The 57,671-nt window shown below is 56.3% G+C and carries 47 protein-coding genes, 2 tRNA genes and 1 pseudogene (2 of these 50 running past the window's edge); 25 read left to right on the forward strand and 25 right to left on the reverse strand.

The annotated features are described in order from the left end of the window. From ACXAET_RS16500 to ACXAET_RS16520, 5 genes are all read right to left on the reverse strand, one after another. Positions 1–1,204, reverse strand: the 5' portion of a protein-coding gene (locus tag ACXAET_RS16500; protein ID WP_475187583.1) for an IlvD/Edd family dehydratase. Its footprint begins 506 nt before the window's first position; 1,204 of the gene's 1,710 nt are visible here — the first part of the coding sequence; its start codon is at positions 1,202–1,204; its stop codon lies beyond the left edge, outside the window. A 25-nt stretch (positions 1,205–1,229) separates the two neighbouring features. Beyond that, positions 1,230–2,570 carry an alpha-galactosidase gene (melA, locus tag ACXAET_RS16505; protein WP_475187585.1) on the reverse strand — a complete coding sequence of 447 codons (1,341 nt, stop codon included), beginning with the start codon at positions 2,568–2,570 and terminating at the stop codon, positions 1,230–1,232. A gap of 22 nt (positions 2,571–2,592) precedes the next feature. Beyond that, positions 2,593–3,441: a carbohydrate ABC transporter permease gene (locus ACXAET_RS16510; RefSeq protein WP_475187586.1), complete on the reverse strand. Its 849-nt coding sequence runs from the start codon at positions 3,439–3,441 to the stop codon at positions 2,593–2,595. Position 3,442: 1 nt separating this feature from the next. Then, entirely contained in the window at positions 3,443–4,366 is a 924-nt protein-coding gene (locus tag ACXAET_RS16515) for a carbohydrate ABC transporter permease (protein ID WP_475187587.1), read from the reverse strand. Between the two features lie 96 nt (positions 4,367–4,462). Then, entirely contained in the window at positions 4,463–5,722 is a 1,260-nt protein-coding gene (locus ACXAET_RS16520) for an ABC transporter substrate-binding protein (RefSeq protein WP_475187589.1), read from the reverse strand. Positions 5,723–5,861: 139 nt separating this feature from the next. On the opposite strand from ACXAET_RS16520, the gene ACXAET_RS16525 reads away from it, so the two are divergent. From ACXAET_RS16525 to ACXAET_RS16555, 7 genes are all read left to right on the forward strand, one after another. After that, positions 5,862–6,668: an IclR family transcriptional regulator gene (locus ACXAET_RS16525; protein ID WP_475188409.1), complete on the forward strand. Its 807-nt coding sequence runs from the start codon at positions 5,862–5,864 to the stop codon at positions 6,666–6,668. Next, a complete protein-coding gene (locus ACXAET_RS16530; protein ID WP_475187590.1) occupies positions 6,665–7,723 on the forward strand; it encodes an ABC transporter ATP-binding protein in 1,059 nt (352 codons plus the stop codon). Before ACXAET_RS16525 ends, ACXAET_RS16530 begins: the two co-directional genes overlap by 4 nt. A gap of 156 nt (positions 7,724–7,879) precedes the next feature. After that, positions 7,880–8,839, forward strand: coding sequence for a dihydrodipicolinate synthase family protein (locus ACXAET_RS16535; RefSeq protein ID WP_475187592.1), 960 nt, complete (start codon positions 7,880–7,882; stop codon positions 8,837–8,839). After that, positions 8,830–9,762, forward strand: coding sequence for a 4-hydroxyproline epimerase (locus tag ACXAET_RS16540; RefSeq protein ID WP_475187595.1), 933 nt, complete (start codon positions 8,830–8,832; stop codon positions 9,760–9,762). Before ACXAET_RS16535 ends, ACXAET_RS16540 begins: the two co-directional genes overlap by 10 nt. Further along, entirely contained in the window at positions 9,759–10,997 is a 1,239-nt protein-coding gene (locus tag ACXAET_RS16545; protein ID WP_475187596.1) for an NAD(P)/FAD-dependent oxidoreductase, read from the forward strand. Before ACXAET_RS16540 ends, ACXAET_RS16545 begins: the two co-directional genes overlap by 4 nt. A gap of 9 nt (positions 10,998–11,006) precedes the next feature. Then, positions 11,007–12,038, forward strand: a complete 1,032-nt coding sequence (locus ACXAET_RS16550; protein WP_475187598.1) for a trans-3-hydroxy-L-proline dehydratase — start codon at positions 11,007–11,009, stop codon at positions 12,036–12,038. A gap of 221 nt (positions 12,039–12,259) precedes the next feature. After that, positions 12,260–14,473, forward strand: a complete 2,214-nt coding sequence (locus tag ACXAET_RS16555; protein ID WP_475187600.1) for an NADP-dependent isocitrate dehydrogenase — start codon at positions 12,260–12,262, stop codon at positions 14,471–14,473. 291 nt (positions 14,474–14,764) lie between these two features. Here the strand turns inward: ACXAET_RS16555 and ACXAET_RS16560 are convergent, their stop codons facing one another. The 12 genes from ACXAET_RS16560 to ACXAET_RS16615 form a co-directional block, all read right to left on the reverse strand. Beyond that, on the reverse strand, positions 14,765–15,871 hold the full coding sequence (locus tag ACXAET_RS16560; protein WP_475187602.1) for a peptidoglycan-binding protein LysM: 1,107 nt from the start codon (positions 15,869–15,871) through the stop codon (positions 14,765–14,767). A gap of 44 nt (positions 15,872–15,915) precedes the next feature. After that, positions 15,916–17,178: a peptidoglycan-binding protein LysM gene (locus ACXAET_RS16565; protein ID WP_475187604.1), complete on the reverse strand. Its 1,263-nt coding sequence runs from the start codon at positions 17,176–17,178 to the stop codon at positions 15,916–15,918. 22 nt (positions 17,179–17,200) lie between these two features. Beyond that, positions 17,201–17,986, reverse strand: coding sequence for a PP2C family protein-serine/threonine phosphatase (locus ACXAET_RS16570; protein WP_475187607.1), 786 nt, complete (start codon positions 17,984–17,986; stop codon positions 17,201–17,203). Next, positions 17,987–19,006 (reverse strand): FHA domain-containing protein, encoded by a 1,020-nt coding sequence (locus ACXAET_RS16575; protein ID WP_475187610.1) that lies wholly within the window; start codon positions 19,004–19,006, stop codon positions 17,987–17,989. 206 nt (positions 19,007–19,212) lie between these two features. After that, positions 19,213–21,339 carry a protein kinase domain-containing protein gene (locus ACXAET_RS16580; protein WP_475187612.1) on the reverse strand — a complete coding sequence of 709 codons (2,127 nt, stop codon included), beginning with the start codon at positions 21,337–21,339 and terminating at the stop codon, positions 19,213–19,215. Positions 21,340–21,678: 339 nt separating this feature from the next. Continuing rightward, positions 21,679–22,965: a dynamin family protein gene (locus tag ACXAET_RS16585; RefSeq protein WP_475187614.1), complete on the reverse strand. Its 1,287-nt coding sequence runs from the start codon at positions 22,963–22,965 to the stop codon at positions 21,679–21,681. Beyond that, positions 22,962–25,004: a dynamin family protein gene (locus tag ACXAET_RS16590; RefSeq protein ID WP_475187615.1), complete on the reverse strand. Its 2,043-nt coding sequence runs from the start codon at positions 25,002–25,004 to the stop codon at positions 22,962–22,964. Before ACXAET_RS16590 ends, ACXAET_RS16585 begins: the two co-directional genes overlap by 4 nt. Before the next feature lie 67 nt (positions 25,005–25,071). Beyond that, positions 25,072–25,935 carry a hypothetical protein gene (locus ACXAET_RS16595; protein ID WP_475187618.1) on the reverse strand — a complete coding sequence of 288 codons (864 nt, stop codon included), beginning with the start codon at positions 25,933–25,935 and terminating at the stop codon, positions 25,072–25,074. Positions 25,936–25,959: 24 nt separating this feature from the next. Continuing rightward, a complete protein-coding gene (locus ACXAET_RS16600) occupies positions 25,960–26,361 on the reverse strand; it encodes a hypothetical protein (RefSeq protein ID WP_475187620.1) in 402 nt (133 codons plus the stop codon). A gap of 22 nt (positions 26,362–26,383) precedes the next feature. Further along, positions 26,384–28,108 carry a dynamin family protein gene (locus tag ACXAET_RS16605; protein ID WP_475187621.1) on the reverse strand — a complete coding sequence of 575 codons (1,725 nt, stop codon included), beginning with the start codon at positions 28,106–28,108 and terminating at the stop codon, positions 26,384–26,386. An 8-nt stretch (positions 28,109–28,116) separates the two neighbouring features. Then, positions 28,117–30,126, reverse strand: a complete 2,010-nt coding sequence (locus ACXAET_RS16610) for a dynamin family protein (protein ID WP_475187623.1) — start codon at positions 30,124–30,126, stop codon at positions 28,117–28,119. A gap of 2 nt (positions 30,127–30,128) precedes the next feature. Then, on the reverse strand, positions 30,129–30,536 hold the full coding sequence (locus ACXAET_RS16615; protein ID WP_475188416.1) for a hypothetical protein: 408 nt from the start codon (positions 30,534–30,536) through the stop codon (positions 30,129–30,131). Between the two features lie 750 nt (positions 30,537–31,286). Here ACXAET_RS16615 and ACXAET_RS16620 point away from each other — a divergent pair. From ACXAET_RS16620 to ACXAET_RS16630, 3 genes and pseudogenes are all read left to right on the forward strand, one after another. After that, positions 31,287–31,371, forward strand: a tRNA-Leu gene (locus ACXAET_RS16620). Between the two features lie 363 nt (positions 31,372–31,734). Continuing rightward, a pseudogene (locus ACXAET_RS16625) lies at positions 31,735–31,932 on the forward strand (hypothetical protein); the annotation flags it as partial. Positions 31,933–32,076: 144 nt separating this feature from the next. Further along, positions 32,077–33,624: a phospholipase D family protein gene (locus tag ACXAET_RS16630; RefSeq protein WP_475187625.1), complete on the forward strand. Its 1,548-nt coding sequence runs from the start codon at positions 32,077–32,079 to the stop codon at positions 33,622–33,624. A 369-nt stretch (positions 33,625–33,993) separates the two neighbouring features. Here ACXAET_RS16630 and ACXAET_RS16635 read toward each other — a convergent pair whose 3' ends face one another. Continuing rightward, positions 33,994–34,890 carry a hydrogen peroxide-inducible genes activator gene (locus ACXAET_RS16635; RefSeq protein WP_475187627.1) on the reverse strand — a complete coding sequence of 299 codons (897 nt, stop codon included), beginning with the start codon at positions 34,888–34,890 and terminating at the stop codon, positions 33,994–33,996. Between the two features lie 122 nt (positions 34,891–35,012). Between ACXAET_RS16635 and katG the strand changes: the two genes are divergently transcribed. Continuing rightward, complete coding sequence (gene katG / locus ACXAET_RS16640) at positions 35,013–37,190, forward strand: catalase/peroxidase HPI (RefSeq protein ID WP_475187629.1); 2,178 nt, start codon at positions 35,013–35,015, stop codon at positions 37,188–37,190. Positions 37,191–37,271: 81 nt separating this feature from the next. Here katG and ACXAET_RS16645 read toward each other — a convergent pair. Beyond that, positions 37,272–37,348, reverse strand: a tRNA-Pro gene (locus ACXAET_RS16645). 112 nt (positions 37,349–37,460) lie between these two features. Next, complete coding sequence (locus ACXAET_RS16650; protein ID WP_475187630.1) at positions 37,461–38,576, reverse strand: THUMP domain-containing class I SAM-dependent RNA methyltransferase; 1,116 nt, start codon at positions 38,574–38,576, stop codon at positions 37,461–37,463. Between the two features lie 288 nt (positions 38,577–38,864). Here ACXAET_RS16650 and ACXAET_RS16655 point away from each other — a divergent pair, with 288 nt between their 5' ends. Genes ACXAET_RS16655 through nqrF form a run of 6 tightly spaced genes read left to right on the forward strand, consistent with a single transcriptional unit; the run spans position 38,865 to position 44,725 of the window. After that, positions 38,865–40,208 (forward strand): Na(+)-translocating NADH-quinone reductase subunit A, encoded by a 1,344-nt coding sequence (locus ACXAET_RS16655; protein ID WP_475187632.1) that lies wholly within the window; start codon positions 38,865–38,867, stop codon positions 40,206–40,208. 5 nt (positions 40,209–40,213) lie between these two features. Then, complete coding sequence (locus ACXAET_RS16660; protein ID WP_475187634.1) at positions 40,214–41,422, forward strand: NADH:ubiquinone reductase (Na(+)-transporting) subunit B; 1,209 nt, start codon at positions 40,214–40,216, stop codon at positions 41,420–41,422. Then, positions 41,415–42,230, forward strand: coding sequence for a Na(+)-translocating NADH-quinone reductase subunit C (locus tag ACXAET_RS16665; RefSeq protein WP_475187636.1), 816 nt, complete (start codon positions 41,415–41,417; stop codon positions 42,228–42,230). The genes ACXAET_RS16660 and ACXAET_RS16665 overlap by 8 nt, the downstream gene beginning before the upstream one ends. Then, positions 42,230–42,883 carry an NADH:ubiquinone reductase (Na(+)-transporting) subunit D gene (locus ACXAET_RS16670; RefSeq protein ID WP_475187637.1) on the forward strand — a complete coding sequence of 218 codons (654 nt, stop codon included), beginning with the start codon at positions 42,230–42,232 and terminating at the stop codon, positions 42,881–42,883. Before ACXAET_RS16665 ends, ACXAET_RS16670 begins: the two co-directional genes overlap by 1 nt. Next, positions 42,883–43,491, forward strand: coding sequence for an NADH:ubiquinone reductase (Na(+)-transporting) subunit E (nqrE, locus tag ACXAET_RS16675; protein ID WP_475187640.1), 609 nt, complete (start codon positions 42,883–42,885; stop codon positions 43,489–43,491). Before ACXAET_RS16670 ends, nqrE begins: the two co-directional genes overlap by 1 nt. Before the next feature lie 10 nt (positions 43,492–43,501). Then, positions 43,502–44,725 (forward strand): NADH:ubiquinone reductase (Na(+)-transporting) subunit F, encoded by a 1,224-nt coding sequence (gene nqrF, locus ACXAET_RS16680; protein WP_475187643.1) that lies wholly within the window; start codon positions 43,502–43,504, stop codon positions 44,723–44,725. Between the two features lie 56 nt (positions 44,726–44,781). Here nqrF and tviB read toward each other — a convergent pair whose 3' ends face one another. Together tviB and ACXAET_RS16690 are read right to left on the reverse strand one after the other, a co-directional pair. Beyond that, positions 44,782–46,065, reverse strand: a complete 1,284-nt coding sequence (gene tviB, locus ACXAET_RS16685; RefSeq protein ID WP_475187645.1) for a Vi polysaccharide biosynthesis UDP-N-acetylglucosamine C-6 dehydrogenase TviB — start codon at positions 46,063–46,065, stop codon at positions 44,782–44,784. A gap of 187 nt (positions 46,066–46,252) precedes the next feature. After that, positions 46,253–46,777, reverse strand: a complete 525-nt coding sequence (locus tag ACXAET_RS16690) for a CBS domain-containing protein (protein ID WP_224889958.1) — start codon at positions 46,775–46,777, stop codon at positions 46,253–46,255. A gap of 122 nt (positions 46,778–46,899) precedes the next feature. Here ACXAET_RS16690 and ACXAET_RS16695 point away from each other — a divergent pair, with 122 nt between their 5' ends. The 7 genes from ACXAET_RS16695 (at position 46,900) to ACXAET_RS16725 (ending at position 54,266) form a co-directional block, all read left to right on the forward strand. Beyond that, positions 46,900–47,085 carry a hypothetical protein gene (locus tag ACXAET_RS16695; RefSeq protein WP_475187649.1) on the forward strand — a complete coding sequence of 62 codons (186 nt, stop codon included), beginning with the start codon at positions 46,900–46,902 and terminating at the stop codon, positions 47,083–47,085. A 65-nt stretch (positions 47,086–47,150) separates the two neighbouring features. Further along, positions 47,151–48,176 carry an FAD:protein FMN transferase gene (locus ACXAET_RS16700; RefSeq protein ID WP_475187651.1) on the forward strand — a complete coding sequence of 342 codons (1,026 nt, stop codon included), beginning with the start codon at positions 47,151–47,153 and terminating at the stop codon, positions 48,174–48,176. 15 nt (positions 48,177–48,191) lie between these two features. Next, positions 48,192–48,428 (forward strand): (Na+)-NQR maturation NqrM, encoded by a 237-nt coding sequence (nqrM, locus tag ACXAET_RS16705; protein WP_475187654.1) that lies wholly within the window; start codon positions 48,192–48,194, stop codon positions 48,426–48,428. A gap of 69 nt (positions 48,429–48,497) precedes the next feature. After that, positions 48,498–50,186: a sulfatase-like hydrolase/transferase gene (locus ACXAET_RS16710; protein ID WP_475187656.1), complete on the forward strand. Its 1,689-nt coding sequence runs from the start codon at positions 48,498–48,500 to the stop codon at positions 50,184–50,186. An 88-nt stretch (positions 50,187–50,274) separates the two neighbouring features. Then, a complete protein-coding gene (gene gpmI, locus ACXAET_RS16715; protein ID WP_475187657.1) occupies positions 50,275–51,792 on the forward strand; it encodes a 2,3-bisphosphoglycerate-independent phosphoglycerate mutase in 1,518 nt (505 codons plus the stop codon). Beyond that, positions 51,789–52,919: a murein hydrolase activator EnvC family protein gene (locus tag ACXAET_RS16720; RefSeq protein WP_475187659.1), complete on the forward strand. Its 1,131-nt coding sequence runs from the start codon at positions 51,789–51,791 to the stop codon at positions 52,917–52,919. The genes gpmI and ACXAET_RS16720 overlap by 4 nt, the downstream gene beginning before the upstream one ends. 6 nt (positions 52,920–52,925) lie before the next feature. Beyond that, positions 52,926–54,266 (forward strand): S41 family peptidase, encoded by a 1,341-nt coding sequence (locus ACXAET_RS16725; protein ID WP_475187661.1) that lies wholly within the window; start codon positions 52,926–52,928, stop codon positions 54,264–54,266. A gap of 45 nt (positions 54,267–54,311) precedes the next feature. Here ACXAET_RS16725 and ACXAET_RS16730 read toward each other — a convergent pair whose 3' ends face one another. From ACXAET_RS16730 to ACXAET_RS16740, 3 genes are all read right to left on the reverse strand, one after another. Further along, a complete protein-coding gene (locus ACXAET_RS16730; protein WP_475187664.1) occupies positions 54,312–55,838 on the reverse strand; it encodes an MFS transporter in 1,527 nt (508 codons plus the stop codon). Between the two features lie 77 nt (positions 55,839–55,915). Continuing rightward, positions 55,916–56,275 carry a hypothetical protein gene (locus tag ACXAET_RS16735; protein WP_475187666.1) on the reverse strand — a complete coding sequence of 120 codons (360 nt, stop codon included), beginning with the start codon at positions 56,273–56,275 and terminating at the stop codon, positions 55,916–55,918. Between the two features lie 10 nt (positions 56,276–56,285). Beyond that, positions 56,286–57,047 (reverse strand): DUF6478 family protein, encoded by a 762-nt coding sequence (locus ACXAET_RS16740; protein WP_475187668.1) that lies wholly within the window; start codon positions 57,045–57,047, stop codon positions 56,286–56,288. Between the two features lie 241 nt (positions 57,048–57,288). Between ACXAET_RS16740 and ACXAET_RS16745 the strand changes: the two genes are divergently transcribed. Continuing rightward, positions 57,289–57,671 carry the 5' portion of an ABC transporter transmembrane domain-containing protein gene (locus ACXAET_RS16745; RefSeq protein ID WP_475187670.1) on the forward strand. Its footprint extends 2,725 nt past the window's final position, so the window shows 383 of its 3,108 coding nt (coding positions 1–383); its start codon is at positions 57,289–57,291; its stop codon lies beyond the right edge, outside the window.

Raw genomic sequence — 57,671 nt, forward strand, 5'->3', positions numbered from 1 at the left:
CGTCTGCCTCGGTTTCCAACAGTGCGTCCGTCGCGGCCGAGGGTTTTACGATGGCACCATTGGGTGCGAGATTTCCGCGCAAGACGCGCAGACCTGCCGCAGGTTTCACCGGATCATCGAAAGGACGGATCACGTCGCGGTTGAAGCATTCAGCGCCCTCGTAATGGGCCGAGATATCCTTGTTCAGGACGGTCTTGGCAGGGCGAAGGAAGGATTTCAGCTCATTCAGAACCACGGGCACACCACCCGCGTAGCAGAAATCTTCCATCAGGTATTTGCCCGAAGGCATGCAGTTCACCAGCAGGGGTATTTCCGACCCGATCTCAAAATCCTTGAGCGTCAGATCAACACCCACGCGACCAGCCAAAGCCAGCAAGTGAACAACGGCGTTGGTTGATCCGCCCACGGCGGCATTGGTGAGGATGGCATTTTCGAAGGCTTTTTTGGTCAAAATGTCCGACGGCTTCAGGTCTTCATCCACCATTTCAACGATCCGCTTCCCGGTCAGATGCGCCAGAGCCATGCGACGGGCGTCGACGGCCGGAAGGGCGGCGTTGGTGGGCAGGCTCATCCCCATCGCTTCGACCAGTGAGGCCATGGTTGATGCGGTGCCCATGGTCATGCAAACACCCGCGCTGCGCGACATGCCGGATTCGGCGTTCATGAAATCCTTCAGCGTCATTTCTCCGGCGCGGACAGCTTCGGAGAATTTCCAGACATCTGTGCCCGACCCGATATCCTTGCCGCGATACTTGCCGTTCAGCATAGGGCCGGAACTGACAACGATCGACGGCAGATCGACCGAGGCCGCGCCCATCAACTGTCCCGGCGTGGTCTTGTCACAACCGCCCAATAGAACAACGCCGTCGATGCCATAGGCGCGGATCGATTCCTCAACATCCATTGCCAGAAGGTTGCGGAACAGCATGGCGGTGGGCTTCATCTGGGTTTCACCCAGAGACATCACCGGAAACTCAACCGGGAAACCGCCTGCCTCCCAAACGCCGCGTTTGACGCCCTCGGCCAGATCGCGCAGGCCCGAGTTGCAGGGTGTCAGCTCGGACCATGTATTGCAGATGCCGATGATCGGGCGCCCGTCAAAGGCGTGATCGGGAAAGCCTTGGTTCTTCATCCACGACCGGTGAATGAACCCGTCTTTGTCGAGTTTTCCGTACCAATGTTGCGAGCGGCGTTTCTTTGTCATTTTTGTCAGCCTTATAGTCTTTAGTTCAGGCGGCCTTAGCGGGTTTGCACCAATCCGGGAGCCAGTCGGCATGCGCGATCAACAGGTCATCGACAAGGCTGCGGATTTGGCGCAGGTCAAGTTCGGCGGCTGTGTGCGGGTCCATCATGGCGGCGTGATAGATGTATTCCGGGTTCTGGTCGACCAATGCTCGCACGGTAAGCTCTTGCACATTGATCTGGCTCCGCATCAACGCGATCAGTTGCGGCGGAGTGTCAGTAACGATCGAAGGCTGCACGCCGTTGCCGTCGACCAGACAAGGGGTTTCAACGACGGCCCCCAACGGCAGTTGCGGTATCTGGCCGGTGTTGGGCAGGTTTCCGTAGGCTACGTAAGGCGTATTGGTGACTATGGCGTTCATCAGGTCTGCGGCGAATTCGTGACTGCGGATTACCTCGATGTTTCGGCCATCCGTCAGGGTCTTGGCCTGTTCTTTCCAATTTGCAACCTGTTCCACGCATCGGGTGGGGTACTCATCCAGCGGGATGGAAAACTGCTTAATCAGGTCTTCTCGCCCATCTTTGATGAACCACGGCACATATTCGGCCAAATGCTCGGAACTTTCGGTGCAAAAATACCCCAGGTGATCCATCACCTCGTACCGAACCTTGTTCGGACAACGGGGCATCAGCAGAGGCGCCTTGGGGATTTGGCCATTTGCGTACCCATGCCGTAAGGCGGGATACAGGTCGCGGCCCTGATGTTCCAGCCGCAGGAAAAAGGCGACATGATTGACGCCCGCGACCTTGTAGCGGATTTCGTCTTTCGGCAGGTCGAGGTCATGCGCCAGTTCTTCGACCGTGTTTTGTACCGAGTGGCATAGACCGACCTGTTTCAGCGCCGGGAATTGCTCGGCCAGCGCCCATGTGTTGATGGCCATCGGGTTCACGTATTGCAGCAGGGTCGCGTTTGGGCAAAGCTGCATCATGTCCCGCGCTACATCCCACAACACCGGAACCGTGCGCAGCCCGCGCATGATGCCGCCGACGCCAAGCGTGTCGGCGATGGTCTGACGCAGGCCGTACTGTTTAGGGATCTCAAAGTCGGTCACAGTACACGGCTCATACCCGCCGATCTGGAACGCGGTGATAACAAAATCTGCCCCGTCCAAGGCGGCCCGCCGATCTGTATGGGTCGAAACAGACGCACCCGAGCCGACCGAGCGGATCATGGCGCGGGCAACCGCTTCGCTTTCGGCCAGACGCTCGGGATCAATGTCCATCAGCGCGAAGTGGCTGTCGCACAGCGCTGGTGTCAGCAGCGCATCGCCCACGATATTCTGCATAAAAATGGTGGAACCGGCACCAATAAAGGTGATCTTTGTCATGTTGCAAACCCTAGGCTTGACGTCATTTCACCGCTCCAAGTGTCAGGCCGGCGATAAAGTGTTTTTGCATCAGGAAGAACATCGCCACCGGCGGAAGGGCCGCGACGATCGAGCCCGCGCTCATCAACTGATAGGCGGCTCTGAACTGCGCGTTAAAGCTGGTGATCCCCGCGGTGACAGGTTGGCTTTCTGCGCCTTGGGTCAGCACGACAGCCCAGAAATAGTCGTTCCAAATGAAGGTGAAGATCAGCACGCTCAGCGCCGCGATGGCGGGTTTCATGAGCGGCAGAACCACGTACCAGAAGATGCGCCATTCGCTGATGCCTTCGACCCGCGCGGCCTCGATCAACTCAAACGGAAGCGCGCGGATAAAGTTGCGCATGAAAAGCGTGCAGAAGCCCGTCTGGAAGGCGATGTGGAACAGAACAAGCCCGGTTTTGGTGTTGTAGAGCCCCAATTGCAGGGTGAGGTCGCGGACGGGAACCATCAGGATTTGGAACGGGACAAAATTGCCCGCGACGAACATGAAGAAGATCCAGAGGTTTGAGCGGAATTTATATATCCCAAGCGCAAAGCCGGTCATGCAGCTGAGTGCAACAGCGCCGATCACTGTTGGGATCGTGATCATGAACGAGTTCAACAGATAGCGCGGCATGTCCGAGTTGAAGAACACCTGCCCGTAGTTGAATGCGCCCTCAAAGCTGGACGGCATCCCCCAGTAGTTGGCATTGGTGAAGTCAGCGGCCGGTTTGACCGAGAACAGCGCGACGGCCAATAGCGGACCCAACCATAGCAGCAGCGCCAGAGGCAGCATCGCCTGGTACGTGATCTGTGCCGCGCGGGGTTGTTTTTCGATGGGTTTGGGAAACATCTCAGTGCCCCCTTTCTTCGCGGTACATCGACCACAGGAAATAGGCGATGAAGCACAGCATGATCAGGAACAGCACCACGGCGATGGCCGCGCCATAGCCCATGCGGAAACCGTATTCAGACAGTGCAACTTCGAACATGTAATAGGCCAGCACGCGGGATGACCCGAACGGGCCGCCTTGGGTCATGATGGAAATCAGGTCAAAAGAACGCAGCGCTCCGATGATCGTAACAACGAAGGCGATGAAGGTGGCGGGGCGAAGTTGGGGCAAGATGATATGCCACAGCATTCGAAACCCCTTTGCGCCGTCAAGACGCCCGGCCTCAATCTGTTCCGGGTCTACGGCGTTCAAGCCGGTGAGGTAGAGGATCATGCAGTAGGCTGTCTGAGGCCACAGACCGGCAAAGATGATGCCGTAGGTCACGAACCGTTCGTCGCCCAGCACGTTCAGCGGACCGAGGCCGAAAAGGCCAAGAAATTCATTCAGCAGGCCAAAGGTCGGATCATAAAACCAGGTAAATACAAGGCCCACAACAACCTGAGAGATGACGAATGGAAAGAAAAACAGAGATTTATACAGCCGAATACCCCAGACTGTCTGGTTGAGGAATAGGGCAATGAAAAGACCCCCTGGAATTGCCGCAAGATACAAAAGCAACCAGATCAGGTTGTTTTTTAGCGAAGTGTAAAAGGCATCCCGGTCGACCCATTCCCAGTAGAGGTCTTCGTAGTTTCGAAACCCCACATACTCGGCCGCACCAAGCCCATCCCATTCGTAGAGAGACAGGTTGAAAGACTGAAACACCGGAATGATCACATAGACCATGAAGAATAGCAGACCGGGGGCCAGAAATAGCCACGGTGCGATGCGCTGTTGGTTTTTGTGGAACCAGCTTTCCTGATCTGAGACGTCGACGACAGACATGCGGATACTCGGGGATTTGGTATATGGGGTAAGGCGGGCTGTACCCGCCTTACGCTTGACAAGGTGCAGGCCGGGCTTTGTCCCGGCCTGACCGGATCAGTTTTCGTAGATGCGTTCGCGGGCGCGTTCCAGTTTTGCAAGAATGCGATCTACGTTGTCAGGCTTGACCATGAACTCCTGGAAGCCTTCCATCGACACTTTGGCCATTTCTGCGGGTGCGTCGCGATCCCAGAACTGGGCGACTCCGCCGGGGCTGTTGGACGACAACATCGCAAATCCCTGCTGAAGGAACTTGTCATCATCAACCGCCGACTGGGCGTTCACGGGCAATTGGCCGAGGTTCGCGCCATTGTTGATCTCGGTCTGTTCGTCGGCCGAGACTACGAAACGCAAGAACTCGCGCGCGGCGTCTTTGTTCGACGCGTTGGCCGGGATGTGGAACGTATCGGTCGGCGCGTCTTCGGCCAGCTCCACATCAGGGTTGATCGAAACAAACTGGTAGAAATCCAGTTGATCGTCGGTCAAACCCGCCTCGCGCAGGGGGGCGACAGCGAAGTTACCCATCAGGTACGCAGCGGCATCGCCGTTGACCATGAAGGGCAGGGCCTCCTGCCAGCTATAGGTCTGGTGGTTGTCGATGAATGCGCCCATGTCGATCAACTGTTTCCAATTGGCGAAGGTCTGTTTGACCCGTTCATCTTCCCAACTGACCTCACCGTTTGCGAGTTGGTTGTGGAACTCGAACCCGTTGGTGCGCATGTTGAGGTAGTCGAACCAGCCACCGGCGGTCCAAAGAAACTTGGTGCCAATGGTATAGCAAGCGCGGCCCGAGTCGACGATCTTCTGGCAGTTTGCCAGTTCCTCTTCCCAGGTCGTAGGTTCGGTCAGGCCCAGTTCGTCAAAGATGTCTTTGCGGTAGTAAACACCCCACTGGTAATACGTATAGGGAACACCCCACTGCTTGCCGTCGATCGTCAGTGCGCCCTTGGTGGAGGCTAGGTTGTCAGCAATCTCGGGCTCGGCCCACAGGTCAGATACGTCTTCGAACAGGCCAGCCTCGACATAGGGCTTCATGCGGTTGGCCGCATACCATGTGGCAACGTCCGGTGTGTCTGCGGTCAGGAAGTTTCGAATTTGCGTCTTGTAAGCTTCGCGGTCGATGACCGTGGTTTCGATCTCCAACCCTGGATGTTGTTCCGCGAACCGCTCGATCATCGCTTCCATCGTCGCGCGCGGCGCCGGGTTCGATGTGTCGAGGAAGATTCGCAGCTTGCCGGTCAGTTCGGCTGCAACAGGTGCAGCCAGTGCCACACTGGCAGCCAGCGCGGCCGCTGTGCGCTTGAACATGGAATGCATGGTGTCCTCCCTTAGATTCCATTTAGTTCCATTTATTGAAACCATGTTTTATATATTGAAAACTACACATCAACTCGGTTAGTCTTGTCAAGACCTTCGTGACGAACGCGACGGGTTGATGGGAGGAGAACAGGCACCCGTGGCTGGTGACGGAACAATTGGAAAAGCATGTGATGTGCTGGAGCAAGTGGCAGCCTTTGCGCGCCCCGTGCGGTTCGCTGAACTGTTGGAAAGCAGTGATTTTCCCAAGGCAACTTTGTACAGATTTCTGCAAACTCTGACCAATCAGGGAATGCTGTCATACGACCCGGATCGGCAAACCTATACGCCGGGATTGCGATTGGTCCGGCTGGCGCATGCGGCTTGGACACAAAACTCGCTGGCGCCTATTGCGCGGCCGTTTCTGGATGCTCTTAGCCGAGAGACCGGGGAAACGGTGCATCTGGCGCAGCTTGATTCCAGCCAGGTTTTGTATGTCGATAAGCGTAATGCCGCACAACCGGTCGAGATGTACTCGCAGGCTGGCAAGGTTGGCCCGGCCTACTGTACCGGTGTGGGCAAAGCGATGCTGGCGTATTTGGAAGAGGCGGCGCTGGCCCGCGCAGTGTCGCAGCAAAGCTATCATCGGTTTACGCAAAAAACGCTGACCTCCGAGGCGGCTCTGCGTGCCGATCTCGACCTGATCCGCAGCCGCGGATACGCGATCGACGATGAGGAGCATGAGCCCGGCATCATTTGCGTCGCGTGCCCTATTTTGACATCGGGCGGCCGGATGCTGGGCGCGATTTCCGTAACAGGCTCGACCGAGCGGATGGAATTCAAACAACTGGAAACCTGGGTTCCGCGTGTTCGCCATGTGGCCGAGCAGATCGGAACCGAGGCACAGGCCTGGCGGTTCCCCGAAACCCGGCCGAACGCCATTACAAACAGGATGCAAGCGACATGACGGGTGTGACTTTGAACCAGGCGATCAAGCGGTATGGAGAGACGCAGGTCATCCACGGTATTGATCTGGAAATCGACGATGGCGAATTCTGTGTTTTCGTTGGGCCATCCGGCTGCGGCAAGTCCACTTTGCTGCGTATGATTGCAGGGCTGGAAGAGACGACTGAAGGGCAGATTCATATTGGCGCGCGCGAAGTAACCCATTTGGACCCCGCGAAACGCGGGGTTGCAATGGTCTTCCAGACCTACGCCTTGTACCCGCATATGACAGTAGCCGAGAATATGGGTTTTGGTCTGCGCATGAACGGCGTCGCCAAGTCCGAGATCAACGAGAAGGTTCAGCAAGCCTCGAACATCCTGAAGCTGGAGCCGTATCTCAAGCGAAAGCCCAAAGCCCTGTCCGGTGGTCAACGACAGCGTGTTGCCATCGGGCGCGCTATTGTCCGCGGACCCGAGGTGTTTCTGTTCGACGAACCCCTCTCAAATCTCGATGCCGAGCTGCGGGTTGAAATGCGGGTGGAAATCGCCCGTCTGCACAATGAGATCGGTGCGACGATGATCTATGTGACCCATGATCAGGTCGAGGCGATGACCATGGCCGATAAGATCGTAGTCCTGCGCGATGGCCGGATCGAACAGGTCGGCGCGCCGATGGACTTGTATCGCGACCCTGACAACCGGTTTGTGGCCGGTTTCATCGGCTCTCCGGCGATGAACTTTCTGGAGTGTGATTATGCCGACGGCAAGGTCTCGCACCCGGCGCTTGGGGAGCCGCTGACGGTAACGGCCAATGTGCCTGCGGGCATGTCGAAAGTGACCTTGGGCATCCGTCCCGAACATATCGAAATTGATCGTACGGGTGAGACCTGCGCGGTCGATCTGACCGAGGCGCTTGGTGGGGTAAGCTATTCCTACCTTCTGGCGCCAAACGGCGACAAGCTGGTCATTGAAGAGCGCGACGATCAGCGCAGCCGACAAGGGGACCGGATCGGGGTGCAGCTTCGCCCTGAGCGTGTGATGCTGTTTGATCCTGAAAGCGGTCTGCGGTTCCGGTAACTCAAAGGCAACGAACCAGAACTTGCGCGTCGATCTAACGGGTTGGCGCGTTTTTGGGCATAGACCTTTGGGAATTTTCTATCCAACATCCGGCACAGTGGGTCAGACGGGATCATTCCGCCCACACCAGCGCTACTTTTTGGAGGGCAAGTTCTGATGTCGACCAATATATTCACCGGCACCATGCCTGCGTTGATGACCCCTTGCAAGGATGACCGGACACCAGATTTCGATGCGTTGGTCAGCAAGGGAAAACAGATGATCGACGCGGGCATGTCGGCGGTGGTCTATTGCGGTTCGATGGGTGATTGGCCTTTGTTGACCGACGATCAGCGAATGGAGGGGGTCGCGCGTCTGGTCGAAGCCGGGCTGCCCGTCGTGGTCGGGACAGGCGCCATCAACACAAAATCCGCAGTGGCCCATGCGGCGCATGCGCAGGCGGTAGGTGCTGTTGGGTTGATGGTTATTCCAAGGGTTTTGTCGCGGGGCAGCTCTGAAGTTGCGCAGAAGAATCATTTCAAGGCGATCCTGTCTTCCGCCCCAGATGTTCCTGCGATTATCTATAACAGCCCGTATTACGGTTTTGCCACGCGCGCTGATCTGTTCTTTGCTTTGCGGGCCGAACACTCCAACCTGATCGGTTTCAAAGAATTCGGGGGCAAGGATGATCTGCGCTATGCGGCTGAGTCTATCACCAGTCAGGATGAAGACGTGACCCTGATGGTCGGTGTGGATACCGAGGTTTACCACGGCATCGTCAATTGCGGTGCGACAGGGTCAATCACCGGCATCGGTACGGCCCTTCCACGTGAGGCTTTGCTGCTGGCCGCGCTGTCCAGGAAGGCGGCACAAGGTGATCCCGAGGCCCGCCAGCGCGCACAGGAGCTGACCGAGGCGATCCATGTGCTGTCAAGCTTTGATGAAGGCCCGGATCTGGTGCTGTACTACAAGCATCTACTGGTGCTGAACGGAGAGCAGGAATATCGGCTGCACTTCAATGAAACGGATGAATTAACCGATGCGCAACGAAACTATTGCGAGCAGCAATACGACCTCTTCCGCACGTGGTTCGCCAACTGGTCCAAACAGGGCGGAGTGATTGCCGAATGCATGTGATCGATAGTCATACCGGGGGTGAGCCGACACGGGTCATCCTGAGTGGCGCACCTGATCTGGGCAAAGGTTCGCTGACCGATCGCGCAAAAAAGCTGGCGACCGACCACAAGGCGTTTTACCGGTCGGTCATGCTGGAGCCTCGTGGGCAGCCAGCAATGGTTGGTGCACTACTGGTCGAGCCGGTCGATCCCACCTGCGTGACAGGAGTGATCTTTTTCGATGTGGATGCTGTGCTGGGGATGTGCGGGCACGGCACCATTGGTCTGGCTGTTACGCTGGCGTATCAAGGCCGAATTTCCCCTGGTCGTCATAAAATCGAAACCCCTGCGGGCATTGTGACGGTTGAGTTGCACGATGCGAATACCGTCACGGTCACGAATATCGAAAGCCGCCGGGTTTATCGTGACGTGACGCTGGAGGTGCCGGGCTATGGCGCGGTGACTGGCGATGTGGCCTATGGTGGGAACTGGTTCTTCATCGTCGACCCAAGCCCGATACCGGTCGAAACCACCAATATCCGGCAACTGGCCGAGATGACGATTGCGATCCGCGAAGCCTCAATCACCTGCGGCATAGGGGGAGAGCAAGGTGAACCAATCGACCACGTGATTTTTCAGGACGCCTCGCCAAATCCTGAAGTCCACAGCCGTAATTTTGTGCTGTGCCCGGATAACAACTACGATCGGTCACCATGTGGCACTGGCAGTTCGGCGCGTCTGGCCTGTCTCGCCGCAGATGGAGCTTTGGAACCCGGCGAGGAGATAACTCAGCAAAGTGTCATCGGCAGTACCTATCGCCTGTCTTACCAGCCCGGCCCGAACCAAGGCGTCATCCCCTCAATCACCGGGCAAGCCCACATCATGTCCGAAGCGAAACTGGTTTTTGAAGATAACGATCCTTTCAGGGCGGGCATCGAGCTATGACACAACAAGTCGTTGTGATTGGTGCTGGCGTGATTGGCATGACAACAGCACTGGAGTTGCAGCGCCGAGGTCATTCTGTCCTGGTTTTGGACAGGGGTGGTGTTGCAGCTCAGGCGTCGGCGGGAAATGCCGGTGCGTTTGCGTTTCCCGAGATTGAGCCATTGGCGACCCCAGGCATTATGCGAAAGGCTCCGAAATGGTTGCTTGATCCGCTGGGGCCACTTTCGATCCCGCCTGCCTATGCGTTGCAGATCGCGCCGTGGTTGTTTCGGTTCTGGCAAGCCAGCCGCCCAGCGAAGTATCAGACCCTTCTGGGTGCACAAGCCAGCATGATGACGCATTCCGCCTCGGCGCTGACCCGCTTGATCACCGATATCGACGCAGAAGGGATGCTTCAGCGTGACGGTCAGATGCAACTGTATGAAGGCGAAGCACAATACCGCGCCAGCTTGCCCACATGGGAGTTGCGGCGCAAACACGGAATTGAATTTGACTTGCTGGAAAACCGCGAGGCGATCGCCGAAAAACAACCCGGCCTTAGCCCGCGTTTTACACATGCAGGGTTCACGCCGAACTGGATGAATGTCGTTGATCCCAAAAAATGGGTCGAGCATCTGGCGAAGGTCTTCCAGACTCGGGGTGGGCGGATCGAACGCGAAGAGGTTCGCACGCTGTCCCCTGTTGAGGAGGGTGTGCAGATCGGGATGGCGACCAAAGAAGCTGCCGTGCAAAAGGTCGTTGTATGCGCCGGCGCGTGGTCGCATCACCTTGCCAAAACACTTGGTGATCACATCCCGCTTGAGACTGAGCGTGGCTATAACACTACGCTTCCTCAAGGTGCGTTTGACCTGCGCCTGCACCTGACATTTCCAAACCACGGGTTTGTTGCCACCCGGATCAATGGCGGTGTGCGGATCGGCGGCGCGGTTGAGTTGGGCGGGCTTTCGCTGCCTCCGAACTATCGCCGGGCTGATGCCTTGCTTAGGAAGGCTGAACAGTTCCTGCCCGGTTTGAAGACAGGCGGAGGCACTCAATGGATGGGGTTTCGCCCCTCATTGCCGGATAGCCTGCCGGTGATTGGCACTGCGACGCAGACGCCGGACGTCATCTATGCCTTTGGGCATGGCCACCTTGGTCTGACCCAATCCGCAGGCACGGCCGAGCTTGTCGGAGCTATCATTGATGGGCAGCCGCCACAGATTTCTTTGACTTCGTTTTCGGCCACCCGGTTTTAAGGACACGATATGCGCAGCAGCAAAACCATCCACGTGATATCAGCGCATGCAGAAGGCGAGGTCGGGGACGTCATCGTGGGTGGTGTGCTTCCACCGCCCGGAGACACGCTTTGGCAGCAGCGCGCCTTCATTGCTCAAGATCAAACCCTACGCAATTTTGTTCTGAATGAACCCCGCGGTGGCGTGTTTCGGCATGTGAACCTGCTGGTGCCACCTAAACACCCCGATGCAGACGCGGGTTTTATCATTATGGAGCCTGAGGACACGCCGCCCATGTCCGGATCGAACGCGATCTGTGTGGCTACAGTCTTGCTCGATGGCGGGATTATCCCGATGCAAGAGCCGGAAACTCGGTTGCTTCTTGAAGCGCCGGGCGGCTTGGTAAGGGTCCGCGCCGACTGCCGGAATGGCAAGGTCGAGCGGATTTATGTACAAAACCTGCCCAGTTTCGCCGATAAGATATCGGTTCCCTTGGAAGTTCAGGGCCTGGGTACTCTTACTGTCGACACAGCTTATGGCGGTGATAGTTTCGTGGTGGTCGATGCAGCCGCGCTTGGCGTTCAGATTGTCGAGGACGAGGCGCGGGATATTGCGCGCATGGGTGTAGCGATTACAGATGCCGCGAATGAACAGCTTGGGTTTTCCCATCCCGAAAATCCGGATTGGGCGCATATCTCTTTTTGCGCTTTTTGCGGGCCGGTAAAGACCACTGAAGCCGGGTTCACCGGGACATCCGCTGTCGCCATCCAGCCGGGCAAGGTTGATCGGTCGCCGACGGGTACTGCGGTTTCGGCGCGTATGGCCCTGATGGCGGCGAAGGGTCAGATGAAAGCTGGTCAAACCTTCGAGGCGGTCTCGATTATCGGTTCGCGCTTCACCGGCCAGATCATCGAAAAAACCAGTGTTGCGGGCCGCCCGGCTATCATCCCCGAAATCAGCGGCCGTGGTTGGATTACCGGCATACACCAGCATATGTTGGACCCGGATGATCCCTGGCCTGACGGTTACAGGTTAAGTGACACCTGGGGTGCCGGGCTCTGAATTGCGCAAAATCATAGGGTGAATTGGCGGTTTACCCCTTCCCGTGTCAATTTGCGCCCCCACTAGACGATTGATCCGAAGGCCAACCTGTTCTATGGGAGGCCCTGTCAAATCAGAGTCACCCTTGGGGCGGTAAGATACACGCGCCCCATTTCAGGCCACACAGACGTGGCACACTCTTGGATCGCACGCCCCGAAAGGCTTAAAAAAGGTAAAAGAATATGGCAGAAAAATCGAACTTCGATATATTGTATACCATTGTAGACGAAGCGCCTGAGCTGGCGAGCGCCTCGTTCCTGCCCATCATTCGCAAGTTCGCATCGGCGGCAGGGGTCAGCGTTGGAACCAAAGATATCTCGCTGGCAGGCCGTATCATCGCGACCTTCCCCGAGAACCTGACTGACCAACAGCGCATCACTGACGATCTGGCCGCATTGGGAGAACTGGTGAAGACGCCAGAGGCAAACGTGATCAAACTGCCGAATATCTCGGCCTCAGTCCCGCAGTTGGTGGCGGCGATCGAAGAACTGCAATCGCAGGGCTACGATATCCCGAACTACCCCGAAGAACCCTCGACCGACGAAGAAAAAGCGATCCGCGCACGGTATGACACCATTAAAGGCTCGGCCGTGAACCCGGTTCTGCGCGAAGGTAACAGTGACCGCCGCGCGGCAAAGGCGGTCAAGAACTACGCACAGAAGAATCCGCATTCGATGGGTGAGTGGGCCGCTGACAGCAAGACCAAAGTGTCATCCATGTCCGACAACGATTTCTACGCTAACGAAAAATCCGCAACAATCACCGCTGCCCAGGCCGGCGATGCCAAGATCGAATTTGTTGGCAAAGACGGCAGCGTCACAGTTCTGAAAGATGGCTGGCCGCTGGACGAAGGTACCGTCGCCGACGCGACCTTTATGTCGGTAAATGCGCTGTCCTCGTTCCTTGCGGATGCGATTGAAGACACCAAGAACGACGGCACCATGTTCTCGCTTCATATGAAGGCGACCATGATGAAAGTGTCGGACCCAATCATATTTGGCTATGCCGTAAAAGCGTGGCTGGCCCCTGTGTTCGAGAAATTCGGTAGTGAATTGATCGCACTGGGTGTGAATCCGAACTCGGGTCTGGGTGACCTTCTGGAGCGCGTCAAAGACAACACCGAAATTGTCGCCGCCATCGACGCGCTGAAGGGTGACCGCCCATCCATGTACATGGTCGACAGTGACAAAGGCATCACAAACCTGCACGTACCGTCCGATGTGATCATCGACGCCTCGATGCCTGCCGTGATCCGCGCGGGCGGCAAGGGCTGGGATGAGACCGGAGCAAAGGGTGATACAAACTGTGTGATCCCTGACCGCTGCTACGCCCCGGTTTACGATGAGGCCATCAATTTCTTCAAAGCCAATGGCGCGTTGAATCCGGCCACCGCCGGAGCAGTGGCCAATGTTGGCCTGATGGCCCAGAAGGCCGAGGAATACGGTAGCCACCCCACCACGTTCGAAGCACCAGCTGATGGTGCCATCCGCATCGTTCTTGCGAACGGCGAGACGCTGCACGAACATGCTGTTGAAAAAGGCGATATCTGGCGCGCCTGCACCGTAAAGAAAGCGCCGATTGAGAACTGGATACAATTGGCGATGGATCGTCAGCGCCTGACGGGTTCCGAAGCGATCTTCTGGCTGGACGCGAACCGAGCCCACGATGCGGAACTGATTAAATACGTCAAACCGGCGCTTGAGACCGCCGGCGTGGCTGACAAGTTCCTGATCATGGCCCCGCGTGAGGCCACGCGTCAGTCGCTGGAGACCATCACCGCTGGCAGGGACTCGATCGCCATCACCGGCAACGTGCTGCGGGACTATCTGACCGATCTGTTCCCGATCCTCGAACTGGGCACTTCGGCCAAGATGCTGTCGATTGTAAAGTTGATGCAGGGTGGCGGTCTGTTCGAAACCGGTGCGGGCGGCTCGGCGCCGAAACACGTGCAGCAATTGGTTGAAGAAAATCACCTGCGCTGGGACTCGATGGGTGAGTTCTGTGCTTTGGGTGAGTCGCTGAACTTTCTGGCCGACAGCGCCGGTAACGCCAAAGCAGGCGTCCTAGGGGCCGCGGCCGAGGCGGCAACGCAGGGTATTCTGGACAACAACAAATCGCCCAGCCGAAAGGTGGGTCAGCCCGACAACCGCGACAGCCACTACTGGTTTGCGCGCTACTGGGCCGAAGCGTTGGCAGCGCAGTCCGAAGACGCTGAATTGGCAGCTGAGTTTGCACCGATTGCCAAAGAGCTGGCTGAAAAAGAACAGCAGATCGTGGGCGAATTGGCTGCCGCACAAGGCGCACCTGCTGATCTTGGTGGCTACTATCACACCGACCCAGCCAAGACCGCTGCGGTGATGCGCCCTAGCGCGACCCTGAACGCCATCATCGGCTGAAAGCCAAAAGCCAGGTCTGATGGCGTGGCTTTTCTTTGAGTAAAAGGGTATCTCGAATTGAAAAAGGGCCGACCCCCAATAGTCGGCCCTTTTTTGTGTGAGTGGCGTGTCAGAGCCTCACCGGTATAGCTGTAGTCAAACTATCACGCGAAAAATCCGAATATTGGGGGATTTCCGCAGCTCAAACGCACTGAGCTAGATCGGTCTATTGCCTCGGTCGTACGCTAAGTGCTGCTCAAAAAAGAGGCCGGTCCAACGACCGGCCTTAGTGAATTCAGCTGAACCGAGGGATCAGTTCGAAGCTGCCATCAGTTTCTCATTATGCTCGCGCAGGGTGTCTGAGATGATGGCATACCATTCGCCGGATTCCCGCATTTCGTTCAGACCTGCGTTCAGCATCGCCACGTACTGACGGCCATATGGGTTTGTCCGGTGCGTGACAAAGCGCAAACCTGCGACGGTGTTCACAAACGGGTTTTCGACGATGTCGTTATGGGACAGTCCCAGATCGCTCATGGCGTCTGCCGCAAGCTGAACTTCGAAAGACGCAACATCTGCCACGCCGGTCAGAACGGCATCCATACAGTCAGTTGCAGTGACAGGCTGGATCATTGTCACGTTCGGTTCAAAAACGCCGTTCTCTTCCAGATCGTGTGTAAACCAACCTTCCATCCGGCAAAGACGCGCGCCTTTGAAATCTTCAAACGACCGGGCCGTGGCATAGTCGCTGTCGGGCAGGGTGTAGAACCCGATTACGGTGTCGTAAACGCTGACGGTGGAATCGAACTGGGTACAACGCTTCGTTGTTTCCGGCGACCATTCATAGCTACGGTTGCTGCAGTCGGGGATGTACCAGGCCAGTGACACATCGAACGCACCCAGCGGCAAGAGAGTATCCAGATGAGCGCTCCAATCGTTTACGAAGCTTGCCGAGAATTCACGGTTGTTTCCTGCCCGGTTCAGGGCCGTGGAAGCCAGACGGACAAGAAAGCCACCACCCGTCAGATCTTCGTCCGCAAAGGGCGCGTAGTTGCCGCCCGTCACGATTTTAATCGGCGGTTCATATACGTTGGAAACTTTGTTATTGGCGTTCCGTGCTTCTTCCGCGGCGATAAGGTCTTGCGCGCTTTGCCCGTTTGGCAGGCTGCCGTCTTCACACGGCAAGGCAAGAACCAGGCCCGGCTCAAGGTTTGACGGGTTCAAGATCGTGTTGCGGTTCGCGTTGAAGATCGGCTGGTAGTTCGATGTGCCATAGGCGGCAATTGCGATTGTGGCCAACGTGTCGCCATCCACGACGGTGTAGTTGGTGCAGGCCTCTTGGGCGGCGGCAGCTCCGGCGCTTAGGGCGGTGACAGCCACGGTCGATATCACGACTTTCTTCAGGTTGACTTCAAACATCTTCACTTCCTCCAGAATCTTTTGTTGTCAGGCCAGTTGGGGCCTTAGCCATTTTCCATTTGGTGGCGCAGGGCGGTTGACACGATGTCCCGCCATTCACCCGATTGCTGCATGATCGCCAGACCCTGGTTAAGCGTCTCAAGGATCGCTTCCCCATCCGGATTGTCTTTGTGGGTCATGACGTTAAGCGACTTGATTGCCGCTAGGTTGGGGTTTTCTATGATGCGGTGCTTGTATCCGAGCCGCGCGATGGCCTCGACGGCCACGTGAGCCTCAATCGCGACGATGTCCGCACTGCCGTCCATCACCGCGTGAAAGCAGTCATCCGGTGCGACCGGGCGCATTAACGAGATTGCAGGTTCGTAGAGGCCTACCGCATCCATGTGCGACGTTGTCCAACCCTCAGGGCGGCAGATCGTGGCGCCAGCAAAGTCGGCATAGGTCAGCGTTTGCTCATATCCTGAGCCTTCGCGGGCGAAGAATGAGTCTACCACCTCGTAAAATGGGTTCGAGAAATCATAGGTCTCGCAGCGATTGCGATCGTTTTCCGACAAGGCGTCGGCTGTTTCACAGTTCGGGCGTGACCAGGGAAAAGTCGCGTCAAATGCGAGCGTCGGCATCAACAAGTCCAGATGCGACGACCAGTCATTGACGAACTGTATCTTATAGCCCTGTTCGGGCGCGGCCCGCAGCATCGCGGTTTCGACGAGGTTGGTATAAAGACCGCGATAGGGCAGGGACTCATCCGTAAAGGGCGCGTAGTTGCCGCCGGTGATCAGCAGAAGCTGACGGTCCCGGATTGCCGGGCGTTCACTTTCATCCGCGTTGCGGATCAGCGCGGCCCCTTCGGCGCGGGCCGCTTCAATTTCTTCACGGGCCGCAACCTTTGCCGCGATCACGGCGTCTTCGCTGGCCTTTTTGGCCTCAGCCTTGGCTTCAGCGACACGCGCCTCGGCATCTGCAATGGCTTTTGCCGCTCGCTTTTCTGCGGCCGCAACCAGTTCAGCAGCCATCTCAGCTGCCATGGCTTCGGCTTCGGTTTGCGGAACTTCTGGCGCGCGTCCGATATCTTCCAGACAGGGCAGGGTCAGCACGTCGCCCACACGAATGACATCCGGGTTATTGCCGATTACATCGCGGTTGGCGTCAAAGATGATGCGGAAATCCTCGGTCGAATACACTTCGATCGTCAATTCCCGCAGGCTGTCGCCGCGCTTGATTTCGTAAGTCGAGCAGGCCTCTTGCGCCGAGGCAGATCCGGCCACGGCAGCGAGTGCCAGGCTGGATATGAAAAGATGGGGTTTCATGGGTCCTGTAGCCTTGCCTTGATTAGTTTCTTGTCAGTTTCACGACACCGATCGAGGTATTGTCCTGATCCGGGTCGCCCTTGGCGTGAAGCGCCAGCAACAAAGCATCGGCGATGTCCTGTGCCCACGCATGCGCCTTACGTTTCACGATGGCTTGAATTTCTGCATCGCTGAGATATTGCAAACCGTCACTGCCGAGGATCAGCACATCTGACGCCGTCAGGTTGAGCGGTTCCTCAGGGCAGTCCACTTTCGGAATCGCGGCACCCATAATCACCGATGTAAGCTGGTTGCGGTCCGGATGGACCCGCGCTTCGGCATCGGTCAAAGAGCCGTTTGCTACCTGTGCGTCTATCACCGGAGCCATCGAGTGATCTTCGTTGATCTGGTGCAGAACCCCATTGCGGAACAAGTACAAAGGGCTGTCACCGATCGAGATCCAGTACACGCGCTGGCCCAGCAACAGCACACCCAACAGGGTCGACCCCATTTTGAAATTACCGCCCATTTCGTCGCAATGTGCAGCGATAGAGGCGTTGGCTTGCATTGCTGCCAAAGGCAGGGCGTCGGCGGCAGAGCTTTCGGACGGCGCTGCGCTCGCAAGCTTGCCGTCCAATGCGTTGCGCCAGGCACCAATCACGAGGTCCGATGCCACGTCACCAGCAGCGTGCCCGCCCATACCGTCCGCGACAACCACGTATCCGGCATTGGCCGCATCGAACATGCGCGTGGCAACCGCGTCTTCCTGTGATCCGCGCTGACCCTGGTCAAGGATCAGGGCAATGTCATATGCCGGTTGGGCCAGCATTTAGCTGTCATCCCGCCAATCAAAATCGTCGTCACAGAAAGCGGCGAAGCGGATCGAAGTTTCGCTGATCCGGATCAGGTCGCCGCTGGACAACGCCACGGTGCTCAGCACGGGTTTGCCATTCAGACGAACAAGGTTGGCCTTGCCTCCATGACCGAGGTAGCATTTTCGGTCTTCGGGGTCATAGGCGATCACGGCGTGGTTGCTGCGCGAAATGCCAGTATCGCCAAAGTCCAGTTGAATGGCCTGATCATCGTTGCGGCCTATCTGCATCAGGCCCTCGGTCAGGGTGATACACGAACCACGACCCGGTCCGGCGGTCACAACCAACCAACCCACAGGGAATGTCTCCTTTGCGGTAGGTGTCTTGACGACCGGGTCCGAGCTTTCGATCAGATCCTGAACATGCGTGTCGGCGCGTTCAAACCCAAGGAAGGTTGTCTTGACCCTGCCGCGACGATCATCCGCCACGGGAGCAGCGGCCGCTTGCGTCGGTTCCGGCGTTGTTTCCGTCTCAGGCGTTGCTTCCAGTTCGGGTGCGGTCTCAACATGAGGCTCGCCTAGGATGGGTTCAACTGTTTCAGTCTGAGTGGGCTCAACGGTTTCAACGACAACTTCGACAACGGACGCGTCCAGCGTTTCGGTTTGTTCCGGGTCTTCGTCGGTGGCGATGTGCAATGTGACAACCGGCTCGCTTGACCCTTGTTGCGCCTCTGTCGGCTCGAAAAGATTATCCTGCGCGCCATCTGTCGCTTCGTCTTCAACCGTCTCTTCCTGATCGTCAGAAAGTGGGGTCATATCCTCTTCCGGGATTAACTCGTCGCTGTCTTCGTTGGGTCCCGCAGACGCATTGCCGCCTGCCAGAGCGTTGCGCAGCGCGTTGAAATCCGCAATCGGTTGGGGTTTTTCGGCCTCGGCCTCGGGCTCGACTGCGTCTTCCACGTCGGTTTCGGGCTGGGCTTCTTTGACCTTGCCGGCACCTTCGAGAAGCCGGCTGAGGGGGCTTTTGTATTTAAACATGGTGTCGACACCTTTTTTACTATTTTGGTGCAGGCTATTGGTCCTGCGGGGCTACTACTTGCCGCTGCGCACTTTGGCGTAACGACATTTACTTCTTGGAAATCTGATCAAACTCATCTGTCGGACCGGGCCGTGAAGAGTGGCGGATTTCCGGGCGCCCCCCCTCAAATTCCTCTGTGCAGCAAGTCACTTTCGAACCGGTCAAATTACTCCTGCCTTAGCTGCATGATTGCGTCCGTTTCGGTGCCATTTCGCAACACGGTCAGACGCGCTTGGGATTGCTCTTCCGCGACAAGGGTCTGCAGCATGGCATCAATACTCTCCGACCCATCAAACGCGATCGAGGTCTGAGCCTCGGACATCAGAATGTCGCCTTGTTGAAGATTACCTTCGGCTTCGGGCGGAACAGTTGTGACAACTGTCTTCCAACCTTCGCCCCCCGTGTTTCGCACGGTGAAGCCGAAACCGTTTTCCAAGCCGACCATGCGGAAAGCGGGCAGCGCCAACAGCCCGTTTTGCGCTCTGGTCTGACCCAGCGACCTATATCGGGCGGTCACGCGGATATAGCCATCGGGATCTACTGACAGATCGTCCAGCACTTGTGCCGCGAAGCTTGCATCCTCGCGGACGGGTTCGCCGTCCAATGTATAAATCGAAGCACCGCGTTCGACCCAGTCTCCGATGACTGACATATCCTGCGAGGGATCAACGCCGGTCACGGCGATAAAGGTGCCTGTGCTGGCACGACGCCGCGAGATCTGGAATGGAATTTCAACATCCCAGTGCGAGAAAGCCACCTGCACCTCCGCCGGTGTCCCCGACGTAGGCGGGACATCGGCGGCGGGAGTGGGTTCGGCTGCCGGGGCTTGGGCCACTTCTGGTTCAGCCGAGGGGGCCTGTGTCTGCTCGACAGGGGCCTGAATGGGTTCAACGGTTGTGGGTTCCGGGTCTACCTGTTCCGGAGCGATTTCGGCTTCGGTCACCAGCTCAACTGGGGCTGGCGGCTCGATTGTTTCAGGAACTTCGGCAGGTGCTGTCAGGTTGGCGGTGGCATTTTCCGGCTCAATCACCTTTTCACCAGACATCAAAAAGTACCCGCCCGCGGCCAGACCAGCGACGACGATCACAATGCCTGCAATCAATCGTCCGCCGCCTTCTGACTTACTTTTGACAATTGTATCTACTGTTGCTGGCGCTTCCTCTTTCGGTGTGTACTTGGCGAGGTCGTCGTCGTCTTTGTCTTCGTTTCCAAGCGTCAGGTCCGCGTTGCCGGCCAATAGGGCCGTCACGACCGCTTCGGCATTTTCACTTTCAGCCTTGATACGGGCCTTTTCGGCGGCCTCATCCTTGCGATCCATCGCCACAATGACCGAGACGGGGCGGTAGTCGAACGTATCAAACATGACACCCGGCCCACGAAACATCCGCAGCCAATCCAGGGCGCTTTGCAGGCGGTCGGTGACGTGAACCTCCATCGCCTTGTCGATCGCCTCGAGAAAACCGTCAGGGTAGCCTTTGAACCGCCCGGCGAGCGGCTCATAAGGATCTTTCTGACTGTTGTTGAAGGCGTTCAGGCGGGTCTGCCCGTCAATCGGACGCTCGCCGCTAATGGCGTGGTACAGCGTGGCAGCAAGAACATAGAGATCACTGCTTGGCCCTTGTTCAGCACCGCGAACATAGAATTCATGTGGGGAATAGCCGTCCTTGATCACCCGTAGTGTCAGCAGTGCCGCCGATTGGTTCGCGGCCTGTTCCCGCGCGGCCCCAAAGTCGATCAGAACGGGATCACCGTTTTCGTTGATCAGAATGTTATCGGGCGAGATATCGCGGTGAAGCATCCCGCTTTGATGGATGAACGACACTGCGGACAGCATCTTTTCAGTCATCTGAACGATGAAATCCGGGCCAGTATCAGTGTCCGGATCTTCAACGTAGTCCAGCAGGTCGCACCCCTTGACAAGATCCATCGCTATATAGGCGGTGTTGTTGTCTTCGAAGACCTGATGCACGTTGACGATATTTGGATGCACCAGACGCGCGTGGTTGCGTGCCTCTTGAATAAACAGGTCGATGATCGAGCGCAGGTCGTCCGTGTATTCCGGGTCCGAGGGCTCGACCAAATCGCCATTGCGATGACATAGCGCGCCTGGAAAACATTCCTTGATCACCACATCGCGCTCTAGGCTGTCGCGTGCCAGATAGGTGATGCCGAACCCGCCATTGCTGAGGAAACGCAGGACTTCATATTGCCCGCGCAACAGCTTGGCGCCGGGTTGGAGTCCTTCAATTTTAGGTTCGTCGTGCGATGCACCGACAGCCTGGTTGTGGCTCATTTCTTTACGCCCGTTCTTTTCGTTTTGCGGTCAACTCAACCGGGAAAAACTGATCCCGAACTCACAACCAAACACAACCGCAGGACACTAAAGACGGTTAGACGTTTCAAATTTGACTTTATTGGGGCCGCCACATGGCTTCACTATGGATCATTTCGGACGGTATACGGCATGTTGTGTGCGTGGCCGCCGTCGACACAATATGCTGAAAAAGGGGCTGCACAAAATGCAGGCTAGTTGGTGTTTTGTCTCCGCCTGCGCAACGGACCCGACGCGCTTGGCACCTGATTCTCAATGCCTCGAATCGGTGAATGATGGATCAATTTTTGCGTGAAGTTATCAGGTGCCAGTTTTTGGCTCGACCGAGTCTATCCGACTGCCCGCCCAAGCAAGGTTATCGCTGAGCTGGGCCAGAATGCTGATCGCGTCTTTTAAGGGGGCGTCACCGCTCTCAAATTGCAGCAGAAGCAATAGGTCGGTGGCCTTTTCAAACTCACCAGGAATCCATTCCGCCGAGGGGTCGATTTCGCCCCCCTGTTCCAGCCGCTCGGCGAAATCCTCGACGATTTCCTGGCACGAATGCAAGAATGCCGCAGGTTCGATATCGGATGACTCGCGCAAATCCTCATAGATGCTGGCAATCGCGGCCAGCCAATCTTCCAGGATCGGGTTTTCGAGCGGTGGCAAAGCGGCTTCCAGCGTGGCGTGCACTGAAGGGGCATCAGGCTTTTCAGGCTCATTCTCGGGCCTGTCCAGCGTTTCCAGATAAGGTAGGAAATCCTGTTTCAGATCAGCCCTTGCAGCCTCAAGATCGGCAAGGCGACGGTCCGAGGCAATTTGTAGAACCTGTTCCGCCAGAGTCTGACCGCCACAGTCCTCCCAGAGGTCAAAATCGGGCTCGGGCTCTTGTGCCATGGCGCGCACGGCGACCGGGGTACCAATCGGCACGACGGCGCGGAACAGATCGCCTTTTTCCTTGTTAAGCCGCGACACCACCCGATCCAAGGCCTCATTTACATGCGGTAGGTCGGTGTGGGTGACAGCCAGTAAGCTGTTGCTGCGCAAGGATTGCGGGACCTGCGACCACAGATGGCGTTCCGTCTCGCGCCAGGCGTTCGTTCCGTTGGTACACCAGATTGCGCAGTCTACAAACTTCAGCAGATCGAGTGTTGCCTTGTACGTGTCGTCCAATGCGCCGGTACCGGGCAGGTCAAATAATGAGATTTCCTGCAGGGCAGGCGTGTTCAATCCAACCGAAATGAAGTCAGGGTCATCTGCAGCAGCCTTTTCCAGCGCAATCCCGGAATAAACCTTGGGTTCGCGGTCCCACCACCCAACCGTGGTTTCCGGCGTTTCGGAATAAGCCACGATCACAAGCGGCAATTTCAAGTGCTGAGGTCCGGTAGGTAGAATATCGGCCCCGGCCAGCATGTTCGCAAGGCTAGACTTGCCCGCGCCGAATTCGCCGGCGAATCCAATATTGACGGCGTTGGACAGCCGTTCGGCATGTGCTAACGCGCGGTCGCGCATTTCGGTCAACTCAGCGTCAGCCGACAGGTTTTCGGTCGCGTTCAGAAAGCGTTCCAGTTGCGCTACTTCCTGTTCGGTTCCGGGAAATTCAATCATTCAGCAGCCTCTGCCAGTATTTTGTCTACGTCATCCGCACCAAAAATGGTGCCCAACTCTTCCAGAATACGTTGCGCGTGGTCAAACGTCGCCTGTGCTTCGGTCCGTTCAGTTGCTTCGCCGCTGCCGGTCCGGTGTTCTAGGTGCCCGGCCAACAAGGCAAGATAGTGATCCAGAACCGTGTTCAAACGTTCTAGCAAATCGCTTCGCGCGGTATCGACCAGATCGTCGCCAATCATCTCGAATTCCTGCACAATCATACGTTCGGCCCTGGCAACAACGCTTTTGCGCGAAATCAGTCGCGAAAGCCAGCTGACCCTGAGTTCAACCGTTATGCCCCGAGTCAGAGCCTTGGTATCCGGGCGAAACCACCGAACGGCGCTTGTGTTCATGCGGTTGTCGGATGAATCCTGCCACCCCGGCAACGAACGCAGGGCCGCATTGCTTTGCATGTCGATCGAATAAAGCTCGCTCAGCATACGCTGCCGAACCACTTGCGTCGCGCCCTGAACCAATTCGCGCATGCGGTCGCGCAGCGGGGTAAAGTTCAGCTCGGTCTCGCCACCGCTTGCCAACAATGGTGAATTTCCGTCAGGCCCACGCACCACGGCTGCGACCGCTTCGGCCACGGTGTCGTCCATAACACCGCGCAGGTTGGCCAGAACGTCATCCATATCGTTGACGATCTCGGTCGTTTTCTGACCAACAAGCTTGCGTAGGTCTGTGAGGGTCTTGTGATTTTCGTCGCCGGTTTCGGCTTTCGAGCCGCTTTCTTCTTCGATGGCGCGGATGTGGGCCTTGCTGCGCTCAACCTCACCTTGGGCAAAGCTATTGAGGTGCTGCCACGCCATCCGCAACTGCTCATTCCGCGGACCCTCGGTCAGGGCACTGGTCACGTGGCGGCGCAGGTCAGGCAAACCCGAGGCAACCATTGCAGCAAAGCGCAATACGCCTTCACGGCTGATCGGGCCGGACCCTTGTTTGATCTCTGCAACTCCGTCCAGATACTGCTTCATCTGGTCCGGATGCGCACGCAGCCATGCCAGAACCTCATCATGGTTAATACCGGTCTCATCCCCGGTCAGGGCATAGTGCGCCCACTGTGCGCTCCCCATCAGCACGTCAATGTCTGAGTTGCCAAGCGCTTTTTCGAGACCGTCAACAACATCGGCCCGAACTTTCGTCGCATCATCGGCACCGCCGCCCAGTTCATCAACGCGGTTGATGAAGACGACGATCTGACCCAATTCCAGCGCCTGCATCAGGCGGAACAGTTTAAGGTCGGCACGCGAAAGGGCCTGATGCGCAGACAGTACCACGACGAAAAAGTCGGATTCCTTGAGGTATTGGCGCGAGATCTCCTCACGGATCAAAAGCGGGTCATTAACACCGGGCGTGTCCGTCACGGTCAGGGGGTAGGGGAAGTGACCGATGTCGAAATAAACCTCGGCCTTGCGCGTGATGTCGCTGTACAGTCCTCGGTCTGACCCAGGATCATAAGCACCCTCATCGGTTGGATCGTCTCCGGCGCAGACATAGCGCGCCAGATCGTCCGAGTTCAGGTTGTCCAGATCATGATGCTGGCCAAGCAGGTGTTTGTAACTTTCCCCCAGACGCAGTTTGGCGCGGGTCTTCATTGCCTCGACCTGTTCTTCGATCATCTCGCGCTTATAGCTGTCCTCATCATCGGGGAACATGTTGCGCAACTCTTCGCCTTCGGCGATCAGCGCCTGCCATTGGCGGTTATCGAAGAAATGGAATTCAGCCCCCGAGGTGCGGCCAGACGGGTGACCGAAATGCATGTCGGTGATCACCGTTGTCCAAGGGTTCACATCCGAAGGGAGAAATTCTGCTTGCCCGGTAAAACCGTTGATCAGGCGCGACTTTCCGGCCTTGATCTGCCCAACAAAAGCGATTGAGGGTTTGAGGTTCTTCAAGTCGTTGATAATACGCGAAATGAATTGCCGGGTCTCTTCATTTGAGATCCCGTTCATGTCCTCGGCAATACGGATCAACTCGCGACGATTGGTTTCACTCATGAACTTTACCCTGGCAACAAACAAAAACGCGGCAAACGCGTTGAAAAACTGATTTTACTGGATGCAATCATCCGTCCGGCCTTTTTAACGCGGCCCACAGATTGACAACTGCACCAAGCTTGCGTGCTTCGTGAACGGCCAAAGCGACATTTGCGCCATCATTCAAAACGGCCAAACCGGTGCCTTTGCCACCAGACGGGCGCATGACGATAAGCTGCGGATGGTCCATGACCGCAGACGTCTCACGATCCCAACCCGCAATGTCGCGAGTAAAGCGATCAAGCAGATCGGAATTCGGATGTAGTGGCTCGTTCTCTTTGCAGGTGCCATCTGCATCATGCGTTTTGCCATCCGAAAACAGAACCCGGCCTTGGGCGAACCGTTCCGCGCCCTCATAAAACCTATGCGCGAAGGGTCTTGTGCTGTCGTCTTCAACGGTATCGTCGGCGGGTGCCGAGCGGTCAGTGTCAGTTGGGACGATGGATATGACCGGTTCTGAAGCCTCCTCCAATTCCGTGCAGGAGGCTTCGATCTCGCTGAAAGTGATACCAACATCATCCGCCTCAAGCGTGGTATCAGGCTGAAGCGAAATCAGCTCAAGCGGAGCCGGAGCACACGCGATTTCAGTTACAAGCTGCGCCAGCTTGCCGGCCAGATCTTCACGGGACTCGGTTTCAAAATCCGGGGCCACACCGGATGGAACCCGGAATATGTCAGTGACCCGAGAGCTGTTCACTTCGATGGCAAGGCAATCGCCATTGGCCGCGGTAAATTCCAATCGGCGAGGCAGAATAGTGCCGCGAATGGTCTGCAACACTTTTTCGCGTCGTGCCGCAGTGCTTTCACCAGGCAAGGTCACCGCCGGTTTCAGGCGGGCAACAGACGAGCGCCCGATTTCATCAAGCATCTCAACTATGTCTGTATCCATCATGCCGTGACCCCCCTCTGGTCCGGTCTAGACTGCGGCCGCGACTGGCCCCAGGCTGAGATGTGATTTCGTCAGCGCCAACCCGACGTTGGCACTGTTGCGACAAATGTAGCAGACCACGTGATCAGGATATTCCTGAGTCCGTAGAAAGATATTCAGCCGATCTTTCGAAAACACCGCGATTTCCCCAAATCCCGAGTTGCCCGATTCCTCAGCTTCGGCCGTGCGTAGCAGGTCCTCAAACGCTTTGATTCCCCGGCCTTGAAACAGGTTAGCCACGGCCAGGGCTAAACTGTCCAGAACCTCAGCGCTGTCAGAGTCTAAGGTGTTGATCCCCAGCAACATTCCCGTTTCCATATCAACATACCCGGCTGCAATGCAGTCGGGTATGGTTTCCATCGCGCTACGCAGTGCGGTTTCAATCGTCATTTCATACTACTCGTGTCTTGCGTCACAACACATGGCGTTCCGCCCCGCCGTTTTTCGAAGCACCCGGAACCTGGTGCACCGGTTCTTTGGTTCGACGGGCATAGTGTTCGGCTGCGATCTGGTCGAATTCTTCCAGGAAATCGCTGAAAACCTTTTTCATACCTTCGGCGTCATCCGGCAAATCTTCCTCTTCTGTCATCTCACGCCACATGGACGCGGCACTGAGGGCAGCTTCACTCGCGACACTCAGCACGCCTTTCTGGGTCTTGCTGGTTTCGTCCGGCGCGTCACTATCGTCAGCAGTTACCGCGTTGGCCAAAGGGACAACCTGCATGTCGACAAGACTGTTTGATTCAGGCTCGGGCTCGTACTCGTCCTCAGCACCTTTCGTCTGCTCAGCCAGCAAGGCGGTGATCGAGGACACTGAAAGTTCGGCGCGCTTTTCGTTTGGTGCCGACGCATCAACCGCCTCAGACACGTCAGCTAGTTCATCCTCGGACGAACCCAAGAATGGGTCGGACGTAGGTGTTGCAGGATCTTCCACTGTAAAGTGAAAAACGTCGTCAGTGTCGTCCTCGTCCAGCTCATCGTCATCTGCAAAGCCCAACGGGCCATCGTCTCTTGGTGAGTCCTTTTGATCGGCTAGGCTCAGCCCGTTGCTCGGCGTGTCGCGAAAAAACGCACGCAGTTCGTCTTGCTCGCTGGCCTCAACGGGCTCGGACGCCTGTGTTTCTGCAACCATTTCGGCACGCAACCGCTCGGCCTTTGCCGCGTCAATGCGCTCGTCGCGATCAGAGTCGTCGTTACGGCGCTCAACGCGGGTTGGACGGACGGGAAAGCTGGTGACAACTTCGTCTGCGGGTGCCGCCTCGGCGTCTGGAACCGGGTTCACAAGCTTTAATGGGGCTGCATCTTCATCCTGTTCCGCCTTCCGCTTCGGGCGGGTCGGCTGAACGGGTGGGGCTTCGGACAGGCTGTTGTCGATCTGATACCGCGCCAGCATATCGGCGCGGTGGTCCATAATCTGTTCGGTGATTTCAAGAAAGCTGTCGACCATCTTGCCGCCACCGCTGCGTGCCCAAAGTTGGGCATCGCCGCTTTTGTCCCGTGCAACGATGGCATCGCGGGCCGAAAACAGAATTGACCGATTGAACAAGTGCCCCGCCTCACGGTTCACTCGGCGCAGAACTTTCTGGCGATCCTTAGCGTCAAGCGCGTCAGCCCGGGTGACCAGCAAAAGCGAGTTATGCTGAAGTCGTTCCGGCAGCGACACCCATGTCGCCCGCTCGGTTTCCCGCCAGGCTTGGGTCGAATGTGTACACCACAGAACACCATTAGCCTGTCCAACCGCGCGGCGCCAAACATCGCTAGAAATCTTTGGGTCAGAGATGCCGGGGGTATCGATCAGGTCGACCGCTTCCAGAATGTCGGATTCAAGGAAAATGCGAATGAATTGGGCATCATTTACCCGCACTGCGTGCAATTGATCGAGGGTGATATCCTCGCGCGTACCATCGTCGCGCTGTATGTAGGCCGATTGTTTGCCCCAGCTGAACCAGACGGGCGGCAACTGCGTGGCCGTGACTTGGGTCGGCAAGGCGTGCGAGCGCAGTAGAAAGTTCATCAGTGTCGATTTTCCGGCGCTGAATTCCCCCATCAGTGCAAAAATCGGTTTGCGTCGGGACCACTGCTCAATGCGTTCCCATGCCTTAGGAGAGACGAAGCGGGTTTGTGTGTCTTTTGCCATGTCGCTACTTATGCTGCCTCGTTACTAAGATCTTTCAGGATGTCGCCCAGGATATCGTCACGTGACTTCTTGGGCGTCATGCCCGCCATCAGGGCGGCCTGGTTTGGGTCCTGCTCGGCCGAGGCCGAAATGCTCAGCAGGGTCTCGCTCTGCTCACGCAGGAAATCGGTCAGACCTGCGCGAACGTTTTCCAGAACCGCCGCAATCTGGTTTTCTTCAAGGTCCTTGGTGATCGAGTTCGCCTCGGACGCAATCAGGCGCGTGTAGTCTGCAGCATATGCCTCGAACCCTTTGCGACGTTGCCACCAACGACGCCACCATGTGCTTTGCAAATCCAGTGCGATGGTGCGCCCAATGCCCAGTGGTGGCGGGACGCGAGGCACGATAGGCGCTTCGATGCTGAATTCACCCAGATGATTACCCAGCAACTTTTGATACAGAGCCTCGACATCATTTGCAGCCGCGCTGTAAAGCGCGCCAGCCTCTTTGCGCATTGAGCGTGCGAAACTGAAGTAAGCCGCCTTTTGCAGCGTCCGCAGGCCCGCGGGGTCGTACTGCCAGGTACCTTGTTCACCTTTCTTCTCAAGATGTGCGATCAAAGAATCCGTGGCGCGTTTTACAAAATTGGTCTCGGCTGATTTGAGACGTTGCAGCACTTTGTCCCGCAATGAGGCCGTCAGTTCGGCAACCTTCTTTTCATATTCTTCGGTCACCTTAGCGACCGCGTCTTCGGGCGCGACGCCGTCCATCTCACGTACCACGCCTTGCCCCTTGGACAGCGTCTTGGCCACTGCTGTCGCGCGAATTTGGCTGGCGATGTTGCGGGCGCGATGACGCACACGGTCCAGAAGGCGGGTACCAGCCCCTTCGGCGATCCGCTCATTCATTGCGAGTAACAGGTCGGGAAGACCGGACAGCGCCCAGATCTTGTCAAGCGAGGGGGCCTGATCACCGAATCCGGCTGCCAGATAGAAGGTATTGAGCGCCTGACGCGACTCATCTGTCAGAATATCGGGATTGCCGGTCAGGGCAGCCTCGGCCCATAGCGCGCTACCGAACACAACGCTTGTGTTTGTGTCGATGTTATTCTGTTTCAGCGTGTCTTTGATCCGGTCACGAATCTCGGGCACTTGATTGACCGGATCGGACAATTCGTCGATGCGGTTCACAAACAGGATAATCTGCCGGTTTTCGAACTGCGCGATGATCCGCATCAGCGCCATGTCCATGGTTGTCAATGCCTGGCTTGCGGCCAATACAACAACACAAACTTCCGAGCCGCGAAGGCTGCGCAGGGTAATCTGCTCACGAACCATGAAGGTATCGTTGACGCCGGGCGTATCACACAGTTTCAGCGAGATCGGATATTGCGGAATGTCCATGAACAGTTCGGCCGACTTGGTCACATCGGCAAAGCGGCCGGTCTTTGGATTGATGTCCGGGTCGTCCTCGTCGCCCAGGCACACATAGCGCTGAACCAATTCTTCGTCGAAATACTCATACTGGTGGCTCTGCCCCAGAATCAGGTCAAAATGCTGGCCAAGACGGGCTTCGGATTTGGATTTCATCTCAGCAATCTGACGGCGGATATCGTCCATTTCGTCATCAGCACCGGCTCGGTTGGCGAGCTCACCAAGACGACCGCCGCCGACCATCAGATTGTCCCACTCTTCCTGTTCGAAAAAGGTGAACTTGGCCTTTTTGTCGCCTTCAGTCCGCGTGTTGATGTTTAACGTGGTCACCACAGAGGTCCACGGGTTTACGTCCGACGGAAGCAGGGCAGGGCGTCCCGCAAGAATGTTCACAATCGAGGATTTACCGGCTTTGACCTGTCCGACCAGTGTTACGCTGGCCGTGAAGTTCTCCATCCGCGTCTTGAGAGTCGCCAACCGCGCCGAGGACCGGGCATCTGCCACTTCGGTCAACTGGTCGATCTGGGTCGCAAGCGCTGCCATGGCCGTGGTCATGGGCGACAGCGCTTCGTTTCCTACGGACAGAAGGTGGTCGTTTCGGGCCATGGTCAACCTCCGGTCCCAGTAGCGGCTATGTGGTGATGTTCCTGACCGTCAGCAGAACTGGTCACTATGTCGATCCTTGCGATCAGATTCAGCGCGTTTCCAAGGATCGCGGCCTCATCACCGGGTGAGATGGACTCATAAGCCCCAGAATCAGCCAGCACTTCGATAGAGCTGAATGTTTCACTATTCTCCAAAAGCGCCAGACGGCGCCCGGTAGGGAAACCTTTTGACTTTGTCTCAGGCAGCGGCATCCGGGAATTGGCAAGCAGATAGTGCCCCCCGGAGTGCGTGCGCAGCGACAGACCAAAGCCAGTGTTCGGGTGGTCCCGATTGAGGGACTTCAGTTCACCAAGAAAACTTTCGCGGGCAAGACCTACGGCATCTTGCTCAGCAGCAGCAGAGTTTATCATGTTGGTCACGGCTAAGACCCTTGTATTCGAGTTGAGCAAAAATTTTTACACTAGGCCCAGGGGCGAAAAGACTCGTTAACTCCCCTTCCTCATCATTGTTGGCAAGGCGGTGTTATTTTGACGCGAATAAGATTTTTTGGCGTTTGAAATGTGGCGCAATTAAGGTTGGTACCTTGAGTTACGCCACAACCCCTGGTCGTGCCAGTGGCACTCGAGCGAGGCAAACTATGTAGCCTTGTATCCCAAAATACTGCGGTCAGAATAGTCCGTGTGATGCTGAAAACTTAACTTTTGTATTTGTTTTCGGGGCTATTTCTTTCATCACTTCAAATTTGATCCAAGCAACGTAGCTTGGTTTCAAGGTGCCCTGACTATGACCGCCGCATGCTTTGCAATCAGCCTTTGTCATTTTCATTCAGCTTAAACGCGTTTAACTTGAGAACAAATCCGACTCATTATTCACATTTAGGAAACAATCGAATGTGATGGATGGTAGGCAAATTTTTTCTCCACTGTATTTTTGAATAGTCGTAAGAACTAATCTGAATACAAAAATATTGATTGGAAGTGTTCTGACACCTTGGCAAAGCCTGAAGACCGTTAAGGTTGTGAGCGAACGAAAGCTCAGACAGGAGCACCGATTGTCGCGAAGTCTTGTTCAATATTCTGCGGTTTCAGGCGATTTCCCTCTCGCACTCGGCTGCGGGCTTTGCTATTGACCGCATCAAGCCGGCGCACAGAGTCGGTTCAGCGGGTGTGGCGAAATTGGTAGACGCACCAGATTTAGGTTCTGGCGCCGCAAGGCGTGGGGGTTCAAGTCCCTCCACCCGCACCATACTGAATTCATTGATATTTCTTGCATCTCGCTCTGTCTGTGCCAGTTACCGATTTAATGAGCTTTGCACTTTCATGTTCGGTTGCTTTTTCGTTCACCTGTCTCTGCGTCGTTGCGCTATCGTTGAGATTTTTTTCTGAATCGCCGGAGCGCGGTGTTTTTGTGTCATGAACAAAGTCTTATGTCCCCTAACGGTTGGAATTTCGACGCCGGAGCACCCTACTTCGGCCAATAATCCTGCGTCTACGTAGCGCCAGCCGTGCGGAACAAGTCGATTTTTACCGCGCAATCGCCGATGCGCTGTCCTGATCCTACACCTGGTTCGTGTGCTGAAAGGGCTGTGGTTGCTCTGTATTTTCTGCAAAAGCGACGCGCAGACGCCGCAATCGGATCAAGATTATGTTCGGCAGATTGAAGGACTGGCGTCGTGAGGCGACGCGGTACGACAGGTGCCCAAATGTCTTCCTCTCAGCAATCGCTCTCGCCGCTTTGTTCATCTATTGGCTATGTGTCCGGACTCTGGGGCATGAAAGCAGTTTTCTAGCGTCTCGCGACGGCTAGTATACCGCTGTTTTGCTAATCCACAGTCAGCCCGAAACCTAAAACACTGCCACAATAGAAAACCGGCCAATCATGCACTAACAATTAATGTGGACCGGTGAGAGGACGTAGCTTAGCGGCTGTGGTGTGCGGAGAGGAGAAACTATGCGAGTCCTTAGATTTATCCTCTTCTTTCTTGTAATCGGGAGTGCCGCGGTCTTCGCAATGCGATTTGCGTTTCCCCTTCCGGATAACACCGAGCGGGCAGCATCCGCTGCCATCCCGGCAAGTGGCGAGACTACGCTCGGAAAAGCGTTCCTGCCTGGAATAGAAGAAAATGTCGGCCTGAGTGGGGTTTACCCTCTAGCTGATGGTCGCGATGCGCTCGTCGCCAGAATTCTTCTGGTTCGGGCGGCTGAGCGGTCGATTGATGTCCAGTATTATATCTGGCAACGCGACGCGACGAGTTGGTTTTTGCTGGACGAACTCCGTAAGGCGGCGGAACGCGGGGTCCGGGTCAGGCTTCTTCTTGATGACAACGGAATTCCCGGTCTGGACAACGTATTGTCGGCGATGAACGAACTGCCAACGTTTGACGTGCGAATTTTCAATCCGTTCACGCTCCGGGACCCTAAGCTCGTGTCCTACCTTTTTGATTTTCCGCGCCTCAACCGACGGATGCACAACAAGTCAATGACCGTCGATGGTGTTGCAACCGTGATAGGTCGTCGCAATATCGGCGATATCTACTTCGCCTATGGCGAGGGCGAAGCCTATTTTGATCTTGATGTTCTGGCCGTGGGTCCGGCGGCTGCGGATGTCGCGGAAAATTTCGACCGGTATTGGTCAAGCAAGTCGTCTTATCCGGTAGACCGTATCCTTGCGCGATCCAGCGACGGATCGGAAGAGCTTGCCCGAGAAGCCGATAAAGCACGTCAGAGCATCATCGGCTCTGACTATATAGCTGGCCTCAAGTCATCGCGTCTGATGGAGCGCATAGCCCAAAGGACACTTGATCTGGAATGGACGAATGTCACCCTTGTCAGCGATGATCCCGCAAAAGGACTTGGCGACGCGGATCGGGATGAGCTTCTGTTGACTAAGCTGTCCGGATTGCTCGGCCAACCGCGAGAGCGCGTCGATATCGTGTCCGCCTATCTTATCCCCGGCGAAAAGGGCACGGAACTCATCAAGGGGTGGCTCGCCGAAGGCGTGGAGACCCGTCTCATGACGAATTCCATGGAGGCAACAGACGTCATGCCCGTGCACAGCGCGTGGATGAAGTACCGCGATGAGATCGTGCGCGCGGGCGGCGAAGTCATCGAGCTTCGATCGCAGCCGGACATACCGCCTGCAACCTCGCTGGCGCAGCTTCTCGGCGGTTCTTTGTCGTCACTGCATGCAAAAGCATTCGCTATTGATAACCAACGCATATTCATCGGGTCTTTTAACTTTGATCCCAGGTCCGCATCGCTGAACACCGAGATGGGCTTCCTGATCGAAAGCCCTCGGATCGCCACCGCGATGGTGAACGCAATGGACAGCAACAATACCGTCTATAGTGTCGAGCTTTCTGAGAATAACGAAATCATTTGGATAGAAGACCTTGGCAACGGCGAGGTCGCGATCCACCAGGCGGAGCCCGGCACGACGGCTTTTCAACGTGCATTAGCGACTTTTGTAAGCTGGCTGCCCGTTGAATGGATGCTCTAGGTCGCGCTTTCATGGTCACCTGCGACCAGTAGAGGAAGTTTGGCGTCGCTGGCCAGTTGATCAGAGGCAGCATCACCTTCGCCCCTGGCTATTCGAGCATCACTCGATTGCAAAAAACGGTAGTGGATCTTTAAGCCGAAATTGATGCGAAAAAACTTCGATAGAAAATCCCGTTTGGTTCGAAAACTCGGTACGGCGCAAGAGAGCGTAAAGCGGGCAGAATGGTTGTTGAGGGAGATTGATTAACAAAAGGGTCACCGAATTAGAAGTCGGTTGGACCCCGGCAAAGAGCCTTCGCTCGCAGGGCGGACTATGCAAAAAAACCATATATTGGTGCCCGGTGTCGCCAGCCACGACTTGCCGAGTGCTTCAGGTTCTATCGTCCCTTGACGCGCGTATCACAGCACCAACTTGCATGAGTTGATCAGACAGCGGGTTTGTCCGCCTCCAGACCAAGCCGATTTTTCGCGATGGACGCGCGCGTGGGAACCGTGCAACCGACACGTCGGCGGATCGCGTCTCTAACTCAACTGCCATTTCTGGGATCAGCGTAACGCCCATGCCAGCGCCGACCATCTGAACCAGCGTTGATAGGGAACTTCCCTCCATCAATTCACTGGGCCTGTTTTCACCAAACTGGCAGAACGAAAGTGCTTGATCGCGAAAGCAGTGCCCTTCCTCCAGCAACAGCAGCCGCATCGTTCGCAGTGTCTCGGGGCTTGGGACGGGCTTGCCTGCATCCATCGGCATTCGGACCAGCACAAAATCCTCTTCGAAAAGAGCAAACTCCGTAAGTGCTGGTTCCGAGATCGGCAGGGCCACAACCGCAAGATCAATGCCGCCCTCCTGGATTTCCTCAATCAGGGTTGCCGTCATCGCTTCGCGGAGGTGTAAGTCGAGCTTGGGAAACTTGCTTTTCAACGCAGAAATTATGGTCGGCAGAAAATAAGGGGCGACCGTAGGTATGATGCCAAGTCGCAAGCGTCCTGCCAACGGGTCCTTCGATGCGCGGACAAGGTCTTCCAACTCGTCCACCGAAAACAGAATTTGCCGCGCCTTTTCGAGCAAATCTTCGCCCAGCGGAGTGAGGCGGATGTCGCGGGGCAGTCGCTCGACCAACGGCGCGCCGAACAGGGCTTCCAACTCCTTGATCTGAAGGGACAACGCAGGTTGCGATATAGAGCAGGCTTTCGCAGCCCGACCGAAGTTTCGTTGTTTGGCCAAAGCGTCGAAGTACCAAAGCTGTTTTAGGGTCACCGCTATCATGAGTTCAGCTTATCAGAACCTTTTGAATATCCAATTGGAGTTTATTGCGAGTCGTAGTTAGAATTGTTCTAGTTGAAGACCAAACTCTGCGCTCCACGCAAATTAACTCCAGGGAGAGAACTATGGACGGCAACAATATTGATCCTGCCGGCGGATGTCCTGTCATGCACGGTGGCAATACCGGGCTAGGTAACAGCGTCACCAAGTGGTGGCCCAAAACACTGAATCTGGACATTTTGCATCAGCACGGTGCGCGCACGAACCCGATGGATCAGGGATATAACCATCGCGAAGCCGTGAAGGCGTTGGACTATGAAGGCGTCAAAGCTGATGTGGAAGCCCTTATGACAGACAGTCAGAGCTGGTGGCCAGCAGATTGGGGGCATTATGGCGGCCTGATGATCCGGCTCGCATGGCATTCCGCTGGTACATATCGAATGGGTGATGGTCGCGGCGGTGCCGGGTCGGGCAACATACGCTTCGCGCCTCTCAACTCATGGCCAGACAACGCCAGTCTTGATAAAGCGCGGCGACTGCTCTGGCCAGTAAAGAAGAAATATGGAAATGCACTCAGCTGGGCTGACCTGATAATTCTGGCCGGGAACATGGCCTATGAATCCATGGGGCTAAAAACGTTCGGCTTTGCTTTTGGCCGCGAAGACATTTGGGGCCCCGAGCAGGACGTGAACTGGGGCGTGGAAAATGAATGGCTTGCGCCGTCTGAGAACCGCTATGGCGATCTGGACGACACGTCGACATTGTACAATCCGCTGGCGGCGGTTCACATGGGTCTGATCTACGTGAACCCCGAGGGTGTTAACGGCAACCCTGATCCAGCCCGTACTGCCCTGCATGTGCGTGAAACTTTTGGCCGTATGGCGATGAATGATGAGGAAACCGCAGCGCTGACTTGCGGCGGCCACACCGTCGGCAAAGCGCATGGTGGAGGTGATCACGCCCATATCGGAGCAGAGCCTGAAGGTTGCCCGGTTTATGCTCAAGGCTTCGGGTGGGACAACCCCGGAATGGACGGGAAAGCGACAAACGCCTTTACTTCAGGGATCGAAGGTGCCTGGACCAAGCACCCGACCCAATGGGACATGGGCTATTTTGACTATCTGTTCGGCTACGAATGGGAGTTGACCAAATCGCCCGCCGGAGCCAACCAGTGGAAGCCGGTTGATATGCCCGAAGGCGAAATGCCAGTCGATCCAACGGATCCCTCTGCTCGTCGGATGCCGATGATGACCGACGCCGACATGGCAATGAAGGTCGATCCAATCTACAACGAAATCTGCCAGAAGTTCCGAGCCGATCCGGAGTATTTCGCAGACGCATTTGGTCGTGCTTGGTTCAAGTTAACCCACCGGGACATGGGACCCAAGGCAAACTACTACGGTCCGGATGTTCCGGCGGAGGATCTGATTTGGCAAGATCCAATTCCGGCTGGTTCCACGTCCTACGACACGGAAGCCGTGAAGGCCAAGATCGAAGCGAGCGGTCTTTCGGCAGCTGACATGATCGCGACGGCTTGGGACAGCGCCCGGACTTTCCGTGGGTCTGACAAGCGTGGTGGCGCAAATGGCGCCCGCATCAGGCTGGCACCTCAGAAAGACTGGGTGGCCAACGAGCCAGAGCGCTTGGCGAAAGTTCTGGGTGTTCTGGAGCCGATCGCGGCCGAGACTGGTGCATCGGTGGCCGATGTCATCGTGCTCGCTGGCAATTTGGGTCTTGAACGCGCGATCAAGGCGGCTGGTCATGATGTAGAAGTCCCATTCTCTCCGGGGCGCGGCGATGCGTCTGACGAGCAGACAGACGCCGAAAGCTTCGATGTGCTTGAGCCGCTCGCCTGTGGGTTCCGCAACTGGCAGAAAGAAAAATACGCAGTTGCACCAGAAGAGCTGTTGCTTGACAAGGCTCAGCTCCTAGGGCTCACAGCCGCTGAAATGACTGTGTTGATTGGTGGCATGCGTATGCTGGGGGTAAACCATGGCGGCTCCAAGCACGGGGTGTTCACCGACCGTGAAGGCCAGTTGACCAATGACTTTTTCGTCAACCTGACCGACATGCGTTATAGTTGGCATCCGGTTGAAGATGGCACCTACGAGATACGTGACCGCGCTACCGGAGCCGTGACGTGGACTGCAACCAGCGCAGACCTTGTCTTTGGTTCAAACTCGATCCTTCGAGCCTATGCCGAGGTATATGCCCAAGACGACAACGCCGAAAAATTCGTACGCGACTTTGTGACGGCCTGGACCAAGGTAATGAACGCTGACCGTTTCGACCTGTTGCATTAAACGAGCGAAATGTTCGGGCGGCGTTGCTGCCCGAACGATCTGAATGGGCACCAAGCCCAAAAGTTACAGGCCTTGTTTTATTGGTCGGAGTGAGAGGATTCGAACCTCCGACCCCTGCCTCCCGAAGACAGTGCTCTACCAGGCTGAGCTACACTCCGACCGTGGCGCGTGATCTATACTTGGGTGTTTTGATACGCAAGGGGTATTCTTAAGGCGCGTGCTGGAATTCTTGTTCACCTGAAACTCGCACAGCCTGTCGTTTGGCATGCCTCACGTTAGGGAATCGGATCGATACAGCCGGACTTTCGTGCCGCCGTGATCGACAATCGGACCTGCTGGCATCAAGGGCAGGCGGGTTGCCCGCGCCAAAGATTGACTGCTGGTTACAATGCCCACTCGCCAACCTGTAAACCGCGACAACAAAACTTTACCCAAACTGCCGTAAAGGGAGCGCAGGCGTTTTTCGTCTCCGATCCTGGAGCCGTAGGGCGGGTTTACGATGACAAGTCCCGCCTGACCCGGAGGTGGCTTGATGTCGCTGACAGATTGGCAGAAAAACCGGGTATTTCCCGCTACTCCAGCGTGTTCGGCATTGGCTTTGGCCGCTTCAATGGCTCCGGCGTTGCGATCTGATCCAAAAAACACTGAGCTGATTGGCTCCTGCGGGCTGTTGCTGCGCATCTCAACCCATTGCTGCGCGTCGAAACCACGAAGGTCTTCGAAAGAAAAATGACGTGACCGACCGGGGTTCAGCCCCATCGCCATCTCGGCTGCTTCTATGACGAACGTGCCTGAACCGCACATCGGGTCCAAAACGGGTTCGGACCCATCAAAGCCGCATTCACGCAGAAACATTGCGGCCATTGTTTCGCGTATGGGCGCCTTTGCCACAGCGGGCTTGTGACCGCGCTTGTGCAATAGCTCGCCAGAGGTGTCGATCGAAACAGTGCAGATGTCCTTTTCAATTCGCAGCAACACACGCAGTCTTGCCTCGGTTGAAATTGGTGCACCGAGTGTTTCTGAGATCGCTCTCTCGATCCTCTGACGAGCGGCCCCGGCGTGATAGATTCGTGACTTCCGGCTTGTGGCTTCAACTTTCACCGGTATGTCGGGCCGCAAGACTTCAGACCAAGGGACTTTACGCGCCCGTTTGTCCAATTGGGCGAGGTGAACCGCCGGAAAACTGGCTATTCGGACCAGAACCTTGTTGACCCCGCGAAGGCATAAATTGGCGCGCCAGACCTCTGGCCAGTCACCGTGGCACGTAATTCCACCGGGAACGCGTTTCGCACCTGCGAATCCCTTCTCGACCGCCTCGGCAAGCAACGGAGCCTCCAGCCCGGGGGTTGCCACCAGAAAAAACTCAAGTTCGTGCTTCTGTTCCATTGCGCGTGCTTACACTGCAAGTAATCCGGGCGCGATATGCAATTTAAGCTGCGACAAAACGTATAGTATCCCAGGAAAATGACACGGAACGTTCAATTATGGCGGTAACAGGTTTGCTTTTGGTATAATCCCCGCGTAAAGGGGCCACAATCAGGATTACGCCCGCGGATTTTGTATGCCTTTCGGCGCTTTTACGGCGACTGCACAGAAGACCCGCGTTATTGTTTGACCCCATCAAGGTGTCGGCAAAGCTGGCGCAGATAAAGAGGCTTGGAAGACCGTAGCGACATGCAAACTTTCAAACTGAAAAAAGGGTTGGAGTTACCGGTGCAGGGTGCGCCTGATCAAACCATCCATCCGGGACCGGAATTCAAGACCGTCGGCGTCTTGGGCAGTGACTATATGGGTTTAAAACCCCGTATGCTGGTGCAAGAGGGCGAGGCGGTGCAGCGCGGTACGCCGTTGTTCTGCCACAAGGACGTGCCAGAGGCGATGATGGTTGCGCCAATGAGCGGTAAGGTCGTCGCCATCAACCGTGGCGCGCGCCGTGTACTGCAGAGCGTTGTGATTGAGGTATCAGACCCCAATGATGCAGGGCTTGATTTCTCGGACGTGGGCAAGTCGGACACTGCCGAAGGCGTGGCCGAGAAATTGTGCGCGGCGGGTCTGTGGACATCGTTTCGCACCAGGCCCTATTCGAAAATGCCCGAGCCGGGCAGCAAACCTGCGGCGATTTTCGTTACTGCCATGGATAGTGAGCCGCTGGCCGCTGATGCGGCCGTGATTATCTCGGACGCGGAAGAGGCCTTTACGACCGGTCTTGGCGCAATCACCAAACTGACCGAGGGCAAAACCTATCTTTGCCACAAGGAGGGTGACAGCATTCCAGGCGCAGATGTTCCTGGGGTTGAGGCGGCGTCTTTCTCTGGTCCGCACCCCTCTGGGTTGGCCGGAACGCATATACATTTCCTCGAACCGCTGGCCGGCGACAAAAAGGTCTGGACCATCGGCTTTCAGGACGTAATCGCCATAGGCCGACTTGTTTTGACGGGGCACCTGGATCCAAACATCGTGATTGCGCTTAGCGGTCCAGGCGCGCGGCAACCGCGCTTGATCCGAACCGTGATGGGCGCATCGACGGATGACCTGACGTCTCACGAAATCAACCTCGACGGTACACCGCGGATCATCTCGGGCTCGATCCTGTCCGGAACGCAGGCCGAAGGTCCGACGGCTTATCTGGGCCGCTTTGCGCGCCAGATCTGCATCATCCGCGAGGATCACGACCAGATCCCGATGGGTTGGATTCGACCAATGCCATCGAAATTCTCGGTACAACCGGTGCTGGGTTCGGCCTTCTCGCAAAAGCTTTTCAACCTGACCAGTAATCTGAACGGTGGTCGACGGGCTATGGTTCCAACCGGTACGTTCGAGCGGCTGATGCCGCAGGACTATCTGCCGACGCAGTTGCTGCGCGCGCTGCTGGTCATGGATACAGACAGCGCACAGGCCCTTGGCGCGTTGGAACTGGACGAAGAAGATTTGGGCCTTGTCGGCTTTGCGTGCCCGGCAAAATATGAATACGGGCTGGCGCTGCGCGACTGCCTGACAAAAATCGAAAAGGAGGGCTGATCCAAATGGGTTTGCGCAGCTTCTTTGATCGGATTGAGCCGAACTTTACCAAGGGCGGCAGATACGAGAAGTATTTTCCCATCTACGAGATGGTCGAAAGCTTTATTTACACTCCGAAAACCGTGACCACGGTCGCGCCTCATGCGCGGTCATACATCGATATGAAGCGGATCATGACCTATGTCGTGATCGCGACGATCCCCTGTATCCTGTGGGGGATGTACAATACCGGTTACCAGTCCAATGCCGCGATTATGGCACTTGGTCCGGAATCGGCGACGGGTTGGCGGATTGCCATCCTGCAAGCGTTCGGTATCCCGCTGGACCCCGGCAACGTCTTTGCCAACGTTATGCACGGCTTGATGTATTTTCTCCCAATTTACATCGTGACTCTGGTCGCTGGCGGTATTTTCGAGGTGATCTTCGCAACCGTACGTGGGCACGAGGTAAACGAAGGTTTCCTTGTCACTTCAATGCTATACACACTGATCATGCCGGCAAGCGCTCCGCTCTGGCAAGTCGCGTTGGGCATCATCTTTGGTGTTGTCATCGGCAAAGAGGTGTTTGGCGGCACCGGCAAAAACTTCCTCAACCCTGCTTTGGTGGGTCGGGCATTCCTGTACTTTGCCTACCCGGCGAACATGTCCGGTGACACGGTCTGGACCCCGGTGGATGGGTTTTCTGGCGCGACTGCACTGTCGGTGTCAGCGTCCCAGGGCTATCAGTCTCTGGCTACCGAGGGTTTGACGTGGTGGAACGCGTTTTTTGGCTTGATGCAGGGCAGCTTTGGTGAGACGTCTGCACTGGCCTGTCTGATCGGGTTGGGCTTTCTGCTGATGACGCGTATCGCCAATTACCGCCTGATCGTCGGCTGTCTGGCAGGCACCATTGGCTTTACGCTTCTGCTGAACCTGATCGGTTCGGATACAAACCCGATGTTCGCGATGCCGTGGTACTGGCACCTTGTGGTGGGGGGCTATGCATTTGGGTTGGCATTCATGGTGACCGAGCCGGTTTCGGCCAGTCACACCAACATGGGCCGCTATATCTATGGTGCGCTGATTGGCGTCATGGTTGTGATGATCCGCGTCATCAACCCGGCTTTCCCTGAAGGCATGATGCTGGCCATTCTGTTTGGCAACGTCTTCGCGCCGCTGATCGACTATTTCGTGGTTCAGGCCAACATCAAACGGAGGGCGCGCCGCCATGTCTGATACGCAACCCCACGAACCCAAGGGCGCGATCGCAAGGTTTCTGGCGGCGTCGCCGGATTCGGTCGGTAAAACGATTTTCATCGCTGTAGCCGTCTGCCTCGTCGCATCGATGGTTGTATCCTCGGCAGCGGTCAGCCTGCGTCCAGTTCAGGAAGCCAACCGCCTGAAGGACAAGCAGGTCAACGTTTTGCAGGTTGCGGGCGTCTATGAGCCCGGCATCGACGTGACTGAAGCCTTCGCCGCGTTTGAGCCGCATGTGCTGGAACTGGCGACCGGTGAGTTTGTCGATGACAAGTTTGATCCGGCCACCTTTGACGATCTGGCCACCGCCAGTGACCCAGAGCTGAGCGTGGCATTGGAAAATGACCCGGCAGGCATCGGCCGCAAATCCAAGTACCGCGTGATGTACCTGCTACGTGATGATTCAGGCGCGCTGGACAAGGTCATCCTGCCGTTGCACGGTTATGGCCTGTGGTCGACGCTCTACGGCTTTATTGCGCTGGAAAACAACGGCAACGACATCTACGGCCTGCAATTCTATCAGCACGGTGAGACGCCGGGCTTGGGCGCCGAGGTGGACAACCCACGCTGGAAAGCGCTGTGGAATGGCAAAAGACTACGGGATGACGCGGGTGATCTTCAGATCACTGTAGCCAAGTCTCAACCGGCTGCTGGTGTTGACTTTCACGTTGATGCGCTGGCCGGCGCGACGCTGACTTCGGTTGGTGTCGACAACCTTGTGAAATTCTGGATGGGTGATGAGGGCTACGGCCCCTTCCTGGCCAAACTGCAAGCAGGAGAGTTCTGATGTCCCAGACCAAGAAAGAAATGCTGGTAGACCCGCTTGTCGACAACAACCCGATTACCTTGCAGGTGCTGGGCATTTGTTCGGCGCTGGCGGTGACCTCGTCGCTGCAGGTGTCAATGGTAATGGCACTGGCGGTGATCTTCGTGACGTCATTCTCGTCCTTCTTTATCTCGTGCCTGCGCAATCAGATCCCGGGGTCCATCCGGATCATCGTTCAGATGGTGATCATCGCCTCGCTGGTGATTTTGGTCGATCAGATCCTAAAAGCTTACGCCTTCGAGATTTCGAAAACCCTGTCGGTTTTCGTTGGTCTGATCATTACCAACTGTATCGTTATGGGGCGCGCCGAGGCGTTCGCCATGAAAAACCCGCCGGTCGCATCTTTCATCGACGGTGCTGGTAACGGCATGGGCTACGGCCTGATCCTCTTGCTGGTTGGGTTCATTCGTGAGCTGTTCGGGGCAGGGTCCCTGTTCGGGGTCACGATTCTGGAAACGGTCAACAATGGCGGCTGGTACGTGCCAAACGGCATGCTGTTGCTGCCCCCGTCAGCGTTCTTCATCATCGGGCTGATCATCTGGGCCTTCCGCACTTGGAAGCCCAAGCAAGTGGAAGAACGTGAATACAAAATTCAGCAGGTAGAGGCCCACTGATGGAAGGTCTGATCTCACTGGCCGTTAAGGCCATCTTTGTCGAAAATCTTGCGCTTAGCTTTTTCCTGGGGATGTGTACCTTCATCGCCGTATCGAAAAAGATTTCAACCGCGCTGGGTCTGGGGATTTCGGTGATGCTTGTGCAGGCGATCACCGTACCGACCAACAACCTGTTGCTGAACTATTTGCTGAAACCGGGCGCTCTGGCCTGGGCGGGTTTCCCGGACGTGGACCTTACCTTTCTCGGCCTGATTTCGTATATCGGCGTGATTGCGGCGATGGTGCAGATCCTTGAGATGATCCTGGATAAGTATTTCCCGCCGCTCTACAACGCGCTGGGGATCTTCCTGCCTCTGATCACGGTGAACTGCGCCATCCTGGGTGGCTCGCTGTTCATGGTGGAACGCGACTACAACTTTGCTGAGGCGACGACTTATGGCCTGTCTTCGGGCTTTGGTTGGGCACTGGCGATCACCGCCATGGCGGGTGTCCGTGAAAAACTGAAATATTCTGATATTCCAGACGGTTTGCAGGGTCTGGGGATTACTTTCATCACTGCAGGTCTGATGGCGATGGCCTTCATGTCCTTCTCGGGCGTGAAACTGTAAGGAGGCGTCGATGGAAACCTTTAGCCTTGGCGTTGTCCTTTTCACTCTGATCGTTATCGCGTTGGTAACGGTTATTCTGGCCGCCCGATCCAAGCTTGTCTCGACAGGTGACGTGAACATCACGATCAACGGCGAAAAAACCATCTCGGTCCCGGCCGGTGGCAAGTTGCTGCAAACGCTGGCAGCCGAGAAACTGTTCGTGCCGTCAGCCTGTGGCGGCGGTGGGACCTGCGCACAGTGCCGCGTGCGGGTACATTCCGGTGGCGGATCAATACTGCCAACCGAGGAAAGCCATATCACCAAGCGCGAAGCCGCCTGCGGAGACCGCCTATCCTGTCAGGTCGCGGTCAAGCAGGATATGGATATCGAAGTTCCCGAAGAAGTCTTCGGCGTCAAAAAGTGGGAATGTACCGTCCGTTCCAACGAGAACGTGGCCACGTTCATCAAGGCGCTGACGCTGGACCTGCCGGAAGGTGAGGACGTGAACTTCCGCGCGGGTGGCTATATTCAAATCGAAGCGCCGGCGCACCAGTTGAAATACACCGATTTCGACGTCGAGGAAGAATACAGAGAAGACTGGGATCGCTTTAATCTGTGGCAGTACGAGTCCGTTGTAAGCGAGCCAATCGAACGCGCCTATTCGATGGCCAACTATCCGGATGAGAAGGGCATGATCATGCTGAACGTCCGTGTCGCCTCACCCCCACCGGGGGCCGAAGGGATTCCCCCGGGACAGATGTCGTCGTACATCTTCAACCTCAAACCCGGTGACAAGGTCACGATTTCGGGTCCGTTTGGTGAATTTTTCGCCCGCGACACCCAGAAAGAAATGGTCTTCATCGGTGGTGGTGCGGGCATGGCCCCCATGCGCAGCCATATCTTTGACCAGCTCAAGCGCCTGGAAAACCGCGATCGCAAGATCAGCTTCTGGTACGGTGCCCGGTCGAAGAAAGAAATGTTCTTTGTCGAGGATTTCGACCAGCTGGCCGAAGAGTTCGACAACTTCGAATGGCATGTAGCGCTGTCCGATGCGCAGCCTGAGGACGATTGGAAAGGCTATACCGGCTTCATCCACAACGTCCTGTACGAAGAATACCTTAAGAACCACCCCGCACCTGAGGATTGCGAGTTCTACATGTGTGGCCCGCCGATCATGAACCAATCGGTTATTAACATGCTGCTGGACTTGGGCGTGGACCGCGAAGACATCATGCTCGACGATTTCGGCGGGTAAGGCGAAAAAACCGGCGCATCAGGCGCCGGTTTTCATTTGAGGCAACAAAGCCTGATCTAAAGCCTCAGATCGCTGGCCTCGCGCGGCAGGCAGGATTTGACGTCAAAGACCACGCTTTTGGGTTTGCCAAAGGCGCGGAACTGCGCAGGGTCGAGCGTTCGGTATTCCTGATGTGCGACCGCCAGAACGACACCGTCATATGTTCCGTTCTCTGGCTGCTGGATCAGGGACAGCCCATATTCGGATTGCGCCGCTGCAGGATCGGCATGCGGGTCATGCACATCAACCGTCACCCCGTAGCTTTGAATCTCGGTTATAATGTCCACGACGCGCGTGTTGCGCAGGTCGGGGCAGTTTTCCTTGAAGGTCAGGCCAAGTACCAGAACCCGCGCAGCGCCCACGTTTATTCCGCTACGTGTCATCCGCTTGACCAGTTGCGACACGACATAGCCACCCATACTGTCATTCAGTCGCCGACCCGCCAGAATGATCTGGGGATGGTGTCCAACGGCCTCGGCCTTATGGGTGAGGTAATAGGGGTCAACACCTATGCAGTGCCCGCCCACCAAGCCGGGGCGAAAGGGTAGGAAGTTCCACTTGGTACCCGCCGCCCGCAACACGGCTTCGGTGTCGATATCCATCCGTCCAAAGATCATCGCCAGCTCATTAACCAAAGCGATATTCAGGTCGCGTTGCGTATTTTCGATGACCTTGGCCGCTTCGGCCACGCGTATGCTTTCAGCTTTGTGAGTACCGGCCGAGATTATACGAGCATAAAGCGCATCCACCAGATCGGCCACTTCGGGAGTCGAGCCGGATGTAACCTTGCAGATATCGGAAATTCGGTGCGTCTTGTCGCCGGGATTGATCCGCTCAGGGCTGTATCCGGCAAAGAAATCGGAATTGAATGTCAGCCCGGAGACGCTTTCCAGCACAGGCACGCAGTCCTCTTCAGTCGCTCCGGGATAGACTGTGGATTCATAGATCACAAGATCGCCGGGTTTCAGTAAACCACCCACCATTTCCGAGGCGCGGAGCAGAAGGGACAGATCCGGCTGCTTGCCCACGGTGATCGGGGTAGGCACCGTTATGATGTAGGTGTCGCAGTCCGCCAGATCGGTCAAATGAGCGGTGAACACCAACCCGGAAGCTGCTGTAAAATCCTCGGGCTCGACCTCTTGCGTTGCATCGAGACCAGCGCGCAGGGCATCGATCCGGTTTACGTTGATGTCATAGCCCAACACTGGGCCAACCTTGCCGAAAGCCACTGCCAACGGCAGGCCAACATAGCCAAGGCCAATAACCGCAATACGACGCGCGTTCGGATTGGACTCAATCATCACAGCACCGTGGACAATTTGCCCGCACCTATTTGGCGTGCGAAAGCTTTGTCGGATTGAACCCAATTGATCACTTGGTGCCTGTTACCGGAGCACATTATTTGCATCCCTCGACCTCACTGCAGCCTTTGACGCCTCAGGGATACTGTCGGGCAGGCAAGGTCAAGGGTGTTTTCTGCGAAACCACTTATCCGACGATCATCTGCTTCATGCGAAGGGCTTCGTATTCCAACTCTTTCAGGCGGAAATGAACAACGTCGCCAATGGTAATCACACCACATAGATTACCATCACGCAGGACCGGCATGTGACGAAAGCGGCCTTCTGTCATGGTTTTCAGAACATCGTTCAACAGGTCGTCCGGAGTGCAGGTCTTTACCTCGCGCGTCATGAGGTCTTCGACCGCTTGCGGCAAGGTCTGGCCAGGCGTATCCGCCATCCGCCGGACGATGTCACGTTCGGACAGTATACCGTGCAGGGCGCCGTTCTGATCAGTCACCAGAACTGCACCAATACGCTTTTCTTTAAGCGTGTTGACCACTGAATGGATCGTTTCGTTGGGCCGCACGGAAAACACTGCGTCGCCTTTGCCTTCCAGCAGTTTTGCCACGGTCGTTTGTGAGTGCGACAGGTTTGACTCCGTCGATTGGCTGTACGTGGTCTTGTCTTCCTTGTCGCCGCGCATCGGAGCCTGGTAAGAGCTTGGAGCCATGGGCAATCTCCTTTTGGTCTTGCAATGCCTTTCCCTTTCACCTTAGCGCAGCTAAACGACCTGTATAGGGTGCAATTGCGTTGATAGGCAGAATCCCGGACCTGAACAGGAGGCATAAGCCTTTGAACGATTTGTATCTCACGCCACCTGTGGCTGCCTTGATTTTTTTCGTAGTGGTTGTCTGTGGCCACAATTTCCGCATGCTGTGGAAACAACAGCCGGCGGGGTGGCGGAAACGGGCCTGGCTGTTCGGTCTTCCTGCCGGGATCGGCCTATTGGTGCTGGGCTTTTTGCCGCTGAAACTGTGAAGCCGGTTTGACTCTGGCCGGGGTGGCTGGCATATGCCGGACACCGATTTTCAGGAGACCGCCCCATGCGTCTTGTGCCTGTTCTGGCCCTTTGCACAGTTCTGTCCGGCTGCCTGTTCGACACGGAGCCAGAGGTGGTTCGACTGTCGGGCGAGACGATGGGAACAACCTTTAACATCACCGCCATCGGTGAAGATTTGGATCAGGACGCTTTGGCCGCCGCTGTCGAAGAGACGTTGGCGGAGGTCAACGCCAAAATGTCGAACTGGGATCCAAACTCCGAAGTCTCAACCTTCTCAGCGGCGACGAGCACGGACCCTATGCCAGTCTCTGCCGAATTCGCGTATGTCATGGCCGCCGCGAATGCCGTTCACGAAAAGACCGGCGGTGCCTTCGACGTTACGCTGGGCCCGCTGATCGAACTGTGGGGTTTTGGACCGCGCACGCCCGAAGACCCGGTGCCCTCGGATACCGAGATTAGGTCAGCATTGAACAGTGTGGGACAGAATCGATTGCTGACCCTCGACACCGCCGCCGGGACGCTGGCGAAATCCGATCCCGATGTCGGCATTAACCTGTCTGCCATAGCCAAAGGGTATGGTATTGACGCGGTGGCTGAATCGCTGCGCGCGGCGGGTATCGAGGACTATCTGGTCGAGATCGGCGGTGATCTGGTCACAAGCGGCCAGAACGATCAGGGCGAAGCTTGGCGGATCGGCATCGAAAAACCACAGGTCGGTGCGCAGTCACCACAATTGATCGTATCGGTAAGTGATCGCGGCATGGCAAGTTCTGGTGACTACAAGAATTTCTTCGAACAGGATGGTGTGCGCTATTCGCATATCATCGACCCGACAACCGGGCGTCCTATCACGCACCGTACAACCTCAGTCACGGTATTGGCCGAAAACGCGATGATGGCAGATGCCTGGGCAACCGCGATGCTGGCCTTGGGGCAGGAAAAGGGTTTGGAACTGGCCGAGGAGCATAAACTTGCCGTGTATTTCATCTCTCGGGATGTGACAGGCGGCGAAGATGCGTATATTACAGTACACAGCACGGCGTTCAAAGATGCGCTTGGACCCAACTGACCGGTAGGAACCAAAATGAGTACCTTTATTCTGGCCTTTGTCTTGCTTGCCCTCGTGATGGTCGGCATGTCACTGGGTGTAATGTTGATGGGCAAGACCATCAAAGGCAGTTGTGGTGGTCTCAACGCAATCTCGGGCGCGGACAAGTGTTTGGTGTGTCAAAAGGACGTTGATCCCAACAGCCCTCTGCGCGATCAGCTACAGTGCAAGCGCGCCAAAAAGATGCTTGAACAGATGGAGCGTCAGGCCTGAGCGCAGATTATGCTTCGCTGATCGCCCGGAATTGGCTAACTAGGTCCCTGACAGTATTGGGGCGCAACCTTGGCCAAAGCCAAAAACATCCTGTTTATTATGTTCGACCAGCTTCGATGGGATTACCTGAGTTGCTACGGTCACCCTCATCTGCATACCCCCAATATTGACCGCCTTGCCACGCGTGGCGTGCGGTTTAACCGGGCTTACATCCAGTCCCCGATTTGCGGCAGTTCACGCATGTCGACCTATACCGGGCGCTACGTGCATTCGCATGGTGCATCCTGGAACGGTATACCCCTGAAAGTGGGTGAGGTGACGATGGGCGATCACCTGCGCAAGGCCGGAATGGGATGTTGGTTGGTCGGTAAAACCCACATGCGCGCCGATGCCGAAGGAATGGCGCGGTTGGGTCTGGAGCCTGACAGCTTGATCGGCGCTCGTGTGGCGGAATGCGGGTTTGACGTCTTCGAACGCGACGATGGTATGCGCCCAGAAGGCCCAGATGGATTTTATGACCCGGACGGAGCGAAGGAATACAACAAATACCTGACCGAGAAGGGGTACGAGAGTGACAATCCCTGGCACGATTTTGCCAATTCTGGATTGGATGCAGACGGAAACGTGCTATCCGGATGGTTTCTGAAAAACGCGCACGAAGCCGCAAATATTGCCGAAGAAGACAGCGAAACCCCATATCTGACCGGTCGTGGTATTGAGTTCATGGAAAGCCATGAAGGCCCATGGTGCTGCCACCTGAGCTTTATCAAGCCGCATTGGCCCTACATCGTGCCGGAACCTTATGCCTCAATGTATGGACCAGAGCATGTGTTGCCTGTTGTGCGATCGGAGGCTGAACGCCAGAATGCGCACCCGGTACTGCGTGCGTTTATGGAAACAAAAGTCGGGCGGTCATTTTCACGTCAGGATGTGCGTGAGGCGGTGATCCCCGCCTATATGGGTCTGATCAAACAGGCCGACGATCAGATGGGACGTCTGTTTGACTGGATGGAAGAAACCGGTCGCATGAAAGATACGATGATCGTGCTGACCTCGGATCATGGTGATTTTCTTGGGGATCACTGGATGGGCGAGAAAACCTTTTTCCACGACGCCTCGACCAAGGTTCCCCTCATAATCTACGATCCGTCACCTGAATCCGACGCGACCCGAGGCACAGTCAGTGACGCGCTGGTCGAATCCATCGACCTCGCTCCGACCTTTGTCGAGGTAGCCGGGGCTGAGGTGGCCTCGCACATACTCGAAGGGCATTCCCTGTTGCCGATATTGCGCGGGCAAAAGGATGAGACACCCCGCGAGGTGGTGATCTGCGAGTATGACTATTCCGCCTCACCCATTGCCGATGCGCTAAATGCCTCGGCGCGGGATGCGGTGATGTTCATGGTTGCCGACAAACGTTGGAAGCTGATCCATTGTGAAGGCGACCACCGCCCCCTGCTGTTCGATCTGGAAAACGACCCGGACGAATTGAACGATCTGGGGGAGAGTGAAAAGCATGCTGACGTCATCGCCCGAATGTACGACCACCTCTTTGCATGGGCTCGACGTCCGTCGCAGCGCACGACACGTTCGGAACAGCAATTGATCGAGATGCGGACCAAAAGCCGGGGTAGGGGTGTAGTGGTCGGTGTATATGACGAAAACGATGCCCCGCTTGAGCTGACGGTTAAATACCGGGGACGGAAAGCCCGCCCTTTTGCCGACTACATAGGCAAGGATAAGCCTTCGCGTCATTAAATCTGGCATCACGAGGCCGAAAGGCGGTTCACCCGCCGTGGGTCAGGCGATAAAAGACCGTCCAAGAGCAGAAACCCGGAGTTCAAAAATGACCGTCCCAAAACCCGTCGTACTTTGCATTCTTGATGGTTGGGGACTGTCAAACGAAACCAAGGCCAACGCGCCTTATCTGGCCAATACGCCCACTTTTGATGCAATGATGGCCAACGGTCCGCATGCCACTCTGATCACCCACGGACCAGATGTGGGACTGCCCAGCGGACAGATGGGCAATTCCGAGGTCGGCCATACAAATATTGGCGCAGGGCGCGTTGTTGCGATGGATTTGGGTCAGATTGACTTGGCGATCGAAGACGGCACATTTTTTGAAAACGATGCTTTGCAGGAGTTCATTGCCCGCGTGAAAGCCTCTGGCGGGACGGCTCATATGATGGGCTTGGTGTCGGATGGCGGTGTGCATGGACATCTGAACCACATTGTTGCTGCGGCAAAGGCGATTACCGACGCGGATGTGCCTGTTGCGCTTCATGCGGTGACCGATGGCCGCGATGTGGCCCCAAAGTCGGCTTTGACCTTTGTCGCCGAGCTTGAAGACCGTCTGCCCACAGGCGCGCAGATCGTGACGGTCAGTGGGCGATATTTTGCGATGGATCGCGACAATCGGTGGGAACGTGTCGGCAAAGCCTACAAGGCGATGATCGACGGTAAGGGCCGCGTCGCTTCATCTGCAAAGGAGGCGATCGAACAGGCCTACAACAAGTCGGAAACCGATGAGTTTATCGAACCCACGGTTCTGGATGGCTTTGACGGTGTCGCGAATGGCGACGGGTTCTTCTGTCTCAACTTCCGGGCCGACCGCGCACGTGAAATTCTGCGCGCGATTGGTGAGCCCAGTTTCGCCGAGTTTGATACTGGTCCCCGTCCACAGTTGTCGGCATTGATTGGAATGGTGGAATACTCGGACGGGCACAACGCGTACATGACCACCGTGTTTCCCAAGCGGGACATCGTGAATACGCTGGGCGAATGGGTTGCCAAACAGGGATTGCGCCAGTTCCGTCTGGCCGAAACCGAAAAATACCCGCATGTCACGTTCTTCCTGAACGGCGGCAAGGAAACGCCCGAGGCGGGCGAAGATCGCTACATGCCGAAATCCCCGAACGTGGCAACTTACGATCTACAGCCCGAGATGTCCTCAACCGAGGTAACGGACAAATTTGTTGAGGCGATTGAGGCTGGGTATGATTTGATCGTCACAAACTATGCCAACCCGGATATGGTTGGGCATACCGGAGATTTACAAGCCGCAATCAAGGCTTGTGAGGCTGTGGATCAAGGGTTGGCACAAGTCTTGGCTGCGCTTGAAAAAGTCGGGGGCGCAATGATCGTCACCGCTGACCATGGCAATTGTGAGGTGATGGTAGACCCTGAAACCGGCGGGCCGCATACCGCGCACACACTGAACCCCGTCCCTGTGATTTTGGTCGGAGGACCCAAAGGTGCCGTGCTGCGAGACGGCCGTTTGTCTGATCTTGCCCCTACCTTGTTACAATTGATGGGCTTGGAACAACCGCCTGAGATGACGGGCAAGAGTTTGCTCTCATGACCCTGCGCGCGTTTCTGTTTGCCGCGTTGTTCGCAATGCCCGTTGAGGCCCAGACTGACCCGTCCAAAGCCGCCCTTGATGCGGTGAAGATGCTGGAAGAGGCCTCGATCGCGCTAAACAACGCCGAAAACGCTCGCGACAGGGTGCGCGCTCTGACAGAAACAATCCAAGCTTACGAGGCCGGTCTGGCCGCCATGCGCGAAGGCTTGCGTCGCGCCGCCACGCGCGAGGCGCAGTTGAACGCAGAATTGCGCAGCCGCGAAGATGAAATCGCGCAGCTTCTTGGCGTTTTGCAAACGATCGAAACGACTGCGCCATCCGTTTTGATGTTACACCCATCTGGTCCGCTTGGCACAGCCAGGGCCGGCATGATGCTATCCGAGGTCACGCCCGGCCTGAACGCCCATGCACAGGCACTGGCCCATGACCTGCAAGAGGTTCAGACTCTCAGGCAGCTTCAGCAAAATGCTGCGGAAACCCTGACCGAAGGGTTGACTGGCGTTCAATCCGCCCGCACTCAACTCAGCACCGCCATTGCTGATCGAACCGACCTGCCGGTACGGTTTGTCGAAGACCCGGTGCGTACGGCGATCCTGATCTCGTCAACAGAAACGCTGGACGGTTTCGCGCGCGGTCTGACAGAAATTGCCAACGGGGAAATTGCGGCAACGAATGCGGATGTGTCCAGCCACAAAGGCAAGATCGCCCTGCCTGTACAGGGTATCCTGCTTCATCGCGCCGGCGAAACCGATGCAGCAGGCGTCAAACGTCCCGGAATGGTGCTGGGTACCCGGCCACGCGCGATTGTTACATCGCCCACGGCAGCCACGATCCGGTATCGGGGTCCACTGCTCGATCTTGGGAATCTGGTCATCCTTGAACCTCAACCCGGGCTTTTATTCGTGTTTTCGGGCCTTCAAGAGGTGTATGGAAACATAGGACAAGTCATTCCCGAAGGTACACCGGTTGGATTAATGCCGGGTGAAACTCCGGGAATCGGCGCTATTTTGTCAACAAGCGGTGATGGCACTGGAACTGATCGGTCAGAAACGCTCTATATAGAGGTAAGACAAGACAACAGCCCCGTGGACCCGGAATCCTGGTTTCGGACCGGCAAGGATGGATAAGAACATATGAAGAAATTTGTGATGGCCGCTCTGGCCGGAACCGTGGCAGGTGTAATAACAACGACCCAGATCGCAGGCCCGTTGCTCGCCCAAGAGGCCGCGAACAAGGCCAGCGTATATGAACAACTGGATCTTTTCGGCGACATTTTCGAACGCATTCGCGCGCAATATGTCGAAGAGGTTGAGCCCGAAGAACTGATAGAAGCTGCCATTGACGGTATGCTGACTTCGCTGGACCCGCATTCCAGCTATTTGTCACCCGACGATGCAGAACAGATGCGCGTGCAAACGCGGGGAGAGTTCGGCGGACTGGGCATCGAGGTGACGCAGGAAGAGGGTTTTGTAAAAGTCGTATCGCCCATCGATGACACCCCGGCCGATGCTGCGGGTATCGAGGCTGGCGACTTTATCACTCATGTCGATGGTGAGAGCATTCTGGGCCTGACGCTGGACAAGGCAGTAGACTTGATGCGCGGTCCGGTGGGGTCTGAGATTGTGATTACCGTCGTTCGCGAAGGTGAAGCGGACCCGTTCGACGTCACCATCATTCGTGACACGATCAAGCTCACAGCCGTGCGCGTCCGGACCGAAGGGCCCAGCGTGGTACTGCGTGTCACCACGTTTAACGATCAGACTTTCCCCAACCTTCAAGAGGGGATGAGAGAGCAGATCGAACAGGCGGGTGGCATCGACAAGGTCAACGGATTTGTTCTGGACCTGCGCAACAATCCCGGTGGTCTGCTCACGCAAGCCATCAAGGTATCTGACGCGTTTCTGAACGAAGGCGAGATCGTCTCGACCCGGGGCCGCAATCCGGGTGAGGGTGAACGCTTCAATGCCACCATCGGCGATCTGGCCGAAGGCAAGCCGATTGTGGTGTTGATCAACGGCGGCTCTGCCTCGGCGTCTGAAATCGTGGCGGGCGCACTGCAAGATCACCGCCGGGCCATCGTTGTCGGCACCAAAAGCTTTGGCAAAGGCTCGGTGCAAACGGTGATGCCGCTGCGTGGGGATGGTGCGATGCGCCTAACCACATCGCGCTATTACACGCCATCGGGCCGATCAATTCAGGCGCTTGGTGTCAGCCCCGACATCATTGTCGAACAACCCCGACCGACGCCCGCCGCGGATGACGAAGAAACGGACGCGCGGACACGCTCAGAGGCTGACCTGCGCGGAAGTCTGAACAATGACAGCCTGAGCGAGGACGAAATCCGCCAGATTGAGGAAGACCGCGCCCGTGCGGCGGCCACTGCCGAACTTCGCGAAGAGGATTATCAGCTGGCTTATGCGATCGATATCCTCAAAGGTCTGTCGGCCTTCAACCCAAGCGGGCCGTCGCAATAACACGAAAGGGCCGTCCCGATGGGCGGCCCCAATTTTTTGTCGCGATCAGTTCTCGACCTTGTGCAGTTTGTCTTCGTCCAGCAACATCGCCAGCACAATCCCTACTGAAACGGACAGGGTCGCAAAGATAAACGCCATATTCATTCCTGTATCAAAGGCAGAGGCGATTGCGTCTTTGACCTTTTCAACCTCTGGGCCGGTCAGTTTTTGCATGACGTCGCGGGCTGTCGCGGTGGTCAGAGTGCCGCCATTGATAGCCCGCTGATCAGCATCAGACATATCAATCCCTGCGGCGGTAAGCTGCTCACCCAGACTGCGCAGGCTGACCAGGAACATGATTGCTGTCGCGCACGCGACTGAAATGGCACCGTAGACCAGATGCGTCATAAAGCTAAGTCCACCGACCAAGCCAGCACGCTCTGGCTTTACGGCGCAGACGGCAGCAGTGCCCGAAGGCCCAACCGTCAGCGTGGCCCCCAGGCCGATCATGGCCATACCGGGCAATATCTGCCAATACCCTAACGTTGCCGGCATCGCGACGACGCTTGCCGCGCCAATGGTGGCGCAGAGATATCCCCAAAACAACAACCGCTTGGGGCCGAAATCATTGTATAGCTTGCCGGATACGATTGAGCCTACAGCCAGCAACACCGTCAAAGGCGCCAAACCAAAAGCTGATTGCAGGGTCGACCACCCAAGAACCTTTTGCATGTATTGGGGGAAGTACATCAATCCCACAAAAGCCGCAGACACGTTGAACATGTTCAGACCCAGCGTGATACGAAACTCTCGGTTTGCCATCATCTGCGGGAGAAGCAGGGGCTCTTTCACGCGTTTTTCCACCTTGGGGAACAGAAAGAAAAGCCCGACGCTGACGAAAAACAGCATCAGCAAAGGGGGTGAGCTCCAACCCCAGTCCGCGCCAACATCCAGTGCATAAAGCAGCAGCAAGACGGCAAAAGACAGAATGCCCATACCCGCGAAATCGATATGCTCACCCTGTTTGTGTTGGGTTTCACGTTGCATCAGCAGCAAGGCCGTGACCATCGAAATGGTGGAGAACGCGACGTTTGCGAGGAAGAACAACCGCCAATCCCCAAGGTTGACAACTGCACCGCTTATCAGCGGGCCAAAGACATTGCCGCAGGTCACACCCGCCAGGATCAGACCCATAATCATGGCCCGATGTTCCGGGCGTGAAACCTTAGTCGCACCGAATGCCAGCGTACATGGCCAGACACACCCCGCGCCAATTCCTTGCAGCGCGCGGGCGACAATGAGGAAATCCAATGTTGGTGACACAAAGCACATGATGGAAGAAAACAAAAAGATAGAAAGTCCGATCAGCATCATCTTGCGATGCCCATACATGTCGCCCAGACGACCTCCGGCGACCATGGTCATCGCGAAAAACAGGGCATAGATGTTAAGGACCCACTGTGTGCTGGTAATATCTGTGTCGAAACTGTCTTCGATCGCCGGAACAAGGATTAGTGCGCCGGTGAAGTCGATTCCGATCCCGAACCCTGTCACCATCAACGCAATGATTTTGATGATACTGCTGCGGTCCATGAGCTTGTCCAGATTGCTTGGGATCGCTCAATGATGCACGGAAATGATGGAAAAGATAGGAATTTAAAGCGCGCGTGTCACTCGACTGCGTTCTGCGACCGCCGAAATGCCCGCTTTAGCATGTCCAGTTCGGCGCGCAACAATTCGACCTCGGTGCGCAGATCTCCTGCTGCTGGTAAGCCCGCGATAACCGTGAAATCCCCCAGTTTTTCCGATGTCTTGGCGTTCTCTATCACAAAGCAATGCACCCCCTCGGACAAGGCCGCCTGTGGTACAGGAATTTCTACAGACCATCCGCCATCTGCGGGCGTAACGCGTACATCCGCGAGGGGTTTGCCCAGATACTGCACGTGAACCGTCGGCTCGGCTTCTGCCTCTATGTGCCCAAGCCAAAGGCCGTTTTCAAAGCGGATGGGTGTCAGTGTTGGTAACGTCATGCCAGAACTCTCACAAATCAGCGCGGTGGTGGCGGCAAAAGGTCAGATCACGCAGCGAAATACAGTTCATCTGTGGACTTTCAATAATCAGGTCCAGCCATATCTTTTCAATCCGGGCCTCGTGCAGGGGTAAGTGCGCCAGATCGAAGTCGACCGAGTGGGACTGCGCAGAAGGATCAAGCGTGCGCAAAACCTGATCGGTGTTCGGACCATGAAGAATATTCAGGCGCGCAAACAGCTCAACCGGCAGTTCTGAGTGAATCATAGCGTCAACACGCATCAAGTGCTGTTTGGTCAGTTCTTTCGCGGCCTCAGTGGGCAGATCGACCGACAAGGATAGAAATGAACCGGCAAAACCGAACACTTCAACCTGCAGGCCAAAAGCGGCTAAATCCTGATCTTGGCTGTTTCGGATTTGCCGCACCCCAATTTCCGCCAGAGAGCAGTCGTGGAACAAAGTGACCTGCCGATCCATCTGCGTCCTGCGCGGGGCCGAGGCGACACCCGGGCGTGCCAATGGTCCGCGCCACAAATCGGGCCGCCAACACCAGTCCGCCCCAAAGGGCTTGGGAATTTGGTTCGAGCCTATCCGCGGTCGGGCAAGCCGTGTTTCGGCCTCATGGAGTAACATATCCAGATACAAGCGCAGTTTTCGCGCATGGTCGCGTTGACGGCGTAGCGACGGTTCGGGCAACTCTGACGCGCTGCGTACGGCCTTGCGCCAACGCTCAACAACCTTGCGGTGGATATAGCGATCCAGAAGCCTGCCCATGTCCCCATCACTTGGATTGTGCTTCTGTTTAGTCAAAAACCGCAGAGGGTTTAAAGACAAATAACCGAAACAGCGGATTAAAAATCGCTAACTCGTGAACGCAAAAATGGATGGGCAAACCCGGCGAAACCTGCTAGCTGCGCCATTCTTGCAATCACGCGGGTCAGTGCGTACCGTCTGCACTCGGTCGCAAGGGGTTATTCGACAAACGCATCCACTGAATTTGAAACAAGGCCGGGGCATGGAACCCACTCTTTTTGCTTTCATCTGGAAATACTCAAAAAAACAACAGCTTGTGTTGCTGTTTTTGACGGTTCTGTCATTTCCATTCCTATACGCCTCGCTTGAATTGCCCAAGCAAATCATCAACGGGGCAATCGGTGCCCCCAGTGATACGGTGACAACTTTTGGCGTTACCGTGACACAGGTGCAGTATCTTATGATCCTGTGTTTTGCATTTCTGGCCACAGTCATCGCCAGCGGGCTGATGAAGATGCGCATCAACACGATGAAGGGCATTTTGGCCGAACGCATGCTGCGCCGGTTGCGGTTTACAATGATTGAACGCACCATGCGCTTTCCAAAATCTTACTTCGCCACAACCAGCCAGGGTGAGTTGGTGTC

The organism is Ruegeria sp. AWH4_226, from assembly GCF_056159225.1.

Bases quoted from the DNA above. Each gene is read 5' to 3' on its own strand.
- melA (WP_475187585.1), bottom strand. From the start codon at position 2,570: ATGACAAAGATCACCTTTATTGGTGCCGGTTCCACCATTTTTATGCAG.
- ACXAET_RS16630 (WP_475187625.1), top strand. From the start codon at position 32,077: ATGCGAGTCCTTAGATTTATCCTCTTCTTTCTTGTAATCGGGAGTGCC.
- ACXAET_RS16515 (WP_475187587.1), bottom strand. From the start codon at position 4,366: ATGTCTGTCGTCGACGTCTCAGATCAGGAAAGCTGGTTCCACAAAAAC.
- ACXAET_RS16635 (WP_475187627.1), bottom strand. From the start codon at position 34,890: ATGATAGCGGTGACCCTAAAACAGCTTTGGTACTTCGACGCTTTGGCC.
- ACXAET_RS16655 (WP_475187632.1), top strand. From the start codon at position 38,865: ATGCAAACTTTCAAACTGAAAAAAGGGTTGGAGTTACCGGTGCAGGGT.
- ACXAET_RS16585 (WP_475187614.1), bottom strand. From the start codon at position 22,965: ATGATTGAATTTCCCGGAACCGAACAGGAAGTAGCGCAACTGGAACGC.
- tviB (WP_475187645.1), bottom strand. From the start codon at position 46,065: ATGATTGAGTCCAATCCGAACGCGCGTCGTATTGCGGTTATTGGCCTT.
- ACXAET_RS16545 (WP_475187596.1), top strand. From the start codon at position 9,759: ATGACACAACAAGTCGTTGTGATTGGTGCTGGCGTGATTGGCATGACA.
- ACXAET_RS16660 (WP_475187634.1), top strand. From the start codon at position 40,214: ATGGGTTTGCGCAGCTTCTTTGATCGGATTGAGCCGAACTTTACCAAG.
- ACXAET_RS16535 (WP_475187592.1), top strand. From the start codon at position 7,880: ATGTCGACCAATATATTCACCGGCACCATGCCTGCGTTGATGACCCCT.
- ACXAET_RS16550 (WP_475187598.1), top strand. From the start codon at position 11,007: ATGCGCAGCAGCAAAACCATCCACGTGATATCAGCGCATGCAGAAGGC.
- ACXAET_RS16520 (WP_475187589.1), bottom strand. From the start codon at position 5,722: ATGCATTCCATGTTCAAGCGCACAGCGGCCGCGCTGGCTGCCAGTGTG.
- ACXAET_RS16720 (WP_475187659.1), top strand. From the start codon at position 51,789: ATGACCCTGCGCGCGTTTCTGTTTGCCGCGTTGTTCGCAATGCCCGTT.
- ACXAET_RS16730 (WP_475187664.1), bottom strand. From the start codon at position 55,838: ATGGACCGCAGCAGTATCATCAAAATCATTGCGTTGATGGTGACAGGG.
- ACXAET_RS16690 (WP_224889958.1), bottom strand. From the start codon at position 46,777: ATGGCTCCAAGCTCTTACCAGGCTCCGATGCGCGGCGACAAGGAAGAC.
- ACXAET_RS16555 (WP_475187600.1), top strand. From the start codon at position 12,260: ATGGCAGAAAAATCGAACTTCGATATATTGTATACCATTGTAGACGAA.
- ACXAET_RS16700 (WP_475187651.1), top strand. From the start codon at position 47,151: ATGCGTCTTGTGCCTGTTCTGGCCCTTTGCACAGTTCTGTCCGGCTGC.
- ACXAET_RS16670 (WP_475187637.1), top strand. From the start codon at position 42,230: ATGTCCCAGACCAAGAAAGAAATGCTGGTAGACCCGCTTGTCGACAAC.
- ACXAET_RS16610 (WP_475187623.1), bottom strand. From the start codon at position 30,126: ATGGCCCGAAACGACCACCTTCTGTCCGTAGGAAACGAAGCGCTGTCG.
- ACXAET_RS16570 (WP_475187607.1), bottom strand. From the start codon at position 17,986: ATGCTGGCCCAACCGGCATATGACATTGCCCTGATCCTTGACCAGGGT.
- nqrF (WP_475187643.1), top strand. From the start codon at position 43,502: ATGGAAACCTTTAGCCTTGGCGTTGTCCTTTTCACTCTGATCGTTATC.
- ACXAET_RS16540 (WP_475187595.1), top strand. From the start codon at position 8,830: ATGCATGTGATCGATAGTCATACCGGGGGTGAGCCGACACGGGTCATC.
- ACXAET_RS16615 (WP_475188416.1), bottom strand. From the start codon at position 30,536: ATGATAAACTCTGCTGCTGCTGAGCAAGATGCCGTAGGTCTTGCCCGC.
- ACXAET_RS16665 (WP_475187636.1), top strand. From the start codon at position 41,415: ATGTCTGATACGCAACCCCACGAACCCAAGGGCGCGATCGCAAGGTTT.
- ACXAET_RS16560 (WP_475187602.1), bottom strand. From the start codon at position 15,871: ATGTTTGAAGTCAACCTGAAGAAAGTCGTGATATCGACCGTGGCTGTC.
- ACXAET_RS16740 (WP_475187668.1), bottom strand. From the start codon at position 57,047: ATGGGCAGGCTTCTGGATCGCTATATCCACCGCAAGGTTGTTGAGCGT.
- ACXAET_RS16590 (WP_475187615.1), bottom strand. From the start codon at position 25,004: ATGAGTGAAACCAATCGTCGCGAGTTGATCCGTATTGCCGAGGACATG.
- ACXAET_RS16605 (WP_475187621.1), bottom strand. From the start codon at position 28,108: ATGGCAAAAGACACACAAACCCGCTTCGTCTCTCCTAAGGCATGGGAA.
- ACXAET_RS16530 (WP_475187590.1), top strand. From the start codon at position 6,665: ATGACGGGTGTGACTTTGAACCAGGCGATCAAGCGGTATGGAGAGACG.
- ACXAET_RS16650 (WP_475187630.1), bottom strand. From the start codon at position 38,576: ATGGAACAGAAGCACGAACTTGAGTTTTTTCTGGTGGCAACCCCCGGG.
- nqrE (WP_475187640.1), top strand. From the start codon at position 42,883: ATGGAAGGTCTGATCTCACTGGCCGTTAAGGCCATCTTTGTCGAAAAT.
- ACXAET_RS16735 (WP_475187666.1), bottom strand. From the start codon at position 56,275: ATGACGTTACCAACACTGACACCCATCCGCTTTGAAAACGGCCTTTGG.
- ACXAET_RS16600 (WP_475187620.1), bottom strand. From the start codon at position 26,361: ATGACGATTGAAACCGCACTGCGTAGCGCGATGGAAACCATACCCGAC.
- ACXAET_RS16565 (WP_475187604.1), bottom strand. From the start codon at position 17,178: ATGAAACCCCATCTTTTCATATCCAGCCTGGCACTCGCTGCCGTGGCC.
- ACXAET_RS16595 (WP_475187618.1), bottom strand. From the start codon at position 25,935: ATGATGGATACAGACATAGTTGAGATGCTTGATGAAATCGGGCGCTCG.
- ACXAET_RS16580 (WP_475187612.1), bottom strand. From the start codon at position 21,339: ATGAGCCACAACCAGGCTGTCGGTGCATCGCACGACGAACCTAAAATT.
- nqrM (WP_475187654.1), top strand. From the start codon at position 48,192: ATGAGTACCTTTATTCTGGCCTTTGTCTTGCTTGCCCTCGTGATGGTC.
- ACXAET_RS16510 (WP_475187586.1), bottom strand. From the start codon at position 3,441: ATGTTTCCCAAACCCATCGAAAAACAACCCCGCGCGGCACAGATCACG.
- katG (WP_475187629.1), top strand. From the start codon at position 35,013: ATGGACGGCAACAATATTGATCCTGCCGGCGGATGTCCTGTCATGCAC.
- gpmI (WP_475187657.1), top strand. From the start codon at position 50,275: ATGACCGTCCCAAAACCCGTCGTACTTTGCATTCTTGATGGTTGGGGA.
- ACXAET_RS16575 (WP_475187610.1), bottom strand. From the start codon at position 19,006: ATGTTTAAATACAAAAGCCCCCTCAGCCGGCTTCTCGAAGGTGCCGGC.
- ACXAET_RS16725 (WP_475187661.1), top strand. From the start codon at position 52,926: ATGAAGAAATTTGTGATGGCCGCTCTGGCCGGAACCGTGGCAGGTGTA.